This window comes from Mesorhizobium sp. ORS 3428, from assembly GCF_001854785.1.
GTDB lineage: Bacteria > Pseudomonadota > Alphaproteobacteria > Rhizobiales > Rhizobiaceae > Mesorhizobium.
The window spans coordinates 340,676-398,346 of the sequence record NZ_MDFL01000115.1; the positions used below are offsets into that span (position 1 = coordinate 340,676).

At 63.7% G+C, this 57,671-nt stretch carries 55 protein-coding genes and 1 pseudogene (1 of these 56 cut by a window edge); 37 read left to right on the forward strand and 19 right to left on the reverse strand.

Annotated features, from left to right (window positions below):
• A protein-coding gene (locus tag ORS3428_RS14825) for a bifunctional ADP-dependent NAD(P)H-hydrate dehydratase/NAD(P)H-hydrate epimerase (RefSeq protein ID WP_071099275.1) crosses the window boundary here: on the forward strand, positions 1-222 show its end. It extends 1,311 nt beyond the left edge of the window; 222 of the gene's 1,533 nt are visible here — the last part of the coding sequence; its start codon lies beyond the left edge, outside the window; it ends in the stop codon at positions 220-222.
• On the opposite strand, the gene waaF is transcribed toward ORS3428_RS14825, so the two are convergent.
• Together waaF and ORS3428_RS14835 are read right to left on the reverse strand one after the other, a co-directional pair.
• On the reverse strand, positions 210-1,229 hold the full coding sequence (waaF, locus tag ORS3428_RS14830; RefSeq protein WP_071098913.1) for a lipopolysaccharide heptosyltransferase II: 1,020 nt from the start codon (positions 1,227-1,229) through the stop codon (positions 210-212). The two genes, ORS3428_RS14825 and waaF, sit on opposite strands and share 13 nt — an antisense overlap.
• A gap of 36 nt (positions 1,230-1,265) precedes the next feature.
• A complete protein-coding gene (locus ORS3428_RS14835; protein WP_071098915.1) occupies positions 1,266-2,798 on the reverse strand; it encodes an acyl-CoA carboxylase subunit beta in 1,533 nt (510 codons plus the stop codon).
• Positions 2,799-3,200: 402 nt separating this feature from the next.
• Here ORS3428_RS14835 and ORS3428_RS14840 point away from each other — a divergent pair, with 402 nt between their 5' ends.
• Positions 3,201-4,649 carry a DEAD/DEAH box helicase gene (locus ORS3428_RS14840; RefSeq protein ID WP_071098918.1) on the forward strand — a complete coding sequence of 483 codons (1,449 nt, stop codon included), beginning with the start codon at positions 3,201-3,203 and terminating at the stop codon, positions 4,647-4,649.
• A 76-nt stretch (positions 4,650-4,725) separates the two neighbouring features.
• On the opposite strand, the gene ORS3428_RS14845 is transcribed toward ORS3428_RS14840, so the two are convergent.
• Positions 4,726-5,700 (reverse strand): alpha/beta hydrolase, encoded by a 975-nt coding sequence (locus ORS3428_RS14845; protein ID WP_071098920.1) that lies wholly within the window; start codon positions 5,698-5,700, stop codon positions 4,726-4,728.
• Between the two features lie 59 nt (positions 5,701-5,759).
• Complete coding sequence (locus ORS3428_RS14850) at positions 5,760-6,608, reverse strand: SDR family oxidoreductase (RefSeq protein WP_071098923.1); 849 nt, start codon at positions 6,606-6,608, stop codon at positions 5,760-5,762.
• Positions 6,609-6,796: 188 nt separating this feature from the next.
• Here ORS3428_RS14850 and ORS3428_RS14855 point away from each other — a divergent pair, with 188 nt between their 5' ends.
• From ORS3428_RS14855 to ORS3428_RS14875, 5 genes are all read left to right on the forward strand, one after another.
• Complete coding sequence (locus ORS3428_RS14855) at positions 6,797-7,831, forward strand: cysteine synthase A (protein ID WP_071098925.1); 1,035 nt, start codon at positions 6,797-6,799, stop codon at positions 7,829-7,831.
• Positions 7,831-8,574, forward strand: a complete 744-nt coding sequence (locus tag ORS3428_RS14860) for an alanyl-tRNA editing protein (RefSeq protein WP_071098927.1) — start codon at positions 7,831-7,833, stop codon at positions 8,572-8,574. The genes ORS3428_RS14855 and ORS3428_RS14860 overlap by 1 nt, the downstream gene beginning before the upstream one ends.
• Before the next feature lie 45 nt (positions 8,575-8,619).
• Entirely contained in the window at positions 8,620-9,471 is an 852-nt protein-coding gene (gene sseA, locus ORS3428_RS14865; protein WP_071098929.1) for a 3-mercaptopyruvate sulfurtransferase, read from the forward strand.
• A 5-nt stretch (positions 9,472-9,476) separates the two neighbouring features.
• A complete protein-coding gene (locus tag ORS3428_RS14870; protein ID WP_071099276.1) occupies positions 9,477-10,040 on the forward strand; it encodes a GNAT family N-acetyltransferase in 564 nt (187 codons plus the stop codon).
• 155 nt (positions 10,041-10,195) lie between these two features.
• Entirely contained in the window at positions 10,196-10,663 is a 468-nt protein-coding gene (locus tag ORS3428_RS14875) for a DUF1203 domain-containing protein (RefSeq protein ID WP_071098931.1), read from the forward strand.
• Between the two features lie 521 nt (positions 10,664-11,184).
• Here the strand turns inward: ORS3428_RS14875 and ald are convergent.
• Complete coding sequence (gene ald, locus ORS3428_RS14880) at positions 11,185-12,300, reverse strand: alanine dehydrogenase (RefSeq protein WP_071098933.1); 1,116 nt, start codon at positions 12,298-12,300, stop codon at positions 11,185-11,187.
• Positions 12,301-12,513: 213 nt separating this feature from the next.
• Between ald and ORS3428_RS14885 the strand changes: the two genes are divergently transcribed.
• Positions 12,514-12,987 (forward strand): Lrp/AsnC family transcriptional regulator, encoded by a 474-nt coding sequence (locus ORS3428_RS14885; protein WP_059188527.1) that lies wholly within the window; start codon positions 12,514-12,516, stop codon positions 12,985-12,987.
• A 108-nt stretch (positions 12,988-13,095) separates the two neighbouring features.
• On the opposite strand, the gene ORS3428_RS14890 is transcribed toward ORS3428_RS14885, so the two are convergent.
• A complete protein-coding gene (locus ORS3428_RS14890) occupies positions 13,096-13,758 on the reverse strand; it encodes a 5-formyltetrahydrofolate cyclo-ligase (RefSeq protein WP_108723066.1) in 663 nt (220 codons plus the stop codon).
• A 175-nt stretch (positions 13,759-13,933) separates the two neighbouring features.
• On the opposite strand from ORS3428_RS14890, the gene ORS3428_RS14895 reads away from it, so the two are divergent.
• The 17 genes from ORS3428_RS14895 to ORS3428_RS14970 all read left to right on the forward strand — a co-directional run bounded on the left by ORS3428_RS14895 (position 13,934) and on the right by ORS3428_RS14970 (position 30,759).
• Complete coding sequence (locus ORS3428_RS14895; RefSeq protein ID WP_071098935.1) at positions 13,934-15,199, forward strand: NAD(P)/FAD-dependent oxidoreductase; 1,266 nt, start codon at positions 13,934-13,936, stop codon at positions 15,197-15,199.
• A 140-nt stretch (positions 15,200-15,339) separates the two neighbouring features.
• Positions 15,340-17,313, forward strand: coding sequence for a bifunctional 2',3'-cyclic-nucleotide 2'-phosphodiesterase/3'-nucleotidase (locus ORS3428_RS14900; protein ID WP_071098937.1), 1,974 nt, complete (start codon positions 15,340-15,342; stop codon positions 17,311-17,313).
• Between the two features lie 106 nt (positions 17,314-17,419).
• Positions 17,420-17,554 (forward strand): hypothetical protein, encoded by a 135-nt coding sequence (locus ORS3428_RS34220; protein WP_274534807.1) that lies wholly within the window; start codon positions 17,420-17,422, stop codon positions 17,552-17,554.
• Between the two features lie 105 nt (positions 17,555-17,659).
• Positions 17,660-17,950 carry a Dabb family protein gene (locus ORS3428_RS14905; RefSeq protein ID WP_071098940.1) on the forward strand — a complete coding sequence of 97 codons (291 nt, stop codon included), beginning with the start codon at positions 17,660-17,662 and terminating at the stop codon, positions 17,948-17,950.
• Positions 17,951-18,031: 81 nt separating this feature from the next.
• Positions 18,032-18,907, forward strand: a complete 876-nt coding sequence (locus tag ORS3428_RS14910; RefSeq protein WP_071098941.1) for a VOC family protein — start codon at positions 18,032-18,034, stop codon at positions 18,905-18,907.
• Positions 18,904-19,749, forward strand: a complete 846-nt coding sequence (kdsA, locus tag ORS3428_RS14915; protein ID WP_071098943.1) for a 3-deoxy-8-phosphooctulonate synthase — start codon at positions 18,904-18,906, stop codon at positions 19,747-19,749. Before ORS3428_RS14910 ends, kdsA begins: the two co-directional genes overlap by 4 nt.
• 574 nt (positions 19,750-20,323) lie before the next feature.
• Positions 20,324-21,598, forward strand: coding sequence for a phosphopyruvate hydratase (gene eno / locus ORS3428_RS14920; RefSeq protein WP_071098945.1), 1,275 nt, complete (start codon positions 20,324-20,326; stop codon positions 21,596-21,598).
• Between the two features lie 155 nt (positions 21,599-21,753).
• Positions 21,754-22,077, forward strand: coding sequence for an FtsB family cell division protein (locus ORS3428_RS14925; RefSeq protein ID WP_071099278.1), 324 nt, complete (start codon positions 21,754-21,756; stop codon positions 22,075-22,077).
• 175 nt (positions 22,078-22,252) lie between these two features.
• Positions 22,253-23,290 (forward strand): pyruvate dehydrogenase (acetyl-transferring) E1 component subunit alpha, encoded by a 1,038-nt coding sequence (gene pdhA / locus ORS3428_RS14930; RefSeq protein ID WP_071098947.1) that lies wholly within the window; start codon positions 22,253-22,255, stop codon positions 23,288-23,290.
• Between the two features lie 15 nt (positions 23,291-23,305).
• A complete protein-coding gene (locus ORS3428_RS14935; protein WP_071098949.1) occupies positions 23,306-24,694 on the forward strand; it encodes a pyruvate dehydrogenase complex E1 component subunit beta in 1,389 nt (462 codons plus the stop codon).
• A gap of 12 nt (positions 24,695-24,706) precedes the next feature.
• Positions 24,707-24,994 (forward strand): hypothetical protein, encoded by a 288-nt coding sequence (locus ORS3428_RS14940; protein ID WP_131802902.1) that lies wholly within the window; start codon positions 24,707-24,709, stop codon positions 24,992-24,994.
• A 3-nt stretch (positions 24,995-24,997) separates the two neighbouring features.
• Positions 24,998-26,368 (forward strand): pyruvate dehydrogenase complex dihydrolipoamide acetyltransferase, encoded by a 1,371-nt coding sequence (locus tag ORS3428_RS14945; protein WP_071098953.1) that lies wholly within the window; start codon positions 24,998-25,000, stop codon positions 26,366-26,368.
• Positions 26,369-26,496: 128 nt separating this feature from the next.
• Positions 26,497-27,135, forward strand: coding sequence for an SGNH/GDSL hydrolase family protein (locus tag ORS3428_RS14950; RefSeq protein WP_071098955.1), 639 nt, complete (start codon positions 26,497-26,499; stop codon positions 27,133-27,135).
• 222 nt (positions 27,136-27,357) lie between these two features.
• Positions 27,358-28,821 (forward strand): dihydrolipoyl dehydrogenase, encoded by a 1,464-nt coding sequence (gene lpdA, locus ORS3428_RS14955; protein WP_071098957.1) that lies wholly within the window; start codon positions 27,358-27,360, stop codon positions 28,819-28,821.
• Between the two features lie 120 nt (positions 28,822-28,941).
• Positions 28,942-29,199, forward strand: a complete 258-nt coding sequence (locus ORS3428_RS14960) for a GlsB/YeaQ/YmgE family stress response membrane protein (protein WP_071098959.1) — start codon at positions 28,942-28,944, stop codon at positions 29,197-29,199.
• 130 nt (positions 29,200-29,329) lie between these two features.
• Positions 29,330-30,295 (forward strand): lipoyl synthase, encoded by a 966-nt coding sequence (gene lipA, locus ORS3428_RS14965; protein WP_071099279.1) that lies wholly within the window; start codon positions 29,330-29,332, stop codon positions 30,293-30,295.
• A gap of 8 nt (positions 30,296-30,303) precedes the next feature.
• Complete coding sequence (locus ORS3428_RS14970) at positions 30,304-30,759, forward strand: type II toxin-antitoxin system RatA family toxin (protein ID WP_071098961.1); 456 nt, start codon at positions 30,304-30,306, stop codon at positions 30,757-30,759.
• A gap of 3 nt (positions 30,760-30,762) precedes the next feature.
• On the opposite strand, the gene ORS3428_RS14975 is transcribed toward ORS3428_RS14970, so the two are convergent.
• Positions 30,763-31,260: a CinA family protein gene (locus tag ORS3428_RS14975; RefSeq protein ID WP_071098964.1), complete on the reverse strand. Its 498-nt coding sequence runs from the start codon at positions 31,258-31,260 to the stop codon at positions 30,763-30,765.
• Positions 31,257-32,486 carry a bifunctional 2-C-methyl-D-erythritol 4-phosphate cytidylyltransferase/2-C-methyl-D-erythritol 2,4-cyclodiphosphate synthase gene (locus ORS3428_RS14980; protein WP_071098966.1) on the reverse strand — a complete coding sequence of 410 codons (1,230 nt, stop codon included), beginning with the start codon at positions 32,484-32,486 and terminating at the stop codon, positions 31,257-31,259. The genes ORS3428_RS14975 and ORS3428_RS14980 overlap by 4 nt, the downstream gene beginning before the upstream one ends.
• Before the next feature lie 139 nt (positions 32,487-32,625).
• Between ORS3428_RS14980 and dusB the strand changes: the two genes are divergently transcribed.
• The 8 genes from dusB to hflX all read left to right on the forward strand — a co-directional run bounded on the left by dusB (position 32,626) and on the right by hflX (position 42,929).
• On the forward strand, positions 32,626-33,651 hold the full coding sequence (gene dusB, locus ORS3428_RS14985; protein ID WP_071098969.1) for a tRNA dihydrouridine synthase DusB: 1,026 nt from the start codon (positions 32,626-32,628) through the stop codon (positions 33,649-33,651).
• Positions 33,648-34,790, forward strand: a complete 1,143-nt coding sequence (locus ORS3428_RS14990; protein ID WP_071098971.1) for a two-component system sensor histidine kinase NtrB — start codon at positions 33,648-33,650, stop codon at positions 34,788-34,790. The genes dusB and ORS3428_RS14990 overlap by 4 nt, the downstream gene beginning before the upstream one ends.
• Complete coding sequence (ntrC, locus tag ORS3428_RS14995; RefSeq protein WP_071098974.1) at positions 34,787-36,247, forward strand: nitrogen regulation protein NR(I); 1,461 nt, start codon at positions 34,787-34,789, stop codon at positions 36,245-36,247. The genes ORS3428_RS14990 and ntrC overlap by 4 nt, the downstream gene beginning before the upstream one ends.
• Before the next feature lie 217 nt (positions 36,248-36,464).
• Positions 36,465-38,756, forward strand: a complete 2,292-nt coding sequence (locus tag ORS3428_RS15000) for a sensor histidine kinase NtrY-like (protein WP_071098976.1) — start codon at positions 36,465-36,467, stop codon at positions 38,754-38,756.
• On the forward strand, positions 38,746-40,107 hold the full coding sequence (gene ntrX / locus ORS3428_RS15005; protein WP_071098978.1) for a nitrogen assimilation response regulator NtrX: 1,362 nt from the start codon (positions 38,746-38,748) through the stop codon (positions 40,105-40,107). Before ORS3428_RS15000 ends, ntrX begins: the two co-directional genes overlap by 11 nt.
• A gap of 180 nt (positions 40,108-40,287) precedes the next feature.
• The gene (locus ORS3428_RS15010) at positions 40,288-41,151 is read left to right on the forward strand and encodes a D-amino-acid transaminase (RefSeq protein ID WP_071098980.1); all 864 of its coding nucleotides are present in this window, start codon (positions 40,288-40,290) and stop codon (positions 41,149-41,151) included.
• 143 nt (positions 41,152-41,294) lie between these two features.
• Entirely contained in the window at positions 41,295-41,540 is a 246-nt protein-coding gene (gene hfq / locus ORS3428_RS15015; RefSeq protein ID WP_006202172.1) for an RNA chaperone Hfq, read from the forward strand.
• Positions 41,541-42,929 (forward strand): GTPase HflX, encoded by a 1,389-nt coding sequence (hflX, locus tag ORS3428_RS15020; protein WP_071098982.1) that lies wholly within the window; start codon positions 41,541-41,543, stop codon positions 42,927-42,929.
• An 8-nt stretch (positions 42,930-42,937) separates the two neighbouring features.
• On the opposite strand, the gene mazG is transcribed toward hflX, so the two are convergent.
• Both mazG and ORS3428_RS15030 read right to left on the reverse strand, forming a co-directional pair.
• On the reverse strand, positions 42,938-43,762 hold the full coding sequence (mazG, locus tag ORS3428_RS15025) for a nucleoside triphosphate pyrophosphohydrolase (protein WP_071098984.1): 825 nt from the start codon (positions 43,760-43,762) through the stop codon (positions 42,938-42,940).
• A gap of 82 nt (positions 43,763-43,844) precedes the next feature.
• The gene (locus ORS3428_RS15030) at positions 43,845-45,029 is read right to left on the reverse strand and encodes an amino acid aminotransferase (RefSeq protein WP_071098986.1); all 1,185 of its coding nucleotides are present in this window, start codon (positions 45,027-45,029) and stop codon (positions 43,845-43,847) included.
• 192 nt (positions 45,030-45,221) lie between these two features.
• Here ORS3428_RS15030 and ORS3428_RS15035 point away from each other — a divergent pair, with 192 nt between their 5' ends.
• From ORS3428_RS15035 to ORS3428_RS15050, 4 genes are all read left to right on the forward strand, one after another.
• Positions 45,222-45,755, forward strand: a complete 534-nt coding sequence (locus ORS3428_RS15035; RefSeq protein WP_071098988.1) for a sigma-70 family RNA polymerase sigma factor — start codon at positions 45,222-45,224, stop codon at positions 45,753-45,755.
• Positions 45,752-46,525 (forward strand): anti-sigma factor family protein, encoded by a 774-nt coding sequence (locus ORS3428_RS15040; protein ID WP_071098990.1) that lies wholly within the window; start codon positions 45,752-45,754, stop codon positions 46,523-46,525. The genes ORS3428_RS15035 and ORS3428_RS15040 overlap by 4 nt, the downstream gene beginning before the upstream one ends.
• A 38-nt stretch (positions 46,526-46,563) precedes the next feature.
• Positions 46,564-47,280, forward strand: coding sequence for a Bax inhibitor-1/YccA family protein (locus tag ORS3428_RS15045; RefSeq protein ID WP_071098992.1), 717 nt, complete (start codon positions 46,564-46,566; stop codon positions 47,278-47,280).
• Between the two features lie 208 nt (positions 47,281-47,488).
• Positions 47,489-48,364: an aldose 1-epimerase family protein gene (locus ORS3428_RS15050; RefSeq protein ID WP_071098994.1), complete on the forward strand. Its 876-nt coding sequence runs from the start codon at positions 47,489-47,491 to the stop codon at positions 48,362-48,364.
• A 2-nt stretch (positions 48,365-48,366) separates the two neighbouring features.
• Here ORS3428_RS15050 and ORS3428_RS15055 read toward each other — a convergent pair whose 3' ends face one another.
• The 9 genes and pseudogenes from ORS3428_RS15055 to ORS3428_RS15095 all read right to left on the reverse strand — a co-directional run bounded on the left by ORS3428_RS15055 (position 48,367) and on the right by ORS3428_RS15095 (position 57,318).
• Complete coding sequence (locus ORS3428_RS15055) at positions 48,367-48,810, reverse strand: SAM-dependent methyltransferase (RefSeq protein ID WP_071098996.1); 444 nt, start codon at positions 48,808-48,810, stop codon at positions 48,367-48,369.
• Between the two features lie 14 nt (positions 48,811-48,824).
• Positions 48,825-49,260, reverse strand: a pseudogene (locus tag ORS3428_RS15060) (arginase family protein).
• A gap of 407 nt (positions 49,261-49,667) precedes the next feature.
• On the reverse strand, positions 49,668-50,489 hold the full coding sequence (locus ORS3428_RS15065; RefSeq protein ID WP_071098998.1) for an MBL fold metallo-hydrolase: 822 nt from the start codon (positions 50,487-50,489) through the stop codon (positions 49,668-49,670).
• Positions 50,490-50,492: 3 nt separating this feature from the next.
• Positions 50,493-51,287, reverse strand: coding sequence for a TatD family hydrolase (locus ORS3428_RS15070; RefSeq protein WP_071099000.1), 795 nt, complete (start codon positions 51,285-51,287; stop codon positions 50,493-50,495).
• Positions 51,287-52,837, reverse strand: a complete 1,551-nt coding sequence (gene metG, locus ORS3428_RS15075; RefSeq protein ID WP_071099002.1) for a methionine--tRNA ligase — start codon at positions 52,835-52,837, stop codon at positions 51,287-51,289. The genes ORS3428_RS15070 and metG overlap by 1 nt, the downstream gene beginning before the upstream one ends.
• 134 nt (positions 52,838-52,971) lie before the next feature.
• Positions 52,972-54,027: a DNA polymerase III subunit delta' gene (locus ORS3428_RS15080; RefSeq protein ID WP_071099004.1), complete on the reverse strand. Its 1,056-nt coding sequence runs from the start codon at positions 54,025-54,027 to the stop codon at positions 52,972-52,974.
• Complete coding sequence (tmk, locus tag ORS3428_RS15085) at positions 54,024-54,698, reverse strand: dTMP kinase (protein WP_172833690.1); 675 nt, start codon at positions 54,696-54,698, stop codon at positions 54,024-54,026. Before tmk ends, ORS3428_RS15080 begins: the two co-directional genes overlap by 4 nt.
• A 74-nt stretch (positions 54,699-54,772) precedes the next feature.
• A complete protein-coding gene (locus ORS3428_RS15090) occupies positions 54,773-55,951 on the reverse strand; it encodes a D-alanyl-D-alanine carboxypeptidase family protein (RefSeq protein ID WP_071099008.1) in 1,179 nt (392 codons plus the stop codon).
• A gap of 83 nt (positions 55,952-56,034) precedes the next feature.
• Positions 56,035-57,318, reverse strand: coding sequence for a septal ring lytic transglycosylase RlpA family protein (locus ORS3428_RS15095; RefSeq protein WP_071099010.1), 1,284 nt, complete (start codon positions 57,316-57,318; stop codon positions 56,035-56,037).
• Positions 57,319-57,671: the final 353 nt, after the last annotated feature.

Consider the following 57,671-nt stretch of genomic DNA (forward strand, 5'->3'; position numbering starts at 1 on the left):
CTTGCCACCGCAGGTTCTGGCGATGTCCTGGCAGGCATCATCGCAGGGCTGCTGGCGCAGGGCATGCCGGCCTTCGACGCGGCCTGCGCTGCTGTCTGGATCCATGCCGAGGCCGGCAGCCGGTTCGGCCCGGGACTGATCGCCGAGGATTTGCCGCTGGCAATGCTGCCGGTGTTGCGCGGCCTGATGGAAAGCCGGATGGCGCTGCCTCAGGCGAAGTGAGGCGCGTACTTTCCGACCGCCGCTGCCAGTGCGTCCAGAACCCTTTCCTCGGAGATTGCTCGGGTGTCTTCCACCCAGCTCGGCTCGGAAATCGGCGGCTCGAGAAACGTCACCTGCTCGTTCACCGGCCCATGCGGATAGGACCGGTTTGATCCGAAAACCAGCACGCAGGGCACGCCAACGGCGGCGGCGGAGTGAGATATGCCGCCGTCGACGCCCAGAAACACCGTCGAAGCCGCGACCTGGCACATGGCCTCGGCGATGTCCGGCGTCGAGGTGAAGTCCACCGCTTCGGGCAGTTGGGCGCGGATCTGGGCTGCGGTGTCGCGTTCGCGCGGTCCGCCGACGAGCCACACCGACCAGCCGCGTCCGACGCGCTCGCGGGCGACCGAGAGGAAGCGATCCACCGGCCACGAACGCGTGTCCGCGACTTCGGAGGTGTAGAGCGCAAGCACCGGCCTCGCCGGATCGACGCCGTGCCGTAGGCGCCAGTTCGCCAGCGCGTCGGCCGAAACCAGCAGGCGCGGCGCCGGCAGCTTCGTGCCCTCGGCCGGTTTCTCGCCTTTAAAGGCGATGGCGCAGACCTGTTCGAAGAGCCGTGTCTTGCGCGGGCCGAAGGCAACCATCTCCCGCCACCAGTGGGCAGGCAAATGGTTGACGATGCCGAACTGCAATTCCCGCGGATAGCCGATGCGTTCGGGAATGCCGGCCAGCCAGGGCACCAGCGCAGCCTTGGTGCTGCTCGTCAGAAGATAGGCTGCCTGGTAGTTCTCCTTGCGGAGTTCTCGCGCCAGACGGACCCGCTCTCCAAGGCGGAGCGTCCAACGCCGCTCCATTATCCAGGCTTTCCGGACATGCGGCATCAGCCCCGCCAGCGGCGCCGCAATCGGCGAGGTGATGACATCGATCGGCTGCCCGGGAAACTTGCCCGCGATGATCTGGATCGCTGAATGGCAGCGGACGAAATCGCCGATTGCGGGCAGGCAGAAGACGAGGATGGGGCGCAACAGGCGATTACCTTTTCGATGCGTGAGCCTCCGCCCTTAGAGCGGGATGTTGTCGTGCTTCTTCCAGGGGTTCTGCATGTCCTTGTTGCGGAGCATGCGCAGTGCCCGTGCCACGCGACGGCGCGTCGAGTGCGGCATGATCACTTCGTCGACATAGCCGCGCTCGGCGGCGACGAAAGGCGACAGGAAGCGATCCTCGTAAGCCTTTGTGTGGGCTGCGATCTTTTCCGCGTTGCCGATGTCCTTGCGATAGATGATCTCGACCGCGCCTCTGGCGCCCATCACCGCTATCTGCGCCGTCGGCCAGGCATAGTTCATGTCGCCGCGCAGGTGTTTCGACGCCATGACGTCATAGGCGCCGCCATAGGCCTTGCGGGTGATCACGGTGATCTTCGGCACGGTCGCCTCGGCATAGGCGAACAGCAGCTTCGCGCCGTGCTTGATCAGCCCGCCATATTCCTGCGCGGTACCGGGCAGGAAGCCCGGAACGTCGACGAAGGTGACGATCGGGATCGAGAAGCAGTCGCAGAAGCGCACGAAACGCGCCGCCTTGCGGCTGGCGTCGGAATCCAGCACGCCGGCCAGCACCATCGGTTGGTTGGCGACGAAGCCGACGGTCCGGCCGTCGACGCGGCCGAAGCCGGTGACGATGTTTTTGGCGAAACTCGCCTGGATTTCGAAGAAGTCGCCTTCATCACAGGTTTTGAGGATCAGTTCCTTGATGTCGTAAGGCTTGTTGGCATTGTCCGGGATCAGCCGGTCGAGCGACATGTCGTGATCCGTCACCGACTGGTAGCATTCGATCTCTGGAATCTCGGCCRTGTTGGAAGCCGGCAGAAGATCGATCAGCCGGCGCATCTGCAGCAGCGCCTCGACGTCGTTGTCATAGGCGCCGTCGGCGATGGAGGATCTGGTCGTGTGCACCGTGGCGCCGCCGAGACTCTCGGCCGTCACCGTCTCGTTGGTCACCGTCTTCACGACGTCGGGGCCGGTAACGAACATGTAGGAGGTGTCACGCACCATGAAGATGAAATCGGTCATGGCGGGCGAATAGACGTCGCCGCCAGCGCAAGGGCCCATGATCAGCGAAATCTGCGGGATGACGCCGGAGGCGAGCACATTGCGCTGGAAGATCTCGGCATAGCCGCCGAGCGCGGCCACGCCTTCCTGGATGCGCGCGCCGCCCGCGTCGTAGAGACCGATAATTGGTGCGCGGTTGCGCAGCGCCATCTCCTGCACCTTGACCACCTTTTCGGCATGCGCCTCCGACAGCGAACCGCCGAAGACGGTGAAATCCTTGGCGAAGAGGTAGACGGGACGGCCGTTGACGGTGCCCCAGCCGGTGACGACGCCGTCGCCGGCGATCTTGGTCTTCTCCATGCCGAAATCGGTCGAGCGGTGCTCGACATACATGTCGAATTCCTCGAACGAACCCTCGTCGAGGAACACCTCGATGCGCTCGCGGGCAGTGAGCTTGCCCTTCTTGTGCTGGGCCTCGATCCGCTCCTTGCCGCCGCCCATGCGGGCGATCTCACGGCGGCGCTCGAGTTCCTTTAGCACGTCCTTCATCACTGTCCCCTAAAAGGAAAAGTGATTTGTGGTAGCCGCGAGGGCAGCCAAGCGCAAGCGGCGGTTTTCGCCGCCGGTTTGTTGCGCTGCAACATAGCTCTTGCATTTCGCGTCGGACTCGGCCATATGCGCCGGCATAGGCGCTTGGGCTGGAACTGTCCGGCTTTCTCCATGCATGAGACGGGTTGCGTCTGTTTTCCCTCTTTACGGCACGTCGGCCCTCCATCCGGCAGTCGACAAGGTGGCGAAAAAGCCCCGGAGCATGAGGCTCGCGGGCACGACAGCGCAGCCGCGCGGACACTTTGTCCGCCGCCTTGTCGTTTCCTGACAATTTTTCGACGGCAGGTTGCGCCCTGCCGCCGTTGCTGTTTGCGGCCTTGGGCCGCGTGAAAGAAGACTATTTTGACCAACGAAAACAAACCGGAACAGAACGGTTTCGCCGCCCTTGGCATCACCGGGGCGCTGCTCAAGGCCGCCAATGCCGCGGGCTTCACCGATCCCAAGCCGATCCAGACCCAGGCGATCCCGCCGCAGCTCGAAGGCCGCGACATTTTCGGCATCGCCCAGACCGGTTCGGGCAAGACGGCGGCTTTCGCCCTGCCGATCCTGTCGAAGATCATCGGGCTTGGCACCAAGCGCCGGCCGAAGACGGCGCGCGCGCTGATCCTGGCGCCGACGCGCGAGCTCGCCGTGCAGATCGAGGACACCATCAAGCTGCTCGCCAAGGGCGCGCATATCTCGACCGCGCTCGTGCTGGGCGGCGTCTCCCGCTACAGCCAGGTGAAGAAGATCGCGCCTGGCGTCGACATTCTGATCGCCACGCCCGGCCGGCTGACCGATCTCGTGCGTGAAGGCGACCTCATCCTTGCCGACACCAAATGGCTGGTGCTCGACGAGGGCGACCGCATGCTCGACATGGGCTTCATCAACGACGTCAAGCGCATTGCCAAGGCAACCGCACCAGACCGCCAGACGGCGCTGTTTTCGGCCACGCTGCCGAACGAGATCGCGGAGCTCGCCAAGGGCCTGCTGAAGGATCCGGTTCGCATCGAGGTCGCGCCGCAGAGCACGACGGCGGCCGAAATCGTGCAAAGCGTCGTGCTCGCCCGCACCAAGCAGAAGCGCCAGGTGCTGTCGAAGATGCTGGCAGACGAGGCGATGCGCTCGGTGATCGTGTTCTCGCGCACCAAACATGGCGCCGACCGCGTCACCAAGGACCTTGCCCGCGACGGCTTCAACGCCGCCGTCATCCACGGCAACAAGTCGCAGAACGCGCGCCAGAAGGCGCTCAATGATTTCCGCGACGGCTCCGTGCGTATCCTTGTGGCGACCGATATCGCAGCTCGTGGCATCGACGTGCCCGGCATCAGCCACGTCGTGAACTTCGACCTGCCGGACGAGGCGGAAAGCTACGTCCATCGCATCGGCCGCACCGGCCGAAACGGCAAGGACGGCATTGCTATCACGCTTTGCGATCCGTCGGAAAACGGCAAGCTGCGCCAGGTCGAGCGCATCATCCGCATGCGGCTTCCGGTGATTGCCGATCACCTCGGCAGTCCCGATCCGCAGCGCGATCCCAGGGAAAAGACCGAGCGTCATTTCGAGCCGGCCAACGACCGCGAGCATCATGGCGGCCGACGCGACGGCCGTCGCCCCGGCAGCGGCAACAACGGCAAGAAGCGCTTCGGCGCGAAGCCGGCAGGCGAGAGCGTGTTTTCCGGCAAGCCCGGCGGCGAACGTCCGGGTGCCGCCAAGCCGAATGGCGAGCGCAAGCCTGACGGCGCCAAGCGCTTCAGGGGCAACAACAAGCGCCGCTTCGGCGGTAAGCGACCGGCGAACCGCGCCGCCTGAGGCGCATCAAGAGCTAGATAAAGGCGGCTGAAGCGATGTGCTTCGGCCGCCTTTTTCTTATTGCGCAGAGTGCGCGCTACTGCATCAGCGCCTTCACCCACACCACGATACGCTGGGCAAGAAAGGCCGTGGTCTGCGGCGACAGCGCGTCGCCGGCAATGACGTGGTTGTCCGGGTCGCCAGTATCGTCGACCGGCACCAGCTCGTGCGGGCCGCCCCAGCGGCCGGCGATCTCGCGCGTGCGGTCCGGCCGCACCACCCTGTCGGCATCCGAGAAGATGAACAGGGCAGGGATCGTCGCCTTCTCGACCGGCGAGCCATAGGCGAGTTCAGTGAGCGCCGCCATCGGCAGGGTCGCTGCCATCGGGTATTTGGTGGTCCAGAATTTTTCGTGCAGCGCGTTGCGCGGCTTGAAGCTGCGCTCCCTGCCGCCCACGAGTTCGGCGATCTGCTTGCCCCAGGGCATGGTGAGCAATTCGGCGCCCGACGCCTTGACGCCGAAATTCGGCGAGATGAACGCGATGGCCGCCACGCCGTCTGAGGCGCCCGGCTGGGTCGCGGCCCATGCGGCCAGCGAGCCGCCGGTTGAGGTCGCGATCACGACCACCTTGTCGCCGATCGCCCGGCCGATCGCCAGCGCCTCCTCATAGTCGTTGATCCAGGCGTTGACGCTGCCTTCCGCCATCGCGGCGCTATCCTGCCCATGGCCGGTCAGGCGGGTGTAGAAGAGGTTGGCATCCAACGCTTCGGCGACATCGTCCGGCAGCGGGCGGACCTCGCCTTTCGAGGCTGAAAAGCCATGGATATAGACGACCGCCAGCTTCGTCTTGGCGTGAACCATCGGGTTCGCCCAGATGATTTCCTTGTCCAGCCCGTCGCGGATGTTGGGCACGGCCGCTTCTTCGCGTGCCAGATAGGCCTGCGGATCGTCGCCGATCACCGAAGGATCGAAGCGGATAGTCGTGGAGACCGCCACGCGTGGGCCGAGAAAGAAACCTGCGACAAGGATGACGGCGAGAGCCAGTACCGCAAGCACGATCCGTCGCCCCATCGCCGACTCCAAGCAACAATTCTCAACCTATGGCCGCATTCGCCGGCAGGCAATCGCGCTTATGCCGCCTTGTCCGGGGACTCGCTCGTGTCGCCGGGCAGCCTACGGTCGAAATTCAATGGCCGCCCCCACCACTTGGTGGTCAGCCCGATGACCAGGCGACAGACCGGTCGCGGCAGCAGCGCCAGCAGCTTCAGGGGCCAGCTGATGCGATAGGGGAATGTGACTTCGAAGCCGCCCTTGCTGATGCCCCGTGCCATGCGATGCGACGCCCGATGCACTGGCATCAGGCCGGGCATCGGCAGCGTGTTCTTCGCGGTCAGCGGCGTGTCGACGAAGCCCGRATTCATCACCTGGATGCGGATGTTCATCTTGTCGAAGTCGTATTTCAGCGATTCCGCCAGGATATTGATTGCCGCCTTGGTGCCGCCATAGGCCGCGGTTGTCGGCCAGCCGGAATAGGCGGTGACCGATCCGACCAGGACAACGTGGCCGCGCCCCCGGGCGCGCATATATTCGACCACGGGCACCAGGCCGTTGATGATTCCGAAATAGTTGACGGCGAAGGACCGGTGGAAATCGCGTACCACCAGGCGCTCGCCGGGAGTGGCGATATAGTTGCCGGCGTTGAAGACAGCGAGCACGATCGGCCCCATCTCCTTCTCGATCGCCGCAGCCGTCCGCGCCATGCCTTCTTCGTCGGTCACGTCGCATGGGAACGATTTCACATGGCCCGGCATCTGCGCGGTCTCGACCAGCAGCGTGTCGACAAGATCGCTCGGCAGCGCCGTCACGGCGACACTGTAGCCCTGCTTTGCCAGATCCTTGGCCAGCGCACGGCCGATGCCGCTGCTGCCGCCCGTGACCCAGGCGACACCGTCTTTCGGGTTGGCCCGGTAGAGTGTCATTCGAAGCCCTGTGATGTTTCTAGTGCTCTAGCGGCGAAGAAATCGGTTGAAAAGAGCGCTTTTGGGCACATCGTTGAAATGATCGGGAGGATTGCAACGTTTGGAATGCGACTGGACCAGGCAAAATCTTGCCTTGAATCCTAGGCTTCCGGTTTCTAGGGTCTCGCCGCACGCACAAAGGAATCCCCATGCCCCGTAATGTGATCGAAGCGATCGGCAACACTCCCCTGATCCGGCTCAACAAGGCTTCGGACGCGACCGGCTGCGAGATCCTGGGCAAGGCCGAATTCATGAACCCGGGGCAGTCGGTCAAGGACCGTGCCGGCTTGTTTATCATCCGCGACGCCGAGCAGCGTGGGCTTTTGAAACCCGGGGGCGTCATCGTCGAAGGGACCGCCGGCAACACGGGCATCGGCCTGACGCTGGTCGCCAAGGCGCTCGGCTACAGGACCGTGATTGTCATCCCCGACACGCAGAGCCAGGAGAAGAAGGACACGATCAGGATCCTGGGCGCCGAGCTCATCGAAGTGCCGGCCGTGCCCTACAAGAACCCCAACAACTATGTGAAGCTTTCGGGGCGGCTTGCCGAGCAGATGGCGCGCTCGGAGCCGAATGGGGCGATCTGGGCGAACCAGTTCGACAACGTCGCCAACCGCGACGGCCATATCCGCACGACGGCGGAAGAAATCTGGAGCCAGACCGGCGGCAAGGTCGACGGTTTCGTGTCGGCCGTCGGCTCCGGTGGCACGCTCGCCGGCGTCGCGATCGGACTGAAGGGCAAGAGCAAAAACGTCAAGATCGCGCTTGCCGATCCGCTGGGCGCCGCCCTTTTCAGCTTCTACACCAGCGGCGAGCTGAAAGCCGACGGCAGCTCGATCACCGAAGGCATCGGCCAGGGCCGCATCACCGCTAATCTCGACGGCTTCACGCCGGACTTTTCCTTCCAGATCCCGGACGAGGAGGCGTTGCCGATCATCTTCGACCTGATCCAGGAAGAGGGGCTGTGCGTCGGCGGCTCGACCGGCATCAACATCGCCGGCGCCATCCGGCTGGCGCGCGAGCTTGGGCCTGGCCACACCATTGTGACAATCCTCGCGGACTATGGAACACGCTATCAGTCGAAGTTGTTCAATCCTGAGTTCCTGCGCGGCAAGAACCTGCCGGTGCCGGGCTGGATGGAAGAGAAGGCCGACATCTCGGTGCCGTTCGAAAAGGTGGCTTGATGGCGCAGAAGACCGAGGCGTTGTTTCGTGCCGACGCCTATCTTAGGACGGCGGAGGCGCAAGTCGTCGCCATCAATGACCGGGGCGGCATCCTTCTCGACCGCACGATCTTCTATGCAACGTCGGGCGGACAGCCTGGCGACACCGGCGTGTTCGAGCGCGCCGACGGCAGCCGGATTATGATCGCAGCCACCATCACCGGCGAGACCAAGGACGAGATCATCCACGTTCCGGCGCCTGAGCAGGCGCTGCCCGCGGTCGGCGAAAAGTTGAATCTCGCCATAGACTGGCAACGGCGGCATCTTCTGATGCGCATGCACTCCGCCTGCCATCTGCTCACGGTGGTCTGTCCGTTCCCGATCACCGGAGCGTCGGTCGCCGAGGACGACAGCCGCGTCGATTTCGATATTCCCGATGCCGGCTTCACCAAGGAGGAGGTGACCGCCAGGCTGATGGAACTGGTGCGCGCCGACCATCCGATCTTCACGCGGCTGATCACCGACGAGGAATTGGCCGCCAATCCAGGCCTGGTGAAATCGAAGAACGTGCGGCCGCCGCTCGGCACCGGCAAGATCCGCCTGGTCTGCATCGGCGAAAACGCGTGGATCGACAGCCAGCCTTGCGGCGGCACCCATGTGAAGAGCACCGGCGAGGTCGGCGAGATCCACATCGGCAAGATCGAGAAGAAGGGCCGCGAGAACCGGCGCTTCCGCATCCGCTTCGGGCCGATGCCGGCGAATTGACTGGCAAAGACAGGCAGCATCGCGAGAGGCGGAAGGAGCAGGAAAATGGCCGAGGATAGCCCTTTCATCGTCGACGCGGACTGGCTCGAGAAGCGGCTCGGGACGCCAGGGCTCACCGTCATCGACGCCTCCTGGTACCTGCCGGCGCAGAATCGCAACGCGCGCGCCGAATATGACGCCGCCCATATTCCCGGCGCCCACTTCCTCGACCAGGACGGCGTTTCGGACCCGGAGTCCAGGCTGCCGCACACTTTGGCGCCGCCCCAGTACTTCGCTCAATATGTCGGCTCGATGGGCGTTTCGGCCGACGACACTATCGTCGTCTATGACGGTCCGGGCCTGTTTTCGGCGCCGCGCGCCTGGTGGATGTTCCGCGTCATGGGCGCCTCCCAGGTCTATATCCTGAACGGCGGCTTCGACCGCTGGAAGGCGGAAGGGCGGCCGGTGACGGCGGAGCAGACCAGGATAGCGCCTTGCATCTTTTATGACGATTTCGACGCAAGCCGTGTCGTCAGCCTCGACGAGATGCGTCGGATTGTCGAAAGCCGACAAGCCCAGATCGCCGATGCGCGCTCCCCGGGGCGTTTTGCCGGGGCCGATCCGGAACCGCGTCCTGGCGTTCGCTCCGGCCATATGCCGGGCGCTCACAATGTCCCGGTCTCTGCTCTTGCCGAGAACGGAGAGCTTCTGCCCAGGGATCGCTTGCGCAAAGTGATCGAGGATGCCGGCATCGACCTGTCAAAGCCTGTGGTCACGTCCTGCGGATCGGGCATCACCGCGGCGGCGATCACGCTGGCATTGGAGACGCTTGGCCATGCCGACAACAGGCTTTACGACGGTTCTTGGACCGAATGGGGCGGATTGAGCGACACGCCCGTGGTCACGGGCAAGGAATGACGGCAATGGAAAACGGTGTTCCGAAGGATATTGAGGTCACGGTCACATTCCTCGAAATGCATGCGCCGCCGGCGTCCTCGCCGCCGCTGCCCTACAACCGGCAGATCGCGCTGCTGAAGACCAGGGACATTCCGCTGCATTTCTATCGCTACCTGATGGATCGTGTCGGACGCAAATGGCATTGGGTCAATGTGCTGAGGATGAGCGACGAGGAACTTGCCGCCGGCCTGCATCGCGAGGATCGTGACATCAGGGTGCTTTACCTCGACGGTTCTCCCGCAGGCTTCTTCGACCTCAAGCCGCATCTGCCGGATGAAGTGGAACTCGCCTATTTCGGCATGATGGAGCACGCGCACGGCCAGGGCATCGGCCGCTGGTTCCTGGGCGCTGCGATCGATGCCGCATGGTCGCATGGTCCGAAGCGCGTCACGGTGCAGACCTGCACGCTCGACCATCCGGCGGCATTGCCGCTTTACCAGAAACTCGGCTTCACCCCGGTGGCGCAGAAAAAGGAAACCGTCCATCCGATGACCTTCGCCGAGCGCTCGGCGAGCGTGATGAGGCCATAGCTCCTCTGCGGTAACACAGCGCCTGCACGATGATTTGCGAGCCCGGAGTCGGGCTATTTTGCGTACCGAATGCGCGTGAGCCGGTTGGCAGGAATCGGGTGGGAGACGAAATCGCCCGAGCATAATTTCCGGTCGACGACACCGGAGATTTCGCCATGAGCATCCAGTTCAAAGCCTTGCCGACCGAAGCAGTGCGCGCCTTGCAGCGGGGAGGGCCCGATGCCTACGGCCGCACGCCCGAGCGACGGATTTCCGACGGCGACGGCGTGCCGTGCCGGCATTGCTTGAAGAMCGTTGCGGCGGGCAATGCCTATCTCATTCTCGCTTACCGGCCGTTCCCGGAGCTGCAGCCTTACGCCGAGACCGGGCCGATTTTCCTTCATGCCGAGGAATGCGAGCGCGCCGAGGACGCGGATGCGCTGCCCGAGATGCTCGAGAGCAGCGACTACATCGTGCGCGGTTACGGCAAGGACGATCGCATCGTCTATGGCAGCGGCGCCGTTATCGCGACCGGCGACATTRCCACCCGCGCCGCGACATTGTTCGAACGCGACGACATCGCCTACATTCACGTCCGCTCGGCGCGCAACAATTGCTACCAGTGTCGCATCGACCGGGTATGAGAGCGAAAGCATGTCCCCCGAAAGTGGGAACCGGTTTCGGAGACAATAACATGCATAAAATCAAGAGCTAAAGCGGACGGAGCAAATCTGAAAGATCGCGACGCGCTTCAGAAAAAGATGCCCGYCGATGGTCTGGCGGGCAGTTGGGAAAAAGCCTGCGACAGAAGCCGTTGGAGCCAAGCAGGCGCACGTGTCTAGGCTTTTTTCTCGAACGCCGAATGTGAAGCACTTCACACAACGCGCACTGGTGGCAGCCGGCGCTTTTCGAAGCAGCGAACATCGCTGACTGTCGTACTCCCGTCGTATAACCGCGCTAAAAGGGGACCGTTGATCGATTGCCGACCGCGGATGGACCGGCGGCATGTCGCAACAATCGAGGAAGCGGGGCTTTGGCTCCGCTTTTTTGTTGCGGGGCTTCCTTGGGCGGTTCAGCGCTTCGCTTTCCTTGAACTGCACCAGCAAAGAAAAAGCCCGCCGGAACGAGCCGGCGGGCCAGACTGGAGGAAAGCTTGTCGCTGCTGTCAGGCAGCGAGCACCGCCTTCGGCTCGACCATTTCGTAGCCGAGCGCTTCGGCGACGGCGCGGTTGGTGATCTTGCCCTTGTGGACATTGAGGCCATTGCGCAGGTGGTGGTCGTCGACCAGCGCCTTGAAGCCCTTGTCGGCGAGCTGCAGGCCGTGATGCAAGGTGGCATTGTTCAGCGCATGCGCCGAAGTGACCGGCACCGCGCCAGGCATGTTGGCGACGCAGTAATGGATCACGCCGTCGACCTCATAGGTCGGCTCGGCATGGGTCGTGGCATGTGAGGTCTCGAAGCAGCCGCCCTGGTCGATGGCGACGTCGACGAGCACCGAGCCCTTCTTCATGCCGGAGAGCATTTCGCGGGTGACTAGCTTGGGTGCCGCGGCGCCCGGGATCAGCACGGCGCCGACGACGATGTCGGCCGAGAAGCACTCTTCCTCCAACGCCTCGACGGTCGAGTAACGCGTGTGGACGCGGCCGCCAAAAATGTCGTCGAGCTGGCGCAGCCGCGGGATCGAGCGGTCGATGATGGTGACATCGGCGCCGAGCCCCGCGGCCATCTTCGCCGCATGCAGGCCGACGACGCCGCCGCCGAGCACCGTCACCTTGCCGGGAAGCACGCCGGGGACGCCGCCGAGCAGCACGCCCCGGCCGCCATTGGCCTTCTGCAGCGCGGTTGCGCCGGCCTGGATCGACAGGCGGCCGGCGACTTCCGACATCGGCGCAAGTAGCGGCAGGCCGCCGCGATCGTCGGTCACCGTCTCATAGGCGACGGCGGTGACGCCCGAAGCGAGCAGCCCCTTGGTCTGCTCCGGATCCGGAGCGAGGTGGAGATAGGTGTAGAGGATCTGGCCTTCGCGCAGCTGAACCCATTCATTGGGCTGCGGCTCCTTGACCTTGACGATCATGTCCGACTTGGCGAACACGTCCGCGGCCGTCTTGGCGATCGTGGCGCCGGCGGCGCGATAGGCATTGTCGTCGGCGCCGATGCCGRCACCGGCGCCGGTCTCGACCAGCACTTCGTGGCCGTGCGCGACATATTCGCGGACCGAGCCGGGCGTCAGGCCGACGCGGTATTCATGATTCTTGATTTCCTTGGGGCAACCGACACGCATTTTTCTTCTCCTGTCCGCCCTTAAGAGGGCGCTCTCCCTGTCATTTCCGAGCATGTCGCCAGCCCCAAAACCGCCGCGCGGTTCTGGGCGACACGCGTGAGCGGCAGTGAAGCATGAATCGTTCCGTATGTGTTTGCGAWTGCACTTGCGGCGGGGCGCAATCTTCGATAATCGTTGCGCCAATCCCCAAAATGTTCGCAGGAATCACGAAAAATGCCGCTCGACAGGATTGATATCGCCATTCTGGAGACTTTGCAGAAGGATGGCCGGATACCCAATGCGGCGCTTGCCGAGAAGGTCGGGCTGTCGCAGTCGGCCTGTTCGCGCAGGCTCGACAATCTGGAGAAATCTGGAACCATTCGCGGCTACCATGCGCGGCTCTCGAATGCCGCGCTCGGGCATCAGATGACGGCGATCGTGCATATATCGCTGTCAGGGCAATTCGAGAAGACGCTGTCGGACTTCGAGGCGGCGATCAAACGCTGCCCGAACGTGCTCTCCTGCCATCTGATGTCGGGAGAATACGACTATATCTTGCGCATCGCGGCCAAGGACCTCGCCGATTATGAGCGCATCCACAAGGAATGGCTGTCGGCCATGCCGCATGTGACGAAGATCAACTCGTCCTTCGCCCTGCGCGAGATCGTCGATCGTACCGCGGTGGGCCTGAGGCCGGAGATGGCCTAAAGCGCGTCACGATCTTTCAGATTTGYTCGATGCGCTTTAGGTTTTTGATTTTTGCGCATGTCTTTGTCCCGAAACCGGCTCCCGCCTTCGGGAGACATGCTTTAGCCGTCACTTGCCGCCAACGGCCTCGGTCACCACGGTGGTCATGGGGATGTCGTGCGGTTGCGGGTAGATTGTGGGGATACGCTGCAATTCGTAGCCGACGCCGATCACCAGCGGCCGGAACGGCGTGGCGGCCAGCGTTCGGTCGTAGAAGCCCCCGCCATAGCCCAGCCGGTAGTTCCCCGGATCGATGCCAACCATCGGCGAGATCACGATGTCCGGCAGCACTGGGTCGCCTTCGGCCGGGATCGGAATGTTCCAGACACCTTTCTCCAGCCTGTCGCCCGGCGCGTAGGCGCGGAAGACCAGGGGCCGTCCTTTCTCGATGACGACGGGAAGCGCCGTGCGGCCGCCGCGAGCATTGATAGACGCCATCCAGCCGCGCAGGTCCGGCTCGCCGCGGAACGGCCAATAGAGGCTGACCATGCGGCCACCAATGTCGCCGATCAGGGCGTCGAGGCTCTCGGCGATGCGCGCCGACATAGCCGCACGCGCGTCGGCGGAAACCGCAAGCCGGGCGCCGATCAACCTTTCGCGCTCCGCCTTGCGCCAGCGCCTGACATCGGTCCAGTCGGTCAGCGGCATCTGATAGGACGGGTCGAGTTCGTGCATGAAACAAGGCGGCGAGGCGTATTGGGCCGGGCCTTCACCGTCGCGATCGTCAATCATGCTTTGCTCCCGTCATATTTTGTTTCACGCTATACCTGTGCCTGCGCAGCGGCATGTGCATTCACGACACCATACGACGACTCMCGGGCAATAGAGCAAGCTGCGACAGCATTGCTGCAGCGCACAAAAATGCTTACATCATTTGCGGTCAGCTTGCTTGGCGAGGTGGACGAAAGTGGTCGAAGCCAGCCATCATGTCGTTGTTGTCGGCGCAGGGTTCGGCGGCCTCGAACTCACCCGCGCGATGGCCGGCGCTCCGGTGCGCATCACCATGATCGACAAGCGCAATCATCACCTGTTTCAGCCTCTGCTCTATCAGGTAGCGACCACCTCGCTGGCGACTTCGGAGATCGCCTGGCCGATCCGCCATCTGCTTCGCAAGCGCAAGGACGTGACGACCCTTCTCGGCAACGTCACCGGCGTCGACCGTGCCGGCAAACGCGTGCTGCTCGAGGACGGCAGCGCCGTTGCCTATGACACTCTGGTGCTCGCCACTGGCGCGCGCCATGCCTATTTCGGCCATGACGACTGGGAGCCATTTGCGCCTGGGCTGAAAACCCTTGAGGACGCGACCACGATCCGGCGTCGCATCCTGCTTGCCTTCGAGCAGGCCGAACGCGAGACCGATCCCGCCAAGCGTCAGGCGTGGCTGACGCTGGTTATCGTCGGCGGCGGGCCTACAGGCGTCGAGCTTGCCGGCACGATCGTCGAGCTCGCGCGCGACACCTTGCGCGGCGAATTCCGCCACATCGACACGCGGCAGGCGCGCGTGGTGCTGATCGAGGCCGGAAACCGAATCCTCGCCAATTTCGCGCCGGAACTCTCGGCCTACGCGCAGAAGGCGCTGTTGCGGCTGGGCGTCACGGTCGAGCTCGGCCGCGCCGTCACCCATCTGGATGCCGAGGGCGTCGTCTTCGGCGACACGCGCCTGCCGGCAAGGACGGTTCTGTGGGCGGCAGGCGTCGCTGCTTCACCGGCGGCGGAATGGCTGGGTGYGCCGGCCGACCGCGCGGGCAGGGTGCAGGTCGAACCCGACCTCACCGTGCCGGGCAGCCCCGACATCTTCGTCATCGGCGACACGGCGCATCTGTTGCGGCCGGACGGAAAGCCGGTACCGGGAGTGGCGCCCGCCGCCAAGCAGGCCGGCCGACATGTCGCCGCGACCATTAAGGCGCGGCTCGCCGGCGACGAGACACCGCGTCCGTTCCGCTATCGGCATGATGGCGACCTGGCAACGATCGGCAAGCGCGCCGCAGCGATCGACTTCGGCTGGATCAAGCTCACCGGCTGGCTCGCCTGGTGGCTTTGGGGAATTGCGCACATTTATTTCCTGATCGATTTCCGCAACCGGCTCGTCGTCTCGCTTAGCTGGCTATGGATTTATTTCACAGGGCAGCGCAGCGCGCGGCTGATCACCCAGGGCAACGACGAAAAGGGCTGATTGGCTCGCCGCGCCTTTTTCATCGAAGCGTCACCTTGTCGTGATCAACAGGCTTCCAACAGACGTAGACTCAAAATGCCGTGGGCGGCATGTTCCGCACCAGGGGCAGGGCTTGTCGCGTTGTCTAAGAGGAGGAAACTATGTCGCTTTTGCCCGTCTCCCGCCGCGAATTCCTGGCCGGCGCCGCCGCGACCGGGGCACTGATCATGCTGCATCCATTCTCCGCCCGTGCAGCGGCCAATCAGGCGCATCTGCGAATCATGGAGACCACCGACATCCATGTGAACCTGCTGCCCTATGATTATTACGCCGACAAAGCGAACGACACGATGGGCCTGTCGCGCACGGCTTCGCTGATCGACGCGGTGCGCAAGGAAGCCACCAATTCGATGCTGATCGACAACGGCGACCTTTTGCAGGGCAATCCGATGGGCGACTACGTCGCCTATGAGAAGGGCATGAAGGATGGCGACCTGCACCCGATCATGAAGGGGATGAACCTGCTCGGCTATGAATGCGCGACGCTCGGCAATCACGAATTCAACTACGGCCTGTCCTTCATGGACAAGGTGCTGGCCGGTGCCAATTTCCCGTTCGTCTGCGCGAACCTGATACGCGGCACCGCCCTTGCCGCCAACCCGCGTGACGACATGCTCTATCTGAAGCCCTATGTGATCCTCGATAAGAAGATCAAGGATGGCTCGGGCGCCGAACTGCCGATCAGGATCGGCGTCATCGGCTTCGTGCCACCGCAGATCATGGTCTGGGATCTGAAGAACCTCGAAGGCAATGTGAAGACGCGCGACATCGTCGAGGCGGCCAAGGCCTGGGTGCCTCAGATCAAGGAGGAGGGCGCCGACATCGTCATCGCGCTCTCGCATTCCGGCATCGACATCAAGCGGGGCGACTTGATGGAGAACGCCTCCTTCTTCGTCGCGGGCGTCGAAGGCATCGATGCGATCTTCACCGGCCACCAGCATCTCGTCTTCCCCGGCAAGAAGGATTTCCAGGGACTTGAAGGCGTCGACACCGCAAAGGGCACGTTGCAGGGCAAGCCGGCCGTGATGGGCGGCTTCTGGGGCTCGCATATGGGCCTGATCGACCTGTTGCTTGAGCGCRACGGCTCGAAATGGCGGGTCGTATCCGCCACCTCCGAGGCGCGGCCGATCTATGAACGCGTCGACAACAAGAACAAGCCGACGGTCGGCGACGACAAGCGCATCATCGCGGCGCTCGAGCGGGATCACGAGGCGACACTCGCCTATGTCCGCCGCCCCGTGGGCAAGACATCCGCCCCCCTTTATTCCTATTTCGCCCTGGTTGCCGACGATCCCTCGGTGCAGATCGTCAATCAGGCGCAGAGCTGGTACCTGAAGGACATTCTGAAGAGCACGCAATGGAAGGACGTGCCACTGCTTTCGGCGGCAGCGCCTTTCAAGGCCGGCGGCCGCAACGGCGCCGACTACTATACCGATGTCCCGGCAGGCGACATCGCCATCAAGAATGTCGCCGACCTTTATCTTTATCCGAACACGGTGCGCGCGGTCGAAATAACCGGCGCGCAAGTCAAGGAATGGCTGGAGATGTCGGCCGGCATCTTCAACAGGATTGAGCCCGGCAAGGCCGACCAGCCGCTGATCAATACCGACTTCCCGTCTTACAATTTCGACGTCATCGATGGCGTCACCTACAAGATCGACCTGTCGCAGCCGCCGAAATACGATTCGAAGGGCGGCGTGGCCAATGCCGGCTCCCATCGTATCGTCGACCTGCAATTCGACGGCAAACCGATCGACCCAGTGGCGAAATTCGTCGTCGCCACCAACAATTACCGAGCCGGCGGCGGCGGCAACTTCCCCGACATCAATGCCTCGAAGATCATCTACGAGGCACCGGATACCAACCGCGACGTGATCGTGCGCTACGTCATCAGCCAAGGCACGATCAACCCGTCGRCCGACGGCAACTGGTCGTTCGCGCCGCTGCCCGGCACCAGCGTCGTCTTCGAGACCGGCCCCAAGGCGAAGGACTTCATCGATCAGGTGAAGTCGCTGAAGATCGAACCGGCGGGCGAGGGCGATGCTGGATTTGGCAAATACCGCATCGCCCTTTGAGGCCGCGGTTGAGCCAGACAGCAAGGTCTTGCGGTGGAATGGTGATCCGGAACGATTGCCGCGAAGGCTCTTTGGTTCCAGCCGGCGACATGCGATAGTTTTAGCCATGCGCTATGTAATCGTGATCGTCGGCATCGCCTTCTTCCTGATCTGGGACGGCCTGTACAACCATGGCGAGTATCTGGACTCGACCGTGAGGGAGATGTCGCGCATCGTGCGCTACATCACCGGAGCAGCCTGAGCCCTGACGCTGCCGCCTCGACGGCAGGGCGCGACATCGTTGCCGGTTGACGCCACGACCTCGCTCCCACAAAAACGCGCTCATCCGTCGATCAGGGAGGCTGGGTTGATCCGGCACATCGTTTTCTTCAGCGTGCGGCGCAAGGAGGACGTCGAGGCCGTGCGGTCGGGCCTGCAGGAACTGGGCAAGATCCCACATTCGAAACRTTTCGAGGTGACACTCAACACCAAGGTCGACTTGTTCTCCAATGCGATCGATGTCGTCGTCTATGCCGAGTTCGAGGACGAAGCAGCACTCGCTGCGTACAAGTCGCATCCGATCTACGGGGAGACGACCAGCAAGGTGAAGCCGCTGCGCGAGCTGCGCTATTCTGCGGATGTCGTAGCCGCCGCCTGAGCGGCAAATCCGCGTGACTGTCTCAATGCCATGAACGCGGGCCCTTGAACGGGTGTCCGGATTAGGGCACACCGCGCCGGTATGATCAAAACTTCGCCCCGCCCGCTCGACCATCTGGTTCTGCCGACACGGAGCCTCGAGGTAGCAAGGCAACGCCTCGCTTCGCTCGGCTTTGTCGTCGCGCCGACCGGCGTCCATCCTTTCGGAACCGAGAACGCCTGCGTCTTTTTCGCTGACGGCACTTACCTGGAGCCACTGGCTATCGGCGATGTGAGAACGGCCCAGCAGGCAATAGGCGAAGGCAACGTCTTCGTCGCGCGCGACCGGCTTTACCGCGACAGGGTTGGCGACGAAGGATTTTCCGCCGTTGTTCTCGCCACGGCCGATGCCGATGCTGACCATGCGCGCTATGTCGAAACAGGCTTGTCGGCCGGCAATATGCTGAGCTTTTCGCGCGCCTTCACCGACGCGACCGGGAAAAGCGACACAGCATCGTTCAAACTGGCATTCGCCGCCGATAAAGAGGCAACGGACGCATTCCTGTTCGCCTGCCAGCGGATCAACGCGCCGCAGATCGACCGCGCGGCCCTGCAGGTGCATGCGAACGGGGTGAGCGGCATCACCGAGGTCGTCGCGATCAGCGACAGGCCTTCGCGTCAGATCAGGCTGGTGTCGACGGCCGCCGGCAAGAACATGGAAGACGGCGACAAGCTTGAGTTGCCCAATGCGGCCGTGACTGCCATGACGCCCGACGCATTTGCCTCGCGTTTCGGTGTTTCGGCCGGGGCACCCTCGGACCTGCGCTTTGCAGCCATCATTTTTTCGGTCCGCAGCGCTGCCGCCGTCACGCATCTGCTTGCCGCGAATGCGATCGGACACAACATGAGCGGCGGCGATATCGTCGTGCCGCCGGCGTCCGGTCAGGGCGCGACCTTCATTTTTCGGGAGATCCCATGAACAAGTCACTGGCGCCCAATGCATCGGTAACCGTCGGCAACGTCGTCTTCGCCAACAATGCGCCGCTGTCGCTGATCGCCGGCCCCTGCCAGCTTGAATCGCGCCAGCACGCCTTCGACATGGCCGGCGCGCTGAAGGAACTGACGGAGCGGCTGGGCATCGGCCTCGTCTACAAGACAAGCTACGACAAGGCCAACCGCACCTCGCTGACGGCCACGCGTGGCGCCGGGCTCGAAGCGGCGATGCCGATCTTCGACGATTTGCGCAAAACCTTTGCTATTCCCGTGCTGACGGACGTCCACACCGAAGAGCAATGCGCGATCGTCGCTCCGCATGTCGACGTGCTGCAGATCCCGGCCTTCCTTTCGCGGCAGACCGACATGCTGGTCGCCGCGGCGCGAACAGGCAAGGTCGTTAACGTGAAGAAGGGCCAGTTCCTCGCTCCCTGGGACATGAAGAACGTCGTGGCCAAGGTCACGGGTTCCGGCAACCCTAACGTGCTGACCACCGAACGCGGCGCCTCCTTCGGCTACAACACGCTGGTGTCCGACATGCGTGCGCTGCCGATCATGGCCGAGATTGGTGCGCCGGTGATTTTTGACGCCACGCATTCGGTGCAGCAGCCTGGCGGGCAGGGCGGGTCTTCCGGGGGTGAGCGCCGGTTCGTTGCGACGCTTGCCTGCGCGGCTGTCGCCGTCGGCGTTGCCGGCGTCTTCATCGAGACCCACCATGACCCGGACAACTCGACCTCTTCCGACGGTCCGAACATGGTGCCTCTCAAGGACATGCCGGCCTTGCTGGAAAAGCTGATGGCGTTCGACCGCGTCGCGAAGGGGCACTGACTTCGAAGGCCGCGCCTGACCGTTCCTGCGCCGGCCAAAGCTTGTCTCTCGAAAGTGGGAACCGGATTCGGGACAAGGACACGCGCAAAATCAAAACCTAAAGCGCATGGAGCGAATCTGAAAGATCGCGACGCGCTTTAGTGGCTGCACTGAGCCGGCTGTGCGCTCGCCCGGGCCCTCTTGGCACTGAAACTCTCTGCGGAACCAAAAAGGCCCCCGTCGGACGGGGGCCTTTCAGCTAACCGGACATCTACTCAGTCGCGTGAAGGGCCGGCACTTGCACCGAGCCTTGCGGGGGTTTCTGATTGTTGCACGATGTCAGGAATGCCATCGCGATCAGGATCAAACTCACGATACCGCTTAACTGGGACATGGCGAAACCCTCCTTGTGTTTCGCCCCACGCGCCACAATCATAGACCAGAAAGCGGCCCGGCGCGCATGACGTATGATGACAGAAATTTGCGCTTCGTGAATCGCGCCCTCGCCAATATTCGGCGGCGGCCCGATTGCCTTTTGCGGTGCTTTGGCTAAGAGGGGCGCGACGCTTCATTCGATCAATCGGGGACATCGCAAATGACCGCCATCATCGACATTGTCGGGCGTGAAATCCTGGACAGCCGTGGAAATCCGACCGTCGAGGTCGACGTGGTGCTGGAAGACGGCTCGATGGGCCGCGCAGCGGTGCCGTCGGGCGCCTCGACCGGCGCGCATGAAGCGGTTGAGCTGCGCGATGGCGGACCGCGCTATCTTGGCAAAGGTGTCCAGCGCGCCGTCGAGTCCGTGAACGGGGAGCTCTTTGAGGCGATCGGCGGCATGGAAGCCGAGAACCAGATCCATATCGACCAGACGATGATCGAACTCGACGGCACGCCGAATAAGAGCCGGCTCGGCGCCAACGCCATTCTCGGCGTGTCGCTCGCGGTCGCCAAGGCTGCCGCAGAAGCTGCCGGCCTGCCGCTTTACCGCTATGTCGGTGGCACCAAGGCGCATGTCCTGCCGGTGCCGATGATGAACATCATCAATGGCGGCGCCCATGCCGACAATCCGATCGACTTCCAGGAATTCATGATCCTGCCGGTCGGCGCGCCGACGCTGCGCGACGGCGTTCGCTGGGGTTCGGAGATCTTCCACACGCTGCGCAAGAAACTGAAGGACGCCGGCCACAACACCAATGTCGGCGACGAGGGCGGCTTCGCTCCCAACCTGAAGAGCGCGCCGGCCGCGCTCGACTTCATCATGCAGTCGATCGAGAAGGCTGGTTTCAGGCCGGGCGAGGACGTTGCGCTCGGCCTCGACTGCGCGGCGACCGAGTTCTTCAAGGACGGCAACTACGTCTATGAGGGCGAGAAGAAGACCCGCGATCCGAAGGCGCAGGCGAAATACCTCGCCAAGCTGGCTGCCGACTATCCGATCATCACCATCGAGGACGGCCTTGCCGAGGACGACTGGGAGGGCTGGAAGATCCTCACCGACCTGATTGGCAAGAAGGTCCAGCTCGTCGGCGACGATCTGTTCGTCACCAACACGGCGCGGCTGCGCGACGGCATCGGCATGGGCGTCGCCAACTCGATCCTGGTCAAGGTCAACCAGATCGGCTCGCTGACCGAGACGCTCGATGCCGTCGAGACCGCGCACAAGGCGGCCTACACCGCCGTCATGTCGCATCGCTCGGGCGAGACCGAGGATTCGACCATCGCCGACCTCGCGGTCGCCACCAATTGCGGACAGATCAAGACCGGCTCGCTGTCGCGCTCGGACCGCATGGCCAAGTACAATCAGCTCATCCRCATCGAGGAAGAGCTCGGCAAGCAGGCGCGCTATGCCGGCAAGTCGGTGGTCAAAGGCTGATCAGGCCTCTTTTCGAACCATTCAAAAAGGGCGGGTCATTCCCGCCCTTTTCGTTTTGCAGCCCTCTGCTTCGACCGAGCGTAACCCTCCATTAAGCACAATTGGGCGAAAAGAGACTCGAGCCGCCTGCGTTCGCGGCCGCGAGGGTTCGGGTCATGTGGACACGTCAGCACAAGCAGAGAAACACCGGCCGGCTGATCATTCCGTCGCTGTGCGTCCTGTTCCTCGCCTATTTCGGCTTCCATGCCTATCACGGCGAGTTCGGCATCTATTCCAAGTATCGGCTGCAGGCCCAGGCGGCCGAACTGCAGGCCCAGCTTGACGCGGTCAAGGCGCGCCGGATCGATTTAGAACGCCGCGTCCAGCTCATGCATGAAGGCACGCTGGAGAAGGACATGCTTGACGAGCAGGCCCGAAAGGCGCTCAATCTGTCCCAGCCCGACGAAATCACCATCATGCTGCCCACATCGGCGAAATAACCGAATATCGGTTAATCGCCGTTATTTGCAATGATTCTAAACGCTTAGATGCATGCCAGCCATGCATTTTTCAGCATGGCGCAATGCATTTTGGCATGTTAGCCTTCCCCAAATCGGTGGGGAGACGATCGATCTCCCTGAATGTCCGCGAAGAGACGTCAACAGGGAGTGATGCATGGCCACCGCCGCCAAAAAAGCGCCTGCCAAATCCAAATCCGACAAACAGCCGAACCTTTCCGCGCCCAAACCGGCCGAATTCACCAAGGAAGAAGAGCTTTCCGCCTATCGGCAGATGTTGCTCATCCGCCGCTTCGAGGAAAAGGCAGGCCAGCTCTACGGCATGGGCTTCATCGGCGGTTTCTGCCACCTCTATATCGGCCAGGAGGCCGTCGTCACCGGCATGAAGATGGCGCTGGTCGAGGGCGACCAGATGATCACCGCCTATCGCGACCACGGCCATATGCTGGCGATGGAACTGTCGCCGCGCGGCGTCATGGCCGAGCTCACCGGCCGCCGCGGCGGCCTGTCGAAAGGCAAGGGCGGCTCCATGCACATGTTCTCCAAGGAGAAGCATTTCTTTGGCGGCCACGGCATCGTCGGCGCGCAGGTGTCGCTCGGCACCGGCCTTGCCTTCGCCAACCGCTACCGCGACAACAAGAACGTCACGCTCACCTATTTCGGCGACGGCGCGGCCAACCAGGGCCAGGTCTACGAAAGCTTCAACATGGCCTCGCTGTGGAAGCTGCCGGTGATCTACATCATCGAGAACAACCGCTATGCCATGGGCACGTCCGTGTCGCGCTCGTCGGCGGAGACGGATTTCTCGCATCGCGGCGCCTCCTTCAAGATCCCGGGCATCCAGGTGGACGGCATGGACGTCCGCGCCGTGAAGGCGGCCGGCGACATCGCCGCCGAATGGTGCCGCGCCGGCAACGGCCCGCTGATCCTCGAAATGCAGACCTATCGCTATCGCGGCCACTCGATGTCCGATCCGGCGAAGTATCGCTCCAAGGAAGAGGTGCAGAAGATGCGCTCCGAGCGTGACCCGATCGAACAGGTCAGGGTGCGCTTGCTCGACAAGAAGTGGGCGAGCGAGGACGAACTCAAGGCCATCGACAAGGAGGTTCGCGACGTCGTCGCCGACGCCGCCGAATTCGCCCAGAACGATGCCGAGCCGGATCCGTCCGAGCTCTGGACCGACGTGCTGCTTTAAGGAGAGGGCCAGGACATGCCGATCGAAATTCTCATGCCCGCGCTCTCGCCGACGATGGAAGAGGGCAATCTGGCCAAATGGCTGAAGAACGAAGGTGACAAGGTCGTTGCCGGTGACGTGATCGCCGAGATCGAGACCGACAAGGCGACCATGGAAGTCGAAGCCGTCGATGAAGGCACGCTCGGCAAGATCCTGGTCGCCGCCGGCACCGAAGGCGTCAAGGTCAACACGCCGATCGCCGTGCTTTTGCAGGACGGCGAGAGCACCGCCGATGTCGACAAGGCGACCGCTCCGGCCAAGGCGGAGGCTCCGGCAAAGGCCGAGGCGCCCGCCGCGAAGGAAGAGAAGGCGCCGGCTGCGCCCGTCGCTGCCGCGCCCAAGGCAGAGATTGCCGCCGATCCGGACATTCCCGCCGGCACTGAAATGGTCTCGACCACGGTGCGCGAGGCGCTCCGCGACGCCATGGCTGAGGAAATGCGCCGCGACGGCGACGTCTTCGTCATGGGTGAGGAGGTTGCCGAGTACCAGGGCGCCTACAAGATCACGCAAGGCCTGCTGCAGGAATTCGGGCCCCGGCGCGTTGTCGACACGCCGATCACCGAGCATGGCTTTGCCGGCGTCGGTGTCGGCGCGGCGATGGCCGGCCTCAAGCCGATCGTCGAGTTCATGACCTTCAACTTCGCCATGCAGGCGATCGACCAGATCATCAACTCGGCCGCCAAGACCCTCTATATGTCCGGCGGCCAGATGGGCGCGCCGATCGTGTTCCGTGGCCCGAACGGCGCCGCGGCCAGAGTCGCCGCGCAGCATTCGCAGTGCTATGCCGCCTGGTACAGCCATATCCCCGGCCTGAAGGTGGTGATGCCGTATACGGCCGCCGACGCCAAGGGCCTGCTCAAGGCGGCGATCCGCGATCCGAACCCGGTCATCTTCCTCGAGAACGAGATCCTCTACGGCCAGTCCTTCGACGTGCCTAAACTCGACGATTTCGTGCTGCCGATCGGCAAGGCGCGCGTGCATAAGCAGGGCAAGGACGTCACCATCGTCTCCTTCGGCATCGGCATGACCTACGCCGTCAAGGCGGAAGCCGAACTGCGCGGCATGGGCATCGACGCCGAGATCATCGATCTGAGAACCGTCCGGCCGCTCGACTTCGACACCGTCATCACCTCGGTCAAGAAGACCAACCGGCTGGTGGTGGTGGAGGAAGGCTTCCCGCAGAGCTCGGTCGGCGACCACATCGCCAGCCAGGTCTCGCAGCGCGCCYTCGACTTCCTCGATGCGCCGGTCATCACCATCGCCGGCAAGGACGTGCCGATGCCCTATGCGGCAAACCTCGAAAAGCTGGCCCTGCCCAATGTCGGCGAGGTCGTCGAGGCAGTCAAAGCCGTCACCTATCGGTAAGGAATGACGCCGATGCCGTCCTTCTGGGTTTTGGCCGCCGTCATCGCACCGACCGTCGGGCTTGCTTTTCTGGTGCGCTCGCTGACAGGCAAATTCGATGCGATCCTGCTGATGCTCAGCGGTGTCGCTTCGCTTGTTCTGGCAACTGTTGCGACGGGCTCCGCCCAGGTCGACCAGACGGGCGGCATGATGAGCCTGGAAATGAGCAAAAGCAGTTTCCACCTCGGCGTCCTGCCGCCGGTCTTCATCGTCGCCACGCTGACGGTCATGCGCGGCCTGTTCAAATTCATCCAGGAGTGAGCGATGCCAATCAACATCACCATGCCGGCCCTGTCGCCCACGATGGAAGAGGGCAATCTTGCCAAGTGGCTGGTCAAGGAGGGTGATAAGGTTTCGCCCGGCGACGTGATCGCGGAGATCGAGACCGACAAGGCGACGATGGAAGTCGAGGCTGTCGATGAGGGCACGGTCGCCAAGCTCATCGTTCCGGCCGGCACCGAAGGCGTCAAGGTGAACGCGGTGATCGCCATCCTGGCCGGTGAAGGCGAGGATGCCAGTGCCGCCGCGAAAGCCGACGGCGGTGCTGCGCCCAAGACGGAAGCTCCGAAAGCAGACGCTGCGAAAGCCGAGGCGCCTAAGGAAGCGCCGAAGGCGGCACCAGCCGCAGCGCCGGCACCAGCGAAAGCCGAGGCCGCTCCAGTCGCCAACGGCCATGCCGGCGGCGAGCGTGTGTTCGCGTCGCCGCTGGCGCGTCGCATCGCCAAGGATGCCGGAATCGACGTCGCGGCACTGGCCGGTTCCGGCCCGCATGGGCGGGTGGTGAAGGCCGATGTCGAGGCGGCAATCGCTTCCGGCGGCGCCAAGGCGGCACCCGCCGCCAAGGCACCGGCCGAGGCACCGGCAGCCGCTCCGGTCGCGAAGCCGATGTCGGACGACCAGGTGCTGAAGCTGTTCGCGGAAGGCTCCTACGAGCTCGTCCCGCACGACAACATGCGCAAGACCATTGCGCGCCGCCTTGTCGAGGCCAAGAGCACAATCCCGCATTTCTACCTGACGCTCGACTGCGAGCTCGACGCGCTGCTGGCGCTGCGCACGCAGCTCAACGCGGCGGCGCCGACGAAGAAGACCGACAAGGGCGAGGTTCCGGCCTACAAGCTCTCGGTCAACGACATGGTGATCAAGGCGATGGCGATGGCGCTGATGGCGGTGCCGGAAGCCAATGCCTCATGGACCGACAACGCCATGGTCAAGCACAAGCACGCCGATGTCGGCGTCGCGGTGTCGATCCCCGGCGGCCTGATCACGCCGATCATCCGCCGCGCCGACGAGAAGACGCTATCCACCATCTCCAACGAGATGAAGGACCTGGCGAGCCGCGCCCGCAGCCGCAAGCTGAAGCCCGAGGAATACCAGGGCGGCACCACGGCGGTGTCCAATCTCGGCATGTTCAGCGTCAAGGACTTCGCCGCCGTCATCAACCCTCCGCATGCGACCATCCTTGCGGTCGGCGCGGGCGAAGAGCGCGCGGTGGTGAAGAAGGGCGAGATCAAGATCGCCACCATGATGTCGGTGACGTTGTCCACCGATCACCGTGCCGTCGACGGAGCGCTCGGCGCGGAGTTGCTCGGCGCCTTCAAACGCATCATCGAGAATMCAATGGGCATGCTGGTCTAGGAAGGGAAAAAGGCGGTGCGGACATTCTTCACCAGCCTTTTCGCCTTCGTCATTTCCGGCCCCGCCGGCGCGCTGTTCGCATGCCGGCGTGTCAGGCGCTCGCAGTCAGATTTCGGTGGGGCAGCCGCATGAAGACAATTCTCTGCTACGGCGACTCGCTGACCTGGGGATATGACGCGGCCAGCCTCGGCCGCCATGCGCTGGAAGACCGCTGGCCGAGCGTGCTCAAGGCGGCGCTCGGCGAGGGCGTCGAGGTCATCGCCGAGGGCTTGAACGGCCGCACCACCGCCTTCGACGACCACCTGACCGGGGCCGACCGCAACGGCGCGCGGACGCTGCCGACAATCCTCACGACGCACGCCCCGCTCGACCTGATCATCTTCATGCTCGGCGCCAACGACATGAAGCCGTGGATCCACGGCAATCCGGTCGCCGCCAGGCAGGGAATGGAACGGCTAATCAATATCGTGCGCGGCCATGACTATCCGTTCGACTGGCCGGCGCCGCAGATCCTCATCGTCGCTCCGCCCGCGGTCACGCGCACCGACAATGCCGAATTCAAGGAAATGTTCGCCGGCGGCGACGACGCCTCGAAGCGGTTGCCGCCGCAATATTCGGCGCTGGCTGACGAGGCCGGCTGCGGCTTCTTCGATGCAGGCACCGTGGCGACGACAACGCCGCTCGACGGCGTCCATCTCGATGCCGAAAACACGCGGCGGATCGGCCGGGCGCTGGCCCCGCTCGTGCGCGTGATGTTAGCCACATGATAGTCAGCGCAAGCCTGATCGTTGGCATTTGGTTGGCAGTGCATTGGCAGGGCCGCCGAAGTCGACTTGTTGCCGGCTGCGCGTTGATGGGGCTCTGGATTTCCGATGCACTTTCAACAGTGATGCAAGAGCCAGCTTTCACGCCTTCAATACTGAGATACGAGCCGTATTCGATACCGGACCCTTCTTTCGGTAAAGCCACGCTTCAACAAGGACCGTAAAATGGCTGAATCCTACGACGTCATCATCATCGGCTCAGGCCCCGGCGGCTATGTGACCGCGGTGCGTTCGGCCCAACTCGGCTTCAAGACGGCGATCGTCGAGCGCGAGCATCTTGGCGGCATCTGCCTGAACTGGGGCTGCATCCCGACCAAGGCGCTGCTGCGCTCGGCCGAGATCATGCACTATTCCGACCATCTCAAGGACTATGGGCTGAAGCTGGACGGCAAGGTCAGCCCCGACACGGCCGCCGTTGTCGACCGCTCGCGCAAAGTATCCCTGAGGCTGAATGGCGGCGTCGGCTTCCTGATGAAAAAGAACAAGGTCGACGTCATCTGGGGCGAGGCGAAGCTTTCGAAGGCTCCTTCTGGTGACAAACCGGGAGAGATCGTGGTCTCCAAGACCGCCAAGAAGCCGATGGAACCGCAGCCGCCGGTGCCGAAGGGCGTCAAGGGCGAGGGCACCTACGCCGCCAAGCATATCATCCTCGCCACCGGCGCCAGACCGCGCGCACTGCCCGGCATCGAGCCGGACGGCAAACTGATCTGGACCTATTTCGAAGCGATGGTGCCGAAGGAGATGCCGAAGTCGCTTGTCGTGATGGGGTCGGGCGCGATCGGCATCGAATTCGCTTCCTTCTACCGCACCATGGGCGCCGACGTGACCGTCGTGGAACTGTTGCCGGCGGTGATGCCGATCGAGGACGCCGAGGTCTCGAAATTCGCGCAGAAGCAGTTCGAGAAGCAAGGGATGAAGATCCTGCTCGAGGCCAAGGTGACGAAGGTCGAAAAGGGCGCCAATTCGATCACCGCCCATGTCGAGACGAAGGACGGCAAGGTCGAGAAGATCACCGCCGACCGCATGATCTCGGCCGTCGGCGTCCAAGGCAACATCGAAAACCTCGGCCTCGAGGCGCTCGGCGTGAAGACCGAGCGCGGCTGCGTCGTCGTCGACGGCTACGGCAAGACGAATGTGCCCGGCATTTACGCCATCGGCGATGTGGCCGGACCGCCCATGCTGGCCCACAAGGCCGAGCATGAGGGCGTGGTCTGCGTCGAGAAGATCGCCAATTTCCCCGGCGTGCATGCCATCGACAAGCTGAAAATCCCCGGCTGCACCTATTGCAGCCCGCAGGTCGCCTCGGTCGGCCTGACCGAAGCCAGGGCCAAGGCCGAAGGCAAGGACATCCGCGTCGGYCGCTTCCAGTTCGGCGCCAATGGCAAGGCCATCGCGCTCGGCGAGGACCAAGGCTTCGTCAAGACCATCTTCGACAAGAAGACCGGCCAGCTCCTCGGCGCGCATATGATCGGCGCCGAGGTGACCGAGCTCATCCAGGGCTTCGTGGTGGCGATGAACCTGGAGACCACCGAGGAAGAGCTGATGCACACGATCTTCCCGCATCCGACCCTGTCGGAGATGATGAAGGAAAGCGTGCTCGACGCCTATGGCCGCGCTTTGAACGCGTGATAAATCGCCAATCGGTGATAGATTGGCCTCGCGAGACTCAGACGCGAGCGCCGGAGGGCTCTGACGGCAAGGCAGTTCGTATCCGGATGCATTTTCACCTGATCGAGGAGGAGTTGGCATATGGACGTGAATGGCGTGGGYTGGGTTGCAGCCATCATCATCGGCGGCTTGGCCGGATGGTTCGCCGAGATGGTCATGAAGAGCAACACCGGCATCTTCATGAACATCATCCTGGGCATCGTCGGCGCGATCGTGCTCAACGCGATCCTGCAAGCTCTCCATGTCCAGTCTTTCGGCGTCGGCTGGCTTGCCTATCTGATCACCGGCTTCATCGGCGCCTGCCTGCTGATCTTTGTAGGTCGGCTGGTGCGGCGCTGAGCCCCGACGAGCTCCGCTATGCGAAAATGGCCGTGGCGGCATGCGCCGGCGYGGCCTTTTTCTTTGCTCCGAAAAGTCCTAGATGACGCAGACAGGCGGTCGCGTCGCCAGCGRCCGCGAAGGGTTTGAGATGGTCACTGTTCTCGATACGATCGCCAACGCGCCGCGCCCGCGGCATCCGGAGAAGGCGCACAGGCCGGACCAGGAGGTACTGCGCAAGCCGGACTGGATCCGCGTCAAGGCGCCGGTATCGAAAGGCTATGCCGAGACGCGCGAGATCGTGAAATCGCACAAGCTGGTCACGGTGTGCGAGGAGGCCGGCTGCCCGAACATCGGCGAATGCTRGGACAAGAAGCACGCCACCTTCATGATCATGGGCGAGATCTGCACGCGCGCCTGCGCCTTCTGCAACGTCGCCACCGGCATCCCGACGGCGCTCGATCCGGATGAGCCGGCGCGCGTCGCGCATGCGGTCAAACAGATGGGCCTCAGCCACGTCGTCATCACGTCGGTCGACCGCGACGATCTTGCCGATGGCGGTGCGCARCATTTCGCCGACGTCATCCACGCCATCCGCGCGGCTGCCCCTGCGACGACGATCGAGATCCTGACGCCAGACTTCCTGCGCAAGGACGGCGCGCTTGAGATCGTCGTTGCCGCCAAGCCGGACGTCTTCAACCACAATCTGGAAACCGTGCCGTCGAACTACCTGACGGTCCGGCCGGGCGCCCGCTACTTCCATTCGATCCGACTCTTGCAGCGGGTCAAGGAACTCGACCCGTCGATCTTCACCAAGTCAGGCATCATGGTCGGCCTCGGCGAGGAGCGGAACGAGGTCCTGCAGCTGATGGACGACCTGCGTTCTGCCAATGTCGACTTCATGACCATCGGCCAGTATCTGCAGCCTTCGAAGAAGCATCACCCAGTGATCCGCTTCGTCACGCCGGACGAGTTCAAGTCCTACGAGACGATCGGCAAGACGAAGGGCTTTCTGCTGATGGCATCGAGCCCGCTGACGCGTTCCTCGCACCACGCCGGCGAAGACTTCGCCAGGCTGCGTGCTGCGCGCGAGGCGCAGCTCAAGAAAGCCGGCTGACCGGTTCGATGCCGAAATTCGAAGCCACCCGCCGCGTCGCCTATACGCCGCAACAGATGTTCGCGCTGGTGGCGGATGTCGAGGCCTATCCGCAATTCCTGCCGCTCTGCGAGGCGCTGACTGTGCGCTCGCGCAAGGAGCGCGACGGCCGCACCATTCTCGTCGCCGATATGAGCATCGGCTACAAGGCGATCCGCGAGACCTTTACGACGCAGGTGCTCCTGAAGCCCGACGAGAACGCCATCGACGTCAAATATATCGACGGCCCGTTCAAATATCTCAGCAACGTCTGGCGCTTCGATCCGGCCGACGGCGGCAGCGAGGTGCATTTCTTCATCGACTACGAGTTCAAGAGCCGCATTCTCGGCGCGCTGATGGGCACGATGTTCGACCGTGCCTTCCGCATGTTCTCGGAGGCTTTCGAGAAGCGGGCAAACCTGATCTACGGCGTCAAGACCGCCTGATCTTCACCCCGCGCGGTCTTCACCAAGGGCGCGCAGCCCGAGGTGTAACGCGTGCCGCACCGTCTCGTGGCGGATGAATTCGCGCCCCTTATGACTGAACAGCTGGCGCTCGACGACGATCGGCTGGCCGGCAAGTGCTACCCCGAACCAGACGAGGCCGACCGGCTTTTCCGCCGACCCGCCGCTCGGGCCGGCAATGCCGGTGACTGCCAGGGAAAGGGTCGCGCGCGAATGCGCCAACGCGCCCACGGCCATCTCCTTGGCCGTCTCGCCGGAGACCGAACCATGCGCCTCGAGGGTTGCGGCGGAGACACCGAGCATCTCCATCTTGGCTTCGTTTGAATAGGTGATGAAACCGCGGTCGACCACGGCGGACGAACCGGCAATGTCGGTGAGTGCCGCGATGATCATGCCGCCTGTGCAGCTTTCGGCGGTCGCCAGCATGATGCCGCGCTGCTGGCAGGCCTGAAGCAGGGCATTGGCGAGTTCGGCGTTGCTCATGCCGGCACGTCTCCCGGATAAACGACGCTGGCGGTAGCGATCGCCGCTATGCCTTCGCCACGCCCGACAAAGCCGAGCTTCTCGTTGGTCGTCGCCTTGATCGAAATGCGCTCCGGCGCAATGCCGAGCATCGCCGCCAGCGCCGCCGTCATTGCATCGCGATGCGGCCCGACACGCGGCGCCTCGCAGATCAGCGTGATGTCGGCATTGGCGATGCGGCCACCGCGTTCGCGCACCAGCTTCGCCGCGTGTTCCACAAAGATCTTCGAGGCGACACCTTTCCATTGCGGGTCCGACGGCGGGAAATGCGTGCCGATGTCGCCGGCGCCGCAGGTGGCAAGCAGCGCATCGGTCAGCGCATGAAGCCCGACATCGGCGTCGGAATGGCCGGAGAGCTTTTGGGTGTGCGGAATGGTAACGCCGCACAGCGTGACATGGTCGCCGGCTTCGAAAGCATGCACGTCATAGCCGTTGCCGGTGCGGATGTCCGGAAAGCGCGGCAGCGCGTTGGAGAGCCGCTGGTCGGCCATCGCAATATCCCTTGCCCAGGTAAGCTTCACATTGTCCGGCGAGCCGGTGACGATCTTCACCGGAATATGCGCCCATTCGGCAATCGCCGCATCGTCGGTGAATTCCGTCTTGCCCAGATGATGCGCCTTCTCGTGCGCCGCGAGCAACGGCCAGAACGGARAACCCTGCGGCGTCTGCGCGGCGTGAAGGCCGGCCCGCGACACGGTCTCCTCGATCATGCCGGCAACGGATTCCCGCTTCAGCGTGTCGGCGACGGGCAGAGCGGGCAGCGCTCCCTGGCGCTCGCCGATGKCCTCGACGGTGCGGTCGATCAGCCCGGCATCGACGAACGGGCGCACCGCGTCATGCACCAGCACCTTTGCCGGCGCCTGTTCCCGCAGCGCAAGGAGCCCGAGCCGGACCGAGGCCTGGCGGGAGGCACCGCCGGTGACTGTGACAACGCGCCCCGCATCGGCTCCGGCCGCGCGCTCGAAGAGCTCGCGATCATCGGCATGGATCGCCACGACCACCGGGCCGACCTTCGGGTGCGACAGGAACTTTTCCAGCGTATGAGCGATGACGGCGCGGCCGCCGATGCGCTGATACTGCTTCGGCCCGTCGGCCTGCCCCGCGCGCGCGCCGCGCCCGGCGGCGACGATAACCACGCCGACCTTGTCGTCCCTGGCGCCCGCTAGTTTTGTATCGGAGTCCGTCATGGCGAGAGGCTTAGTCGCGCCTCAAGTGGAAGGCCAGCATTTTCCAAAATGCGCCTCAATGTGGCGTCATTGCGCGTTGCACAATGGCTTGCTTCTGGCCATAGAATGTGCACCAATCAAATATGCTTGGTTTTTGTGCATGCCTGAATTGACCGCTTTGGCTTCGCCTCTGGAAATTGGCCGTGTGAGGATCCGCAACCGCGTATTCCTTGCGCCGATGTCGGGCATCACCGACGAGCCGTTCCGGCAGCGCGCCTATGCGCATGGCGCCGGCCTGGTCGTGTCGGAAATGGTGGCAAGCGGCGAACTGGCCAAGGGCAGGGCCGGCTGCGACCTGCGCATCCGCCATTCCGGCCTGCCCGTCCACATGGTGCAGCTTGCCGGCCGCGAAGCCCAGCACATGGCTGAGGGCGCTCGAATCGCGGCAGGCGAGGGCGCCGACATCATCGACATCAACATGGGCTGCCCGGCAAAGAAGGTGACGGGCGGCTATGCTGGTTCGGCACTGATGCGCGATCTCGACCACGCGCTCTCGCTGATCGATGCGGTGGTCGGCGCCGTTTCCGTGCCGGTAACGGTCAAGATGCGGCTCGGCTGGGACGAAGGCGCGCTCAATGCGCCGATGCTGGCGCGCCGCGCCGAACAGGCGGGCGTGCGCATGGTGACCGTGCATGGCCGCACGCGCTGCCAGTTCTACCAGGGCAAGGCCGACTGGCGCGCCATAGCGCGCGTCAAGCAGGCGGTCTCGATCCCGGTGGTGGCCAATGGCGATGTCGGCTCGCCGGAGGACGCGGCGACAATCCTCGAACAGTCTGGCGCCGACGCGGTGATGGTCGGTCGTGCTCATTACGGCGCGCCGTGGATCGCCGGCAGCATCGCGGCGGCGGCCGCCGCTAGCATATCCGCGTACGGCGTCCCCGAAACCCCGCAAGCACTCGCCGACTATCTCGTTGCCCACTACGAGGACATGCTCTCGCTCTATGGCATCGAAAGCGGGCTGCGCCAGGCGCGCAAGCATCTCGGCTGGTATCTCGAGCGGCATGCGCCCGACGTTTCCGCCGAACAGCGCAAGCTGATCCTCACATCTTTCCAGCCGGCGGAGGTCATCCGTGGACTGCGCGAGGCGCTTACCGATGCGCCGACCGAGCTTCGGAGCGCGGCATGAAGGCGAGCCTCCCACAGTCAGCCGACATGGCGGACGCCGCCAACATCGTGCTCAACACCATCCGCCGCCCGGTCATCATGGTCGACCCCGATGGCTTCATCACTTTCGCCAATGCGGATGCCGAGGACTTCTTCCGCTCCAGCGCGACCATGCTTGCGCGCAACACTCTGTCCAAGCTGGTGCCGTTCGGCAGCCCGCTGCTGACGCTGGTCGACCAGGTGCGCGAGCGCCGCGCGCCGGTCAATGAATACCGCGTCGACGTCTCCTCGCCGCGACTCGGCATCGAAAAGATGGTCGATCTCTATGTCGCGCCGGTGCCGGAGTTTCCTGGCTYGGTCGTGGTGATGTTCCAGGAACGGTCGATGGCCGACAAGATCGACCGCCAGATGACGCATCGCGGCGCTGCGCGTTCGGTCACCGGTTTGGCGGCCATGCTGGCGCATGAGATCAAGAACCCGCTTTCCGGCATCCGCGGCGCGGCGCAATTGCTCGAATTGTCGGCCTCCGACGAGGACCGCGCACTGACGAGGCTGATCACCGACGAGACCGACCGCATCGTCTCGCWAGTCGACCGTATGGAGGTGTTTTCCGACGAGCGGCCGATCGAGCGCTTTCCCGTCAACATCCACGTCGTGCTCGACCATGTGAAGGCGATCGCAAAGAACGGCTTTGCGAAAAAAATCAAGATTTTGGAGGAGTATGATCCATCGCTTCCTCCGGTCTATGCCAACCGCGATCAGCTGATCCAAGTGTTCCTCAATCTGGTCAAGAACGCCGCCGAGGCGATCGGCGCCGACCCGCAAGGCGAGATCGTGCTGTCGACGGCTTTCCGGCCGGGCATTCGCGTTTCCGTGCCGGGAACGCCGGACCGTGTTTCGCTGCCGCTGGAATTCTGCGTGCATGACAACGGCCCCGGCGTTTCCGAAGACATCCTGCCGATTCTCTTCGATCCGTTCATCACCACCAAGCCGAACGGCTCAGGCCTGGGACTGGCGCTGGTGGCCAAGATCGTCGGCGAGCATGGCGGCATCATCGAATGCGATTCGACGCCGCGCGGAACCACCTTCCGCGTCCTGATGCCGGCCTGGAAGGAGACTTCGCCCACCTCAGGCGACGAAGCTGAAGGAGACCGCAAATGACCGCTCGCGGCAATATCCTCGTCGCCGACGACGATGCGGCCATCCGCACCGTGCTGAACCAGGCGCTGTCGCGCGTCGGCCATGACGTGCGCGTCACCTCGAACGCCTCGACGCTGTGGCGCTGGGTGGCGGCCGGTGAGGGGGATCTCGTCATCACCGACGTGGTGATGCCCGACGAGAATGCCTTCGACATGCTGCCACGCATCAAGAAGGCGCGGCCGGAACTGCCGGTCATCGTCATGAGCGCACAGAACACTTTCATGACCGCCATCCGCGCCTCCGAGACCGGCGCCTACGAATACCTGCCGAAGCCTTTCGACCTCACTGAGCTGCTCAACATCGTCAACCGGGCGCTGGCCGAGCCGAAGCGGCCGAAGCTCGATTCGCGTGCGGAGGAACAACCGGAGACGATGCCGCTGGTCGGCCGCTCGGCCGCCATGCAGGACATCTACCGCATGCTGGCGCGCATGATGCAGACCGACCTGACGGTGATGATCAGCGGCGAATCCGGAACCGGCAAGGAACTGGTGGCGCGTGCGCTGCACGAATATGGCCGCCGCCGCGGCGGGCCGTTCGTGGCGATCAACATGGCCGCGATCCCCCGCGACCTGATCGAATCGGAGCTTTTCGGCCATGAGAAGGGCGCCTTCACCGGCGCTCAGAACCGCTCCACCGGCCGTTTCGAGCAGGCCGAAGGCGGCACGCTGTTCCTCGACGAGATCGGCGACATGCCGATGGAGGCGCAGACGCGCCTGCTGCGCGTGCTGCAGCAGGGCGAATACACGACCGTCGGCGGCCGAACGCCGATCAAGACCGATGTTCGCATCGTAGCCGCGACCAACAAGGATCTGAGGACGCTGATCAACCAGGGACTGTTCCGCGAGGACCTGTTCTACCGCCTGAATGTCGTGCCGCTGAGGCTGCCGGCGCTGCGCGAACGGTCGGAAGACGTTCCCGACCTTGTGCGGCACTTCTTCAAGCAGGGCGCCAGCGAAGGCCTGCAGACCAAGCGCATTTCGGCGGGCGGCATCGAGCTGATGAAGCGCTACCCTTGGCCCGGCAATGTGCGCGAGCTGGAAAACCTCGTGCGCCGGCTCGCCGCGCTCTATTCACAGGACGAGATTTCGGCCGAGATCATCGAGGCCGAGCTCAAGACCGGCGAAAGGCCAGTGGTGCCGGGCGTCGGCCCGCTTATCCCCGACGATCTGTCGATCGGCCAGGYGGTCGAGCATTTCCTGCAGCGCTATTTCGCGTCCTTTGCCGGCGAACTGCCGCCATCCGGGCTTTACCAGCGCATACTCGCCGAGGTCGAATATCCGCTGGTGCTGGCCTCGATGACCGCAACGCGCGGCAACCAGATCAAGGCGGCCGAGCTCTTGGGCCTAAACCGTAACACGCTGCGCAAGAAGATCCGCGAGCTCGGCGTCAACGTCTACAAGGCCTCCAGGCAGCCCTGAAACGCGCAGCATCGAACCGATTCGAGCTGCGCGCTTTAACCGCTTGTTTTCATGCATGTCGTTTTCCCAAACCGGTACGCCCTTTTGGCGACATGCATTGGCGCCTTCACGTTTGGGGATTGAGCTGGGGAAAGATTTCCGTCCCGGCCACACTTGTTGCATAATCGCCACAATGCGTTGCATACATCCGACGCAATGACCGACATAAGACGGCGATATGGGCGCTGAGGGTCCGACACTGAACCAACCGCTTTTCAGCCGGGCCGGCGTTCGCGACGGCCGCCGGCTGCTGGCGCTGCCTGGCGTGGTCGCGATCGTGGGCGCGATGATCACGGCCGCGATCTCGTTTGCGATCCTGGTCGGGGCGACGCCCATTGCGCCGAACGCCAATACGACCTGGGCGCTGATCGCGCTCAATGCCGTCTTCGTGCTGTTCCTGATCGCGCTGATTGCCCGTGAGGTGCGGCGAATCGTCATGGCACGCCGTCATGGCCGGGCCGCCTCGCGCCTGCATGTGCGCATCGTTGCCATGTTCGCGCTGGTGGCCGCCATTCCGGCGATCATGGTGGCGATCATCGCCTCGATCACGCTCGATATCGGCCTCGACCGCTGGTTCGAAATCCGCACCAAAACCATCGTCAATTCGTCGCTGTCGATCGCGGACGCCTACGTCCAGGAAAATGCGCGCAACCTGCAGGGCACAACCCTGTCGATGGCCTATGACCTCGACGCTTCGCGCACCCTCTACGGTCTCGACCGCACCGGTTTCCTCGACCTGATGAACAAGGAAGCCGTCGGCCGCGGGCTGGCGCATGCGGCGCTGATCAAGCCCGACGGCTCTTTCGTCATGAGCGCCAAGACGGGTGCGGATTTCGCCATGCCCGAGCCGCCGCCGGGCGCGGTCGAAAGCGCCGCCGACGGYAAGCCGGTGCTGATCGAGCCGCGCACCCGCAACATCATGGGCGCCATCGTCAAGCTGCGCGAGATCGAGGGCCTTTATCTCTTCACGATCCGGCTGGTCGATCCCGAAGTGATCCGGGCGCGCCAGATCGTCAAATCCAACACCGACGAATACCGCAACCTCGAGGACAACCGCCGCACATCCCAGGTGGCCTTTGCGCTGCCCTATCTGTCGCTGACACTGATCATCATCCTGTCGGCGATCTGGACCGGAATCGCGGTCGCAGACCGGCTGGTGCGGCCGATCCGCCAGTTGATCGGCGCGGCCGACGAGGTGGCCACCGGCAATCTCGACGTCRCCGTTCCCGTTCGCCAGTCCGACGGCGACGTGGCCTCGCTGGGCGAGACCTTCAACAACATGATCCTCGAGCTCAAATCGCAGAGGAACGAACTCCTGTCGGCCAAGGACCTGATCGACGAGCGGCGCCGTTTCTCCGAAGCGGTGCTGGAGGGCGTCACCGCCGGCGTCATCGGCGTCGATTCCTTTGGCACCATCACCATCGTCAACCGCTCGGCCGAAACCATGCTCGCGATTTCCGCCAGCGCTGCGCTCGGACAGAATCTCTCGGCCATCCTGCCGCATGTCGGCCGTGTCTTCGAGATCGGGCGCCAGTCCGGCAAGCCGGTCTATCGTGAGCAGGTGACCTTCTTCCGCGCCGGCATGGAGCGGACATTCAACGTCCAGATTACCGTCGAGGCGGATGAGGACGGCTCGGAAGAGAAATCCTATGTCGTCACCGTCGACGACATCACCGACCTCGTGCAGGCGCAGCGCTCGTCGGCCTGGGCGGATGTGGCGCGCCGTATCGCTCATGAGATCAAGAATCCGCTGACGCCGATCCAGCTCTCGGCCGAGCGCATCAGGCGCCGCTACGGCAAGGTCATCACCGAGGATCGCGAAGTCTTCGACCAGTGCACCGACACCATCATCCGCCAGGTCGAGGACATCGGCAGAATGGTCGACGAATTCTCGGCCTTCGCCCGCATGCCGAAACCGGAAATGAAGATCATCGATCTGCGCGAAGCGCTGCGCGAAGCGTCGTTCCTGGTGGAAGTCAGCCGCTCCGACATCGCCTTCGAGCGCAATTTCGGCCCCGAGCCGCTCAAGGRCACGTTCGACAGCCGCCTGATGGCGCAGGCCTTCGGCAACGTCATCAAGAACGCCGCAGAAGCGATTGACGGGCTTGATGCGCAAGACCGCTCCGACGGCACAATCCGGATTCAAGCCGGGCGCCAAGATGGCGCCATAAGAATCGACGTTATCGACAACGGCAAAGGGCTGCCGCGCGAGAATCGGCAGAGGCTGCTCGAGCCCTACATGACGACGCGCGAAAAAGGCACCGGCCTTGGCCTCGCTATCGTCAAGAAGATCGTGGAGGACCATGGCGGCCGGCTCGAACTACACGACGCGCCGCCTGACTTCCACGGCGGCCGGGGGGCGATGATCTCGATCATCCTGCCGCCGGCGGCGGTCGTTGCCGCGCCGCCACGCGGCGAAGGCCGCAACGAAAACCAACGAGAAACTGAAAAGGTCGGTAATGGCGTCTGACATTCTCATCGTCGATGACGAGGAAGACATCCGCGAGCTTATCGCTGGTATCCTGAGCGACGAAGGCCACGAAACCCGCACGGCGCATGATGCCGACAGCGCGCTTGCAGCAATTGCTGATCGTGCGCCGCGGCTGATTTTCCTCGATATTTGGCTGCAGGGCTCTCGCCTCGACGGTCTGGCGCTGCTGGACGAGATCAAGACCATGCATCCGAACATGCCGGTGGTGATGATCTCCGGCCACGGCAACATCGAAACGGCGGTCTCCGCCATCCGCCGTGGCGCCTATGACTTCATCGAGAAGCCGTTCAAGGCCGATCGCCTCATCCTGATCGCCGAGCGCGCGCTGGAGACGTCCAAGCTGAGGCGCGAGGTCTCCGACCTCAAGCTGCGCAGCGGCGAGACTTTCGACCTGATCGGCATGTCGTCGGCGATGAGCCAGTTGCGGCAAACCATCGAGCGCGTCGCGCCGACCAACAGCCGCATCATGATCATCGGTCCGTCCGGCTCCGGCAAGGAACTGACGGCACGCGCCGTCCACGCGCTGTCGGCGCGCAAGAACGGGCCGTTCGTGACGCTGAGTGCCGCCACCATCACGCCCGAGCGCATGGAGATCGAGCTGTTCGGCACCGAATCGAACGGCACCGAGCGCAAGGTCGGCGCGTTGGAGGAGGCCCATCGCGGCATCCTTTACATCGACGAAGTGGCCGACATGCCACGCGAGACGCAGAACAAGATCCTGCGCGTTCTAGTCGAGCAGCAGTTCGAGCGGGTAGGGGGCACCAAGCGGGTCAAGGTCGACGTCCGCATCATCTCGTCCACCTCGCAGAACCTGGAGGCGATGATCGCCGATGGCCGCTTCCGCGAGGATCTCTACCACCGATTGGCGGTGGTTCCGGTCATGGTGCCGGGCCTGGCCGAGCGGCGCGAGGATATTCCTTATCTCGTCGACAATTTCATGAAGCAGATCGCGCGTCAGGCCGGCATCAAGCCGCGCCGCATCGGCGACGACGCGCTTGCCGTGCTGCAGGCGCATAACTGGCCGGGCAATGTCCGCCAGTTGCGCAACAATGTCGAGCGGTTGATGATCCTGGCCCGTGGCGGCGACGTCGATGCGCCGATCACCGCCGACCTTCTGCCCTCCGAGATCGGCGACGTCATGCCGCGCACGCCGAACCAGTCGGATCAGCACATCATGGCGCTGCCGCTGCGCGAGGCGCGCGAGCAGTTCGAGAAGGACTATCTCATCGCCCAGATCAACCGCTTCGGCGGCAACATCTCGAAGACGGCGGAGTTCATCGGGATGGAGCGATCCGCCCTGCACCGCAAGCTGAAGTCGCTGGGTGTCTGAAGCAATTCCAGGAAAAGCACGCAGCGGTTTTCCGTCCGGAATTGCGAAAAAACAAATGCTTGGAGCGCATCGGCGATCCCCTCAAACGCTGAACCGCTTGAGGACCTTTGGCCCACCCGATTGTTCATTACGGCGACGGCGGAATCGCCTAAGTAAGCCGAATTGCCCTGAGGTGTTCCCATGCCGCGCATTGCCTATGTCAACGGGCGCTACGTCGCCCATGCTGAAGCCCGCGTCCATATCGAGGATCGCGGCTACCAGTTCGCCGACGGTGTCTACGAGGTGTGCGAGGTGGCGCGCGGCTGTATCGTCGACATGCCGCGCCATCTGGCCCGGCTGAAGCGCTCGCTGAAGGAACTGTCGATCGCCTGGCCAGTTTCGGAAGGCGTTCTGCCGATGCTGCTGCGCGAGGTGGTGCGCCGCAATCATGTCGTCAACGGCCTTGTCTATCTGCAGGTGACGCGCGGCGTCGCCAGTCGCGAGTTCTTTTTCCCATCAGCCGACGTCAGGCCGTCTTTGGTGATAACGGCCCGGAAGGCCGATCCCGCCGCGGCCGCCAAGCGGGTCGAAACCGGGATCAAGGTGATCACCGTGCCGGAGAATCGCTGGGACCGCGTCGACATCAAGAGCACCGGCCTGCTGCCAAACGTGCTCGCCAAGCAGAAGGCCAAGGAGGCGGGCGCCCACGAGGCCTGGTTCGTCGACCCCGACGGCACCGTCAAGGAAGGTGGCTCGTCCAATGCCTGGATCGTCACGCGGGACGGCGTCCTGGTGACGCGGCCGRCCGAGCATGGCATCCTGCGCGGCATCACGCGCACGACCTTGTTCGATGTCGCCGCCAAGCTCGGTCTGAAGATCGAAGAGCGTGGATTTTCCGTCGCAGAAGCCAAGGCCGCGCGCGAGGCTTTCATCAGTTCCGCGACCACAATCGCCATGCCGGTGGTCGAAATCGACGGTGCACCGATCGCAAATGGCCACCCCGGCTCTATGACACTTTCGTTGCGGCAGGCATTTTTTGACATTGCGGAAAAAAGTCCAGCCTGATAACCGCAAAGGTGGAATGAACCTCAACTATCTCGTTCTGCTTGCCACACTGACGGCAAGAGGGGGTTTGCTCGCTTGACAGTTGCCGCGTAATTTGGCGCACTAGCCTGCAGACCGAAGGGGATCGGCGAAAGACAAAAACAATGGCGGAACGATCGCAAAACCTTCAGGACCTGTTCCTGAATTCAGTTCGCAAGAGCAAAAATCCACTTACCATCTTCCTCATCAACGGCGTGAAGCTGACGGGCGTCGTCACTTCGTTCGACAATTTTTGTGTGTTGTTGCGGCGCGACGGGCATTCCCAGCTCGTCTACAAGCACGCCATTTCCACGATCATGCCGAGCCAGCCGGTTCAGATGTTCGATGGTGAGGAAAGCCAGGGCGCCTGATTGGCACGTGAGAAAGACGCGGACCGTAGCGTTCGCGGCAAGCAAGGATATCAGCTCGGGCCGGAAGCCAAGGACCCGACCCGAGCGGTTGTCATTGTGCCGGTGCTTGCGCGCCAGCCGCGCGGCGACGACGATTCGAGCCGTCCGCGCCTGAGCCGCTCGGCGGATGCGCGCCACGACGAGGCAGTCGGGCTTGCCAGCGCCATCGATCTCGACCCGGTCCACACGGCGGTGGTGACGGTTGCAGATCCGCGTCCGGCAACGCTTCTCGGCAGCGGCAAGGTGGCGGAGTTCGCCGACATCGTGAAGGAGCGCAACGCGGAGCTGGTCATCGTCGATCATCCGCTGACGCCGGTGCAGCAGCGCAACCTCGAAAAAGAACTGAACGCCAAGGTGCTCGACCGCACCGGGCTGATCTTGGAGATCTTCGGCGAACGCGCAAGGACCAAGGAAGGTACCCTCCAGGTCGAGCTTGCGCATCTCAACTACCAGAAAGGCCGGCTGGTACGGAGCTGGACCCACCTCGAGCGGCAGCGTGGCGGCGCTGGTTTCCTCGGCGGTCCGGGCGAAACCCAGATCGAGTCCGACCGGCGCATCCTGCAGGACAAGATCACCAAGCTGAAGCATGAGCTGGAAACGGTTCGCCGCACGCGCGACCTGCACCGGGCCAAGCGTAAGAAGGTGCCGTTCCCGGTTGTGGCGATCGTCGGCTACACCAACGCCGGAAAGTCGACGCTGTTCAACCGGCTGACCGGGGCAGGGGTGCTGGCCGAGGACATGCTGTTCGCCACGCTTGACCCGACCTTGCGCCGTGTGCGCCTGCCGCATGGCACGCCGATCATCCTGTCGGACACGGTCGGCTTCATCTCCGACCTGCCGACGCATCTGGTCGCCGCCTTCCGGGCTACGCTGGAGGAGGTCGTCGAGGCCGATCTCGTGCTGCATCTGCGCGATATTTCCGATCCTGACACGGCCGCCCAGGCCGAAGATGTCGAGCGCATTCTCGGCGATCTTGGCGTCGATGCCGCCGACACCAGCCGTGTGATCGAGGTGTGGAACAAGATCGACCTGCWCGACGAAGGCAATCGGGAGCGCCTGCTTGCCGCAAGCGCCGACGGTAAGGCACCGCCGATCGCGATATCGGCTGCGACCGGCGAGGGGATCGACGCGCTGAGGGCACTCATCGAGACCAGAGTATCGGGCGAACTCGAGACCATGACGGTGACCCTGAGTCCCGCCCAACTCGGCCAGGTCGACTGGCTCTATCGCAACGGCGATGTCGTTTCGCGGACCGACAATGAGGACGGCAGCGTCACCATCTCGCTGACGGCGACGCACAACGCAAGGCAGGAAATCGAGAGCAGGCTGAACCGCAAGAGCGCTCGGTAATCCGCTGCTTATTTTGCGCTTTTGGCCTTCTGCCAGAGCGCTTCCATCTCGTCCAGTGTCGCCTTTTCCAGCGAACTGCCCGAAGCCTCCAACGCCCGCTCGACATAATGGAATCGCGAGCGGAATTTCTCGTTGGTGCCGCTGAGCGCGGCTTCCGCGTCGAGTTTCAGGTGACGGCCGAGATTGACGATGGCAAACAGCAGGTCGCCGAACTCGTCCTTGATGGGCGCCGCATCGCCTGTAGCGAGCGCCTCGCGCAATTCGCCGATCTCTTCCTCTATCTTGTCGAGGATAGGCGCTGCCTCGCTCCAGTCGAAGCCGACGCGGGCGGCCTTCTCCTGCAGCTTCAACGCGCGGGTAAGGGCAGGGAGCGCAACCGGCACGCTGTCGAGATAGCCCCTGCCGTGGTCTTCCGGGTCGAGGCCGCGGGCGATGCGGGCATTGCGCTTGTCGGCCTTCTCCGCCGCCTTGATCTTTTCCCACATGCCCTTGGCCATGCCGGCGCTGCGCGCCTCCTCGTCACCGAAGACATGCGGGTGGCGGCGGATCATCTTGGTGGTGATAGCCTCAACGACATCGCCGAACGCGAACTCGCCAATCTCTTGCGCCATCTGCGCGTGGTAGACGACCTGCAGCAGCAGGTCGCCCAGTTCCTCGCGCAAATCGTCGAATTCGCCGCGCGCGATCGCATCCGCGACCTCATAGGCTTCCTCGATCGTGTAGGGCGCAATCGTTGAAAAATTCTGCTCGATGTCCCATGGGCAGCCGGTCTTCGGCGCCCTGAGCGCCGCCATGATCTCGATCAGGCGGGAGATGTCTCGTGAGGGCTTCATGCCGTAAACCCTAGCGCGCGCAGCGGCGGGCGACCAATTTCGCCGGCTGGCAAAGGCCTATTGTCCACAGCTGCTTCGGCTCTCAGTCGAGCACCGAGACGATCGCCTTGGCGAGATCGTCCATGCGGTTCTCGGGCAGGCCGGCCACATTGATGCGGCTGTCGCCCACCATATAGACGGCATGCTCGGTGCGCAGACGTTCGACCTGCGCTTCCGTCAGCCCAAGCCTCGAAAACATGCCGCGATGGCTGGCGACGAAATCGAAGCGATCGGAGTTCGACTGCCGGCGCAACGCCTCGGCGAAGGCGACCCGCAGCCGAAGCATGCGAAGCCGCATCTCTTCGAGTTCCGTCTCCCAATCCTTCCTCAGGTCGGCGTCTTCAAGCACCATGCGCACCGCCGCCGCGCCATGGTCCGGCGGCATCGAATAGAGGGCGCGGGCGGCCGCCAGCATCTGGCTCATCGCCACATCCGCCTGGGTGCCGTCCTTGGCCATGATCATCGCAGCACCCACGCGGTCGCGGTAGACGGCAAAATTCTTCGAGCAGCTGGCGGCGACGACCATTTCCGGCACCTTCTCGGCCARCAGCCGCAGGCCGGCGGCGTCGGCATCGAGGCCTTCGCCAAAGCCCTGATAGGCGATATCGACGAAGGGCAGCAGGCCGCGCTCCAACAGGACGTCGGCCACCTTCGCCCATTGCGCAATGTCGAGATTGGCGCCGGTCGGGTTGTGGCAGCAGCCATGCAGCAGCACGACATCGCCGCTATTGGCGGCCTTCAGCCCCACCAGCATGTCGTCGAAGCGGACGGCGCCGGAAGCGGCGTCGAAATAGGGATAGTCGCGCACCTGCAGACCCGCGGCGCGCATCACCGGCAGGTGGTTCGGCCAGGTCGGGTCTGACAACCAGACCGTCGCGCCGGGGCGGGTGCGCTGCAGAAGCTCGGCCACAAGCCGCAGCGCGCCGGAGCCGCCCGGCGCCTGCGCGGCGCGGATGCGCGAAAGATCGGCCTTCTCGCCAAAGGCAAGCTTGACCATCGCGGTGTTGAAACCGGTATCGCCGGCAAGGCCGAGATAGGTCTTGGTGTCCTGGCTCGCGAGCAGCCGCTTCTCGGCCTCGCGCACGGCGCGCATGACCGGCGTCCTGCCGTCGCGGTCCTTGTAGACGCCGACGCCGAGGTCGACCTTGCCGGGGCGCGTGTCGGCGCGATAGAGGCCGATCAGGGCGAGAATCTTGTCGGCGGGCGCAGGCTGCAGGCTTTCGAACATCGCTGAGGCTCCAATCGCGGCGGATTGATACGCAAATCGGCCGCGCTTCGCCAGCGGTTTCCTCCGTTCCAGGACTGAATACGGCAGTCGGCTGCAGCGAAAGACCTCGACGGCCGGCGCGGTGATCGCTGGTGCCAACAAAAACAGACCTTCTGCCGGGATTAAAGCCTTGCCCTGTTCCGTAAACAGGGCATGAAACGGTCGATGGCACGGTTCGATATCGTTGGGCAGTTGGGATCGCTGCGGCGCTATGCGCGCTCGCTCACGCGCGACAGCGCCGATGCCGAGGACCTGGTCCACGACGCATTGGTGCGCGCCTATGAGCGTCGTGCAACCTTTCGCGCCGGCGGCAACCTTCGGGCCTGGTTGCTCGCGATCGTGCACAACATCTTCATCGACCGCATGCGCTCGCGCCGGTCGGAGGTGGCACGCATTGAGCATGCCTTCCGCCTTGTCGATCAAAGCATGCCGGCGTCCCAGGACCATTCGGTGCGCCTCTCACAGGTGCGCGAAGCCTTCCTGGCGCTGCCGGAAGAACAGCGTTCCGCGCTGCATCTCGTCGCGATCGAAGGGCTGAGCTACGCAGAGGCGGCAGAAGTCAGCGGCGTGCCGCTTGGAACCTTGATGTCGCGCATCGGCCGCGCGCGTGCCGCGCTACGCGAGATGGAGGAGGGCGCTCTGCTGAAAGCCAAAAACCATCTGAGGATCGTGGGAGGTGAGTCATGACCGCTATTGTCGATCCCGTAACCGATGCCGATCTCGACGCCTATGTCGACGACCAACTCGACGCCGGCCGCCGCATCGAGGTCGAGGCATTCCTCTCGGCCCGTCCGGAGGTGGCCGCGCGCGTGATGTCCGATCTCAGAATGCGGGATGAACTGCGCGTCGCACTTGCCGCACCGAGCGGCACGGCGCGCGCGGCAACGTCCGAGGCGGCGCGCCGGCTGGAGAGAGCGCTTGCCAGGGATCGTGTCTTGTCCGTGCTGCAGCGAGCCGCCGCGGCCGCGGTGCTGGTCGCTGCAGGCTGGCTTGCGAACGGCTTCTTCGGCCCGATCGCGGTGACCAAGGTGGTCGCTTCGACGCAGCCGCCCGCCTATGTCGAGGAAGCGATGAGCGCGCACCGGACGACGCTGGTGCGCGAGACGATGCCGTCCCAGCCGGAAGCGCCGGGCTACAATGCCGATGAAATCCGCGCCGCGACGGCAATCGTCATGCCGTCATTGCCCGACGACTGGAAGATCCGCGACGTCCAGATCTATCCGTCGCGGTTCGGACCGAGCGTCGAGATGGCGATTGAGGCGAAAGATCTCGGGCTGGTGTCGCTGTTTGCGATCCGGCCCGGCACGTTCGACGTGGTCAAACCGACCGTCGCGCCTTCGGGTGACATTTCATCCGCCTATTTCCAGATCGGCGAGGTCGCTTACGCCGTCGTCGGACGAGGTGACGCCGGCGATCTCGATCGCGCCGCCGAAAAGCTTGCCCGGACCCTATACTGAAACACCCAATCGAACCGACCCAAGCAAGGAGAACCCAAATGAACAGCCCCAATCTGGGATACCGAATGGGCACCGCCGTCCAGGCCGGAGCGGTCTATGACGAGGGCCTGCGCAAGCATATGCTGCGCGTCTACAACTATATGGGCCTCGGCCTCGTCGTCACCGGACTTGTCGCCCTTGCCGTGGCTTCGACGCCGGCGCTCTACGTGCCGATCTTCTCCAGCCCGCTGAAATGGGTGGTCATGYTGGCGCCGCTCGCCTTCGTCATGATCTTTTCGTTCAAGATGCAGACGATGTCGGCCGCGGGCGCGCAGGCCACGTTCTGGGCCTTCTGCGCCGTGATGGGCCTGTCGCTTGCTTCCGTCTTCCTGGTCTTCACCGGCACCAGCATCGCGCGCACCTTCTTCATCGCCGCCATCATGTTCGGCGCCACCAGCCTCTACGGCTACACGACTAGGCGCGACCTGACGCAGTTCTCGTCCTTCCTGATGATGGGCCTGATCGGCGTGGTGATTGCCAGCCTCGTCAACCTGTTCCTCGGTTCGACCGCGCTGCAATTCGCCATCTCGGTGATCGGTATCGCCGTCTTCATCGGCCTGACGGCCTGGGACACGCAGACGATCAAGGAACAGTATGCCGAAAATTTCGACGCTGAATCGCAGCAGAAGCTCGCCGTCTTCGGCGCCTTCTCGCTCTATCTGAACTTCATCAACATCTTCCAGCTGCTGCTGAATTTCACCGGCGAGCGCGAATAGTCTGGACCGCCAACCGTAGCAGGCAACATGTCGAACCGTGGCCGATGGGAAACCGCCGGCCACGGTTTTCATTTGAGCGTCCTTTCTGGCGTCGTGACGCCGTTTGATCGTTCGGCTGTCTTCGGGCAGGTTTGGGTGCGGCTTGCCCCCCTTGAGTTCACGCGATGCCATTTGCTAGCCTGGCTCGCCGCATCGGTCGCGAGGAAGCATGGAACAGATGACGCTTCAGGGCGAAGGCATCTCGGCGACCATCGTCGGGCAGGGGGCCGAGCTGGTCTCCTTGCGCGACGCCGAGGGTACGGAGCTTCTGTGGCAGGCTGGACCGGCCTGGCGGCGTCATTCGCCGGTTCTGTTTCCGATCGTCGGCCGGCTGAAGGGCGACCAGTTGCGCCATCGTGGCCAGATCTATCCGATGGCGCAGCATGGCTTTGCCCGCGACAGGCGCTTTGCCTGGGCGGAGCAGGGGCCTTCATCTTGCACGCTGGAGTTGACGGACGATGCGGAGACCCGCGCGCGCTACCCGTTCGCCTTTCGGCTGGCGATTACCTATAGCATCGCCGCCCGCCGGCTCGGCGTGACCTTCGAGATCACCAACCCGGGCGACGAGCCGCTCCCGGCATCGATCGGCGCGCATCCGGCATTCAACTGGCCGCTGCTGCCGGAACTGCCCAAGGAAGCTTACCGGCTGACCTTTACCGATGATGAGCCGGCGCCGATCCGCCGCCTGAAGGACGGCCTGCTGCTGCCGGCGCCGCAGCCCCCGCCCATCGAAGGCAAGGTGCTTACACTGTCGGAAAAACTGTTCGACGACGACGCCGTCATTCTCGACCGGCCCGTCAGCACCAGCGTGCGCTACGCCGCCGGGAACGGGCCGGCGATCGAGATGTCGTGGCAGGGATTCAGCGAATTGGGCATCTGGTCCAAGYCGGGCGGCGCGCCGTTCCTGTGCATCGAGCCCTGGCACGGGATTGCAAGCCCGGTCGACTTCGACGGCGAGTTTGCCGACAAGCCGGGCGTGATGCAGATCCCGCCGGGCGCCAAGCGCACGCTGAGCTACTGGATAGCACTGAGCCGGGAGCCGTAATTCTAGAGCTGCAAGCTGCTATCCAGATCGATCTCCTTCAACGGATCGCCACCATCGATGAAGAGCCTGCCATCTGGCTTCAGCGCAGCCTTGATGCGCGACAGCGCGATACGGCCCGCTTCGGGGTGGCGTCCGTCGAGCGCGCCGACCCGCATGGCAAACGCGATGTCAAAGAGCGCATCACTGGAATTCAGCGCAAAGTCCTCGATCGCGGCATGCCTGAAATCGAGGCGACCGGCGGCCATCTCGTTGTGCGATCCCGCGCGCGCCAATCGGATTGCCTTCTCCGAGCGATCGATCGCGAGAATGAAGCCGTCGCCGATACGGCTTGCCACGGCACGAGCGGCAACGCCGGGACCGCATCCGATCTCCAGGACCCGCAGCCCGGGCTTTAAGGGGAGCGCATCGACGAAGGCGGATATCCGCGCAGAGATTCCGATTGCCATGAGGAAACCGGGTTTCAGACCTGCCGGACGATGGTGCCGATCACATTGACGAGAAGCCGTGCCGCGGTGAGCGCCGACAGGCCGTCAATGTCGGCGGGAGGATAGAGCTCGACAAGGTCGAATCCAGCAATACTCGCCCGCCTGCCGAGGCCGGCAATCAGGTCGATTACCTGCGTGTAGGTCATGCATGATGGTCAAGACGTCACCGGCGTCGACGCAGCAGACCGGCTTGCCGTCGAACAGCGGCCCGCCGAGATCGAAATCCCAGTGCTCGACCAGAGCGGCATCGTCCTGGCTCGCAGCGCGGATGGCGTCGGCGGCCGGGACATAGCCGCTRCTGTCCTTGCCGGGATAAGTGCTGCCGTGACCGGCTCCGAAAATCACCGCACTAGGTATGCGGCCTTCGGCGAGGCGATCCGGAAAGCCGAGAAAGGAAGAGGAAGCGGTCATTTCTTGAGTCCCAGCGCGACAGCAGCGTCCGGCAGGCTAGCCGCTTCACCGGCTCGATGCCATCACCGAAATCGAGTGAGCGAGGGCGCGGTGACAGCTGCACGGCGACAGGCGACGACAGAGGGTTTCCGAGCACCTGCTGCCGCAGCCAGAAAAGTCGCATAAGATATATTATGGAACTGACATGCCAGGCGCGGATCTGGAAATCACTGCGGTTTTCGGTCTGTCACGCCCGGCTGCAGCAAAGCGCACGGATCCGCTAATGACCTCAGCCCGCGAATGGTACGCCGCACTGACAGCCGGCACCGCCGTTCAAGTCACGCGTCGATCATCCGCTGCGTTCTCGACACCAGCGCTATCCATGCTGAGYCGCGCGAGAAACGAACAAGCGAAATAAACAAGCGCCGCTATAGCGCTGACTCGTAAGGAATTTCGATCACCATGCCGTCATAAGCCGGCACCACGTGATCCGGCGTCTCGGCCATCACCACGGCGTAATCAAGCGGCACGTGCATGTGCGTTAGCACGGCATTCTTCGGCGCCAGCTTCTTGATCCAGTCCAATGCCTCGCCGAGCGACAGATGGCTGGGATGGGTGTTGTACTGCAGCGCGTCGATCACCAGCATGTCGAGGCCGTGCAACCGTTCCGCCGTGGCGGCCGGAAAGTCGCTGATGTCGGGGCAATAAGCGAGGCCGCCGGCGCGGAAGCCCAGCGAGAAGATGTCGCCATGGATCTGCCGCAGCGGCTCAAGGGTGAGGGGACCCCCCTCGCCTTCGATCGCCACTGGTTTGCCATGGTCGATGATATGGGCCTCGACGATCGGCGGATAGGAGCTGCCCGGCGGCGTCTCGAAGCAATAGCCGAACGCCTGGCGCAGCCGCCCCATCGTCGGCTCGTCGGCATGGATGTCGATGCGGTGCCGCTGCTCGAGCACATAGCCGCGCAGATCGTCGATGCCGTGGATGTGGTCGGCATGCGGATGGGTATAGACGACGGCGTCGATGCGCTTGACCGAAGCGAGCAGCATCTGCTCGCGGAAATCCGGCCCGGTGTCGATGACGACCGTCGTGCGGCCGCCACCGGCTGCAACGCGCTCGATTAGCGCCGCCGTGCGCATCCGCCGATTCTTCGGATTTTTGGGATCGCAATTGCCCCAGTCGCCGGTGATGCGCGGTGTGCCGGGCGATGAGCCGCAGCCGAGGACGGTGAAGCGCAGCCGGTCGCCCATCTCTCAGGCGCCCGCCATCTCGGGGCGCGGCATCTTGGTGAACAGCCGGAAGACATTTTCCGTGGTGATGTCGGCGATCTCGGCCTCGCTGACGCCGATGGTTTCGGCAAGCACCTTTGCCGTGTTCGCTACATAGGCAGGCTCGTTGCGCTTGCCGCGATGCGGGACAGGCGCAAGGTAAGGCGCGTCAGTCTCGACCAGAAGCCGGTCGCGCGGCACGTCGGCGGCGATGGCGCGCAGCTCGGTCGAGTTCTTGAATGTAAGGATGCCCGAGAAAGAGACATAGCCGCCCAACGCCACGCCGACTTCGGCCAACCTGCGCCCGGACGAAAAACAATGCAGGATGAAGGGGAAGGCGCCCTTCCCTGTCTCGTCCTCGAGGATCGCCGCCATGTCGTCATCGGCATCGCGCGAATGGATGACCAGTGGCAGCCCGGTCCGGCGGGCGGCGGCAATATGGATGCGGAACCCCTGCGCCTGCGCATCGCGCGGCGCGTGGTCGTAGAAATAGTCGAGGCCGGCCTCGCCGATCGCCACCACCTTGGGGTGACTGGAAAGCCGTACCAGCTCGTCTGCGGTCACATCGAGCTCTTCCGCGGCATTGTGCGGGTGGGTTCCGATCGAGCAATAGACATCGTTGAAGGTTTCAGCAATTTCAAGGATTTGCTGAAAACGCTTCACGCGCGTTGAGATCGTCACCATGCGGCCGATTCCGGCCGCCAGGGCGCGGGCGACGATGGCCGCCCGCTCCTCGGCGAAATCCGGAAAGTCGAGATGGCAATGGCTGTCGACGAGCATCAGGCTTTGGTGTCCTGCTCGACATAACGCGGAAACACGCCCTCGGGTGCCGGCAATGCCGTGCCGGGAACAAGCGCATGCTCGGCGTGGACATGCGCGAAATTGCGCTTGTCCGCTGGAACAGCCAGCAGGTCGAGCAGCTTCGCAGCCGATCCGGGAATGAAGGGCTGGCAAAGCACCGTCACCCGCCGGACGACTTCGGCCGTCGTCCACAGCACAGTCTCCATGCGCTCCGGATCTGTCTTGCGCAGCGCCCAGGGCTCCTGGGAGGCGAAGTAGCGGTCGGCTTCGGCCACCACGCCGAAGATCGCCGCCAGCGCCAGATGGATGCCCTGCTCCGCCATCGCCTTGCGCGCGACGACAAGCGCCTCCACCGCCTGGTCGAGGATCGCCCGGTCGGCGTCGGTCAGTTCGCCGCGCTTCGGCACCGCGCCGCCGCAGTTCTTGGCGATCATCGACAGCGAGCGCTGCGCCAGATTGCCGAGACCGTTGGCGAGATCGGCATTGGTGCGGTTGACGATCGCTTCATGGCTGTAGTTGCCGTCCTGGCCGAACGGCACCTCGCGCAGGAAGAAATAGCGCACCTGGTCGACGCCGTAGTGCCCAACCATCGCGAACGGATCGATGACGTTGCCGACGGACTTCGACATCTTCTCGCCGCGGTTGAACAGGAAGCCGTGGCCGAAGACGCGCTTCGGCAGCGGGATTCCCGCCGACATCAGGAAGGCAGGCCAGTAGATGGTGTGGAAGCGCACGATGTCCTTGCCGATGATGTGCGCATCGGCCGGCCAGTAACGCCATTTATCAGCGTTTTCATCAGGATAGCCGATGCCGGTGATGTAGTTGGTCAAAGCGTCGACCCACACATACATCACATGTTTCTCGTCGCCCGGCACCGGCACGCCCCAGTCGAAGGTGGTGCGCGAGATGGACAGGTCCTTCAGCCCCGACTTGACGAATCTCATCACCTCGTTGCGGCGCTCGGCCGGGCCGATGAAATCCGGCTGGCTCTCGTAGAGCGCGATCAGCTTGTCCTGATAGGCCGAAAGCCGGAAGAAATAGCTCTCTTCCTCGACCCATTCGACTGGCGTCCCCTGYGGTCCGTAGCGGACGTTGTCGTCGCGGACTTCGGTCTCTTCCTCACCGTAATAGGCTTCGTCGCGCACCGAGTACCAGCCGGCATAGCCGCCCCTGTAGATGTCGCCATTGGCGGCCATTGCCTTCCAGATCGCCWGCGAGGACGCATAGTGCCGCTCTTCCGTGGTGCGGATGAAATCGTCGTTCGAGGCGTTGAGCACGGCCGCCATGCGCTTGAACTCGGCCGCATTGCGGTCGGCGAGCTCGCGCGGCGAAATGCCTTCCTTCCTTGCCGTCTGCAGCATCTTGATGCCGTGCTCATCGGTGCCGGTCAGGAAGTATACGTCCTTGCCATCGAGCCGCTGGAAGCGGGCGAGCGCGTCGGTGGCGATCAGCTCGTACGCGTGCCCGATATGCGGCTTGCCGTTCGGGTAGGAGATCGCGGTCGTGATGTAGAATGTGTCGCGTGACATGAATGAACCGTCATGAATGTCTGAATGGAAGCCGTGGCGGTGGATATCCTATCGGCATGGCGATTGCCATACCGGGGACAATGCATGCCGCCCAAAGTGGCCCCGCGGGGCAGCGGCATGCATCAGCAATACCGTCACATTCGCATCACAGACTTCAGGCGGTCGATCATGGTCAGGGCGTGCTGCTTCTTGTCGAGATTGTAGGTCTCGGCCTCAGATATCGTGTTCAGGGCCTCGTGCCAAGCCTCGGACAGCGTCTTGGCCCTGGCAAGATCGCCGGCAAGCGCCGCTTCGCTGGCGGCCGCCGACAGAAGATCGAGCGCGCGCCGGTTGAAGATATCGAACTGGATCGCCTGGTCACGGCCGGCCACCGCCTCGGCCAGGCGGTGCGCACCGGCAATGTCCGGCTTCGGCGCCGCCACCAGGGCATCGAGGGCACCAGCAATCTCCAGCCCGCCATATTGGGTGAGCAGGATCGCATTGCGGGCGCTGCCCCCTGCCCGCTCGGCGAGTGCCGCGCGCGCCGCCGGATCGTCCGGTGGCGGCGGCTCGATACCTTCGAGCACGGCCATCAGTTCGTCGGCCGCCAGCGGCGTCAGCCGCACCATCTGGCAGCGCGATCGTATCGTCGGCAAAAGGCTGCCCGGCGCATGCACGATGAGGATGAACAGGGTGCGCGCCGGCGGCTCCTCGAGATTCTTGAGCAAAGCATTGGCGGCATTGGTGTTCATGTCGTCGGCCGGGTCGACGATGACGACGCGGTAGCTGCCGTCATGCGAGGTCATCGACAGGAAGCGGCTGACCTTGCGGATCTCGTCGACGGTAAGCACCGTCTTGAAGCTCTTGGTCTTGTCGTTGGCCGGACGCGTGAGATGCAGCACCGAAGGATGCGCGCCGGTGGCGATCTGGCGAAACAGCGACGATGCCGGATCGGGAACCGCGAGCGTTTCGGGCGCGGCCGTGAAGTCCGGATATTTCAGCAGGTGGTGCGCGAGATGGAAGGCAAGCGTTGCCTTGCCGATGCCGAGCGGCCCGGCCAGGATCAGCGCATGCGGCAGCTTGCCGGCGCGGTAGGCGGCGGCAAGCATGCCCGCTGCCTGCGCATGGCCGATGAGCCGCGGCGTTTCCGACGGCTCGGGAACGCCGTCCAGCGTATCGTGCTGTTCGGGGGCAATGCGTTCGAAGATCATGCCGGCGCCGTCTGCTTCCTTTGCACCGGCATCCGCTTTTCCAGCACTGCGAAGACAGCCGCGGTGACGGCATTTTCCACCGTTTCGGGATCGGCCGAGGCATCGATCACAATGCAGCGGTCCGGCTCCGCCTCGGCGATCGCCAGGAAGGCGTCGCGGCGGCGCTGATGGACGGGAAGCGTCTCCTTTTCGAAACGGTCGGCGCTGTCGCCCGCACCGCGCCGCGCTGCCGCGCGTTTGAGGCCTTCGGCAGGATCAATGTCGAAGATCAGCGTCATGTCGGGAACCATGCCGTTGATGGCGGYCGCTTCCAGCACTTCCATGAAATCCGGATCCAGCCCACCGGTGACGCCCTGATAGACGCGCGAGGAATCCATGAAGCGGTCGCAGAGCACGATCGAGCCGCGTTCGACCGCCGGCCGGATCACCTGCTCAACGTGGTCGGATCGTGCGGCGGCGAAGAGGATTGCCTCCATCTTCGGGCCGAAGGGCTCGGCCGCGCCGGACAGAAGCACATGCCTGACTGCCTCGGCCCCGGGCGAGCCGCCAGGCTCGCGGGTGACCAGAACCTCGTACTTCTTGGCGCGCATACGCCGGGCCAGCCGCTCGATCTGCGTCGACTTGCCGGCTCCTTCGCCGCCTTCGAAGGTGATGAAAAATCCGCTCATCAACCGAAATTGCCTTTGCCCGCACTGGCCGCTGTCATAGCTCCCGTCTGACAAAAGGTCCACGAAGCCCAGCCCGATCACAAACGCTTCTGACGCAGCCAGCCGACAGCCAGTTCCTTGGCTGCGTCGAGCGCGCGCTGCGGCAGCGTCCCGATCTTCACCGACTCGGCGGCGAACAGGGGCGTCCGCTGGCTGAGCGTGTCGCCTATCCAAACGCGCAATTCCCCAACCGGTTGCCCCTCCTCCACCGGCGCCGCCAACGGACCGTCATAGACGATCTTGGCGGTCAGCTTGTCGCGGTTGGCTATCGGCAAGAAGATGTCCACCGGCCCCTTGGCTTTCAAGGGCACGCCGGATTTGACGCCGCCGAATACCTCTGCTTCGCCGACTACCTCGTCCTTTGCAAAGATCTCCGTCTTCTGGAAGGAGCGCGATCCCCAGTCGAGCAGCTTGCGCGCCTCCTCGGAGCGCTCGCGATCGTTCGCCAGCCCGCTCATCGCTGCAATCACGCGGATGCCGTTGTGGCTGGCCGTGCCGACAATGCCGAAGCCGGCCGACTCGCTCGCCCCGGCTACGAAGCCGTCGGCATTGATGCCCATGGCCAGAAGCGGATTGCGGTTCCGCTGGGCGATCTTGTTCCAGGTGAAATCCGGCTGGCTGTAATAGTGGAAGAACTCGGGGTAGGCGCGCCAGAGATGCAGCGCCATCATCGTGAGCTCCCGCACCGTCGTCTGCTGCCCGTCCGCCGGCAGGCCGGTCGAGTTGACGAAGGTCGATTTCGGCAAGCCGAGCTCGCGGGCCCGCTCCGTCATCTGCGCGGCGAAATTAGCCTCCGAGCCGGCTATGCCTTCGGCAAGAWCGATGCAGCCGTCATTGGCGGCCTGCACGGTCACGCCCTGGATCAAGTCCTCGACGCGCACCGCCGATTTGAGCTTGGCGAACATGGTCGAGGTTCCGGACGGCGCGCCGCCCGTGCGCCAGGCATTCTCGCTGACGACGAATGTGTCGTCGAGGGTGATCCGCTTCGACTTGATGGCGTTGAAGACCACCTCCATCGTCATCAGCTTGGCCATGGAAGCCGGCGGGATCGGCTTGTCGGCATCCTTGGAAAAGAGCACCGTGCCGGTGTCGGCATCGATCATGAAGGCCTGGGCCGCCTTGGTCTCGAAAAGCTGCGCGCTTGCCGGGCCGGCACAAAGCAGCATCAGCACCAATCCCAGGAATCCGGCGAAAGGCGGAAAAATGCGGAAATGCATGAAATGTCGACCCAACAAGCCGGATTTGCCCGGCCAAGCTATCAGGGTTCGTTCCGCCGGATCAACGGGCCAAGCGAAATAGATCAGTCTCGCACGACGAGCGCGTCCGGCGCCCCGTGCGACCAGGCCGCCTGCAGCAGGTCGTCGATGCTGCCGTGGCCGTTCGGATAGACATTGACCGCATACCAGTCGTTGCCGTCCAGCTCGGTGCGCTGAATCTCGGTCCTGCCGAACGGCTCGAGAGCAGCCGCCACGCGCTTGGCCTCGCTTGCGTCGTCGAAGGAGCCGGCGGCGACATAATCCGAGGCCGGCGGCTGTTCTTGGCGATGCGATTTCTTCCACGACCGCAGGATGTCGGCCGGCGACATGCCACTGCTGTCGAGGGCGGCGAAGACGTCGGCGCGAGTGACGCGCTCATCCGCATAGGACAAGGAGGCCATGGCGAAAGGCGAGTTCGGCGGCAGCCGGAACTCCGGCCGCAACCCAGGTCGCTCCGGCACGATCGGCCCGAAATCGGGCAAAGCGACGTCGCCAACGCTTGGTGCCTGCGCCGACATCGCCGGTTGCTCGGACAAGGCCTGCTGCTCCGACAGGACCGGCTGCGCTGCAAAGGGCCGTCCCGAATTGGTCAGCTGGCCAGGGAACGGCACAGCGGCCGGAGGCGCGTCAACCTGAATGCTGGGTGACGGGCCGTTCATGGCCACCATCACGCCGGTCGGCAGGCCGTCGGACGGATCCGGCCGCCTGTTGCCGGGGTGGTAGGAAGCCATCAGATACTGGTCGTCATTGCCGTCGAGCGGTGCCCGGCCGACATATTCGACCTTCACCCGCGCGGTGCCGACATTGTCATAGTCGAGCATTTGCGCTGCACGTTGCGAGACGTCGATGATGCGGCCCTCATGGTATGGGCCGCGGTCGTTGACGCGCACGATGATCGAGCTGCCGGTGTCGAGATTGGTGACGCGGGCATAGCTCGGAAGCGGCATTGTCGGATGCGCCGCCGTCAGTTGCGACGTGTCATAGACCTCGCCATTGGCGGTCAGCCGGCCGTGGAAGGCGTCGCCATACCAGGAGGCCAGGCCGACCTTGGCATAGTGCTTTTCTTCCTTCGGATAGTACCACTTGCCGCGCACCTGATAGGGTTTGCCGAGCTGATCGCGGCCGCCGCCGCGCCGCATGAAGGCAACGCGCGGGCTCGCCTTCACGCCATATTCGGATTCGGCGAAATATTCCTTGGAGCGCGACCGCTTGTCGACCATCCCTTTCGGTTCGGGCTGCGACGCGCAGGCAGCAAGCATCACCGCCGAAAGGGCGCACAGTGCGAAGGCAGGAGCGCGACGAAGACGCGGGCGCGCCGAGGTCTGCATGTTTTCGATTTTCCCCTCTTGCTGCCATCAGACGGAGCCAAGCGCCCGCGAATGCCAGCAACACCTTGATCCCCAATCCCTTTGTGCGCAGGAATTGTTTATCACGATGTTAACCAATTATGGCAGGAACCGGGCGAGATTATGGCGAAGCAGCCTATGGGGGCGAGCCTTGCATAGATGAGCGCCGGATGGAGATGAGCGCCGGCTGGCGGGCAGCTTTTGGAGGGGACTTCCTGATCCAACCGGCGCTCATGGCGCCGGGGGTTCCTGCGCCGGACAAGAATCTAGCATGAGCCTCAGCAGGTATTTCCTAGATCGAACGGATGACTCGGCTCATCTATATTAGCTATCGA

What these genes read in the sequence shown, in the direction of transcription:
- ORS3428_RS14845 (WP_071098920.1), bottom strand. Translation starts at nt 5,700, where the DNA reads ATGGGGCGACGGATCGTGCTTGCGGTACTGGCTCTCGCCGTCATCCTT.
- ORS3428_RS14855 (WP_071098925.1), top strand. Translation starts at nt 6,797, where the DNA reads ATGCCCCGTAATGTGATCGAAGCGATCGGCAACACTCCCCTGATCCGG.
- ORS3428_RS14860 (WP_071098927.1), top strand. Translation starts at nt 7,831, where the DNA reads ATGGCGCAGAAGACCGAGGCGTTGTTTCGTGCCGACGCCTATCTTAGG.
- sseA (WP_071098929.1), top strand. Translation starts at nt 8,620, where the DNA reads ATGGCCGAGGATAGCCCTTTCATCGTCGACGCGGACTGGCTCGAGAAG.
- ORS3428_RS14870 (WP_071099276.1), top strand. Translation starts at nt 9,477, where the DNA reads ATGGAAAACGGTGTTCCGAAGGATATTGAGGTCACGGTCACATTCCTC.
- ORS3428_RS14885 (WP_059188527.1), top strand. Translation starts at nt 12,514, where the DNA reads ATGCCGCTCGACAGGATTGATATCGCCATTCTGGAGACTTTGCAGAAG.
- ORS3428_RS14890 (WP_108723066.1), bottom strand. Translation starts at nt 13,758, where the DNA reads ATGATTGACGATCGCGACGGTGAAGGCCCGGCCCAATACGCCTCGCCG.
- ORS3428_RS34220 (WP_274534807.1), top strand. Translation starts at nt 17,420, where the DNA reads ATGCGCTATGTAATCGTGATCGTCGGCATCGCCTTCTTCCTGATCTGG.
- ORS3428_RS14910 (WP_071098941.1), top strand. Translation starts at nt 18,032, where the DNA reads ATGATCAAAACTTCGCCCCGCCCGCTCGACCATCTGGTTCTGCCGACA.
- kdsA (WP_071098943.1), top strand. Translation starts at nt 18,904, where the DNA reads ATGAACAAGTCACTGGCGCCCAATGCATCGGTAACCGTCGGCAACGTC.
- ORS3428_RS14925 (WP_071099278.1), top strand. Translation starts at nt 21,754, where the DNA reads ATGTGGACACGTCAGCACAAGCAGAGAAACACCGGCCGGCTGATCATT.
- pdhA (WP_071098947.1), top strand. Translation starts at nt 22,253, where the DNA reads ATGGCCACCGCCGCCAAAAAAGCGCCTGCCAAATCCAAATCCGACAAA.
- ORS3428_RS14940 (WP_131802902.1), top strand. Translation starts at nt 24,707, where the DNA reads ATGCCGTCCTTCTGGGTTTTGGCCGCCGTCATCGCACCGACCGTCGGG.
- ORS3428_RS14950 (WP_071098955.1), top strand. Translation starts at nt 26,497, where the DNA reads ATGAAGACAATTCTCTGCTACGGCGACTCGCTGACCTGGGGATATGAC.
- ORS3428_RS14970 (WP_071098961.1), top strand. Translation starts at nt 30,304, where the DNA reads ATGCCGAAATTCGAAGCCACCCGCCGCGTCGCCTATACGCCGCAACAG.
- ORS3428_RS14975 (WP_071098964.1), bottom strand. Translation starts at nt 31,260, where the DNA reads ATGAGCAACGCCGAACTCGCCAATGCCCTGCTTCAGGCCTGCCAGCAG.
- dusB (WP_071098969.1), top strand. Translation starts at nt 32,626, where the DNA reads ATGCCTGAATTGACCGCTTTGGCTTCGCCTCTGGAAATTGGCCGTGTG.
- ntrX (WP_071098978.1), top strand. Translation starts at nt 38,746, where the DNA reads ATGGCGTCTGACATTCTCATCGTCGATGACGAGGAAGACATCCGCGAG.
- hfq (WP_006202172.1), top strand. Translation starts at nt 41,295, where the DNA reads ATGGCGGAACGATCGCAAAACCTTCAGGACCTGTTCCTGAATTCAGTT.
- mazG (WP_071098984.1), bottom strand. Translation starts at nt 43,762, where the DNA reads ATGAAGCCCTCACGAGACATCTCCCGCCTGATCGAGATCATGGCGGCG.
- ORS3428_RS15035 (WP_071098988.1), top strand. Translation starts at nt 45,222, where the DNA reads ATGAAACGGTCGATGGCACGGTTCGATATCGTTGGGCAGTTGGGATCG.
- ORS3428_RS15040 (WP_071098990.1), top strand. Translation starts at nt 45,752, where the DNA reads ATGACCGCTATTGTCGATCCCGTAACCGATGCCGATCTCGACGCCTAT.
- ORS3428_RS15055 (WP_071098996.1), bottom strand. Translation starts at nt 48,810, where the DNA reads ATGGCAATCGGAATCTCTGCGCGGATATCCGCCTTCGTCGATGCGCTC.
- ORS3428_RS15065 (WP_071098998.1), bottom strand. Translation starts at nt 50,489, where the DNA reads ATGGGCGACCGGCTGCGCTTCACCGTCCTCGGCTGCGGCTCATCGCCC.
- ORS3428_RS15070 (WP_071099000.1), bottom strand. Translation starts at nt 51,287, where the DNA reads ATGCTCGTCGACAGCCATTGCCATCTCGACTTTCCGGATTTCGCCGAG.
- ORS3428_RS15080 (WP_071099004.1), bottom strand. Translation starts at nt 54,027, where the DNA reads ATGATCTTCGAACGCATTGCCCCCGAACAGCACGATACGCTGGACGGC.
- ORS3428_RS15095 (WP_071099010.1), bottom strand. Translation starts at nt 57,318, where the DNA reads ATGCAGACCTCGGCGCGCCCGCGTCTTCGTCGCGCTCCTGCCTTCGCA.